Annotated in this window: 50 protein-coding genes (1 of these 50 running past the window's edge); 23 read left to right on the top strand and 27 right to left on the bottom strand. The window is 62.0% G+C overall.

Annotated elements, in window-relative coordinates:
• On the top strand, window positions 1–508 hold the 3' portion of the coding sequence (locus tag BMY84_RS19730) for an SOS response-associated peptidase (protein ID WP_093085940.1). Its footprint begins 146 nt before the window's first position; only the last 508 of its 654 coding nucleotides appear in the window; the start codon falls outside the window, past its left edge; the stop codon is at window positions 506–508.
• Between the two features lie 441 nt (window positions 509–949).
• Window positions 950–1,177, top strand: coding sequence for a hypothetical protein (locus BMY84_RS19725; RefSeq protein ID WP_093085938.1), 228 nt, complete (start codon window positions 950–952; stop codon window positions 1,175–1,177).
• 42 nt (window positions 1,178–1,219) lie between these two features.
• Here BMY84_RS19725 and BMY84_RS19720 read toward each other — a convergent pair whose 3' ends face one another.
• The 3 genes from BMY84_RS19720 to BMY84_RS19710 all read right to left on the bottom strand — a co-directional run bounded on the left by BMY84_RS19720 (window position 1,220) and on the right by BMY84_RS19710 (window position 5,371).
• Entirely contained in the window at window positions 1,220–4,237 is a 3,018-nt protein-coding gene (locus BMY84_RS19720; protein WP_177204091.1) for a DEAD/DEAH box helicase, read from the bottom strand.
• 202 nt (window positions 4,238–4,439) lie between these two features.
• Window positions 4,440–4,679 carry a DUF1413 domain-containing protein gene (locus BMY84_RS19715; RefSeq protein WP_093085936.1) on the bottom strand — a complete coding sequence of 80 codons (240 nt, stop codon included), beginning with the start codon at window positions 4,677–4,679 and terminating at the stop codon, window positions 4,440–4,442.
• The gene (locus tag BMY84_RS19710; protein ID WP_093085934.1) at window positions 4,676–5,371 is read right to left on the bottom strand and encodes a hypothetical protein; all 696 of its coding nucleotides are present in this window, start codon (window positions 5,369–5,371) and stop codon (window positions 4,676–4,678) included. Before BMY84_RS19710 ends, BMY84_RS19715 begins: the two co-directional genes overlap by 4 nt.
• Window positions 5,372–5,543: 172 nt before the next feature.
• Here BMY84_RS19710 and BMY84_RS19705 point away from each other — a divergent pair, with 172 nt between their 5' ends.
• Window positions 5,544–6,371 (top strand): RES family NAD+ phosphorylase, encoded by an 828-nt coding sequence (locus tag BMY84_RS19705; RefSeq protein ID WP_093085933.1) that lies wholly within the window; start codon window positions 5,544–5,546, stop codon window positions 6,369–6,371.
• A gap of 19 nt (window positions 6,372–6,390) precedes the next feature.
• On the opposite strand, the gene BMY84_RS19700 is transcribed toward BMY84_RS19705, so the two are convergent.
• The 7 genes from BMY84_RS19700 to BMY84_RS19675 all read right to left on the bottom strand — a co-directional run bounded on the left by BMY84_RS19700 (window position 6,391) and on the right by BMY84_RS19675 (window position 10,992).
• Window positions 6,391–7,506 carry a relaxase/mobilization nuclease domain-containing protein gene (locus BMY84_RS19700; protein ID WP_093085932.1) on the bottom strand — a complete coding sequence of 372 codons (1,116 nt, stop codon included), beginning with the start codon at window positions 7,504–7,506 and terminating at the stop codon, window positions 6,391–6,393.
• Window positions 7,503–8,033: a CopG family ribbon-helix-helix protein gene (locus BMY84_RS19695; protein WP_093085930.1), complete on the bottom strand. Its 531-nt coding sequence runs from the start codon at window positions 8,031–8,033 to the stop codon at window positions 7,503–7,505. The genes BMY84_RS19700 and BMY84_RS19695 overlap by 4 nt, the downstream gene beginning before the upstream one ends.
• A 253-nt stretch (window positions 8,034–8,286) precedes the next feature.
• Window positions 8,287–9,174, bottom strand: a complete 888-nt coding sequence (locus tag BMY84_RS19690; RefSeq protein WP_093085929.1) for a ParB/RepB/Spo0J family partition protein — start codon at window positions 9,172–9,174, stop codon at window positions 8,287–8,289.
• Window positions 9,174–9,938, bottom strand: coding sequence for a ParA family protein (locus BMY84_RS19685; RefSeq protein ID WP_093085927.1), 765 nt, complete (start codon window positions 9,936–9,938; stop codon window positions 9,174–9,176). Before BMY84_RS19685 ends, BMY84_RS19690 begins: the two co-directional genes overlap by 1 nt.
• Before the next feature lie 22 nt (window positions 9,939–9,960).
• Entirely contained in the window at window positions 9,961–10,134 is a 174-nt protein-coding gene (locus BMY84_RS29860) for a hypothetical protein (protein ID WP_177204090.1), read from the bottom strand.
• The gene (locus BMY84_RS19680) at window positions 10,127–10,390 is read right to left on the bottom strand and encodes a hypothetical protein (protein ID WP_256215321.1); all 264 of its coding nucleotides are present in this window, start codon (window positions 10,388–10,390) and stop codon (window positions 10,127–10,129) included. Before BMY84_RS19680 ends, BMY84_RS29860 begins: the two co-directional genes overlap by 8 nt.
• A gap of 215 nt (window positions 10,391–10,605) precedes the next feature.
• Window positions 10,606–10,992: a DUF3768 domain-containing protein gene (locus BMY84_RS19675; RefSeq protein WP_256215320.1), complete on the bottom strand. Its 387-nt coding sequence runs from the start codon at window positions 10,990–10,992 to the stop codon at window positions 10,606–10,608.
• 205 nt (window positions 10,993–11,197) lie between these two features.
• On the opposite strand from BMY84_RS19675, the gene BMY84_RS19670 reads away from it, so the two are divergent.
• Entirely contained in the window at window positions 11,198–11,587 is a 390-nt protein-coding gene (locus BMY84_RS19670) for a hypothetical protein (RefSeq protein ID WP_256215319.1), read from the top strand.
• 2 nt (window positions 11,588–11,589) lie between these two features.
• A complete protein-coding gene (locus BMY84_RS19665; protein ID WP_093085924.1) occupies window positions 11,590–12,429 on the top strand; it encodes a DUF5677 domain-containing protein in 840 nt (279 codons plus the stop codon).
• 72 nt (window positions 12,430–12,501) lie between these two features.
• On the opposite strand, the gene BMY84_RS19660 is transcribed toward BMY84_RS19665, so the two are convergent.
• Both BMY84_RS19660 and BMY84_RS29855 read right to left on the bottom strand, forming a co-directional pair.
• Window positions 12,502–13,059, bottom strand: a complete 558-nt coding sequence (locus BMY84_RS19660) for a hypothetical protein (protein WP_093085922.1) — start codon at window positions 13,057–13,059, stop codon at window positions 12,502–12,504.
• Between the two features lie 51 nt (window positions 13,060–13,110).
• Complete coding sequence (locus BMY84_RS29855; protein ID WP_177204089.1) at window positions 13,111–13,275, bottom strand: hypothetical protein; 165 nt, start codon at window positions 13,273–13,275, stop codon at window positions 13,111–13,113.
• 261 nt (window positions 13,276–13,536) lie between these two features.
• Between BMY84_RS29855 and BMY84_RS19655 the strand changes: the two genes are divergently transcribed.
• From BMY84_RS19655 to BMY84_RS19645, 3 genes are all read left to right on the top strand, one after another.
• Window positions 13,537–14,154, top strand: a complete 618-nt coding sequence (locus tag BMY84_RS19655) for a DedA family protein (RefSeq protein ID WP_093085920.1) — start codon at window positions 13,537–13,539, stop codon at window positions 14,152–14,154.
• Between the two features lie 23 nt (window positions 14,155–14,177).
• The gene (locus tag BMY84_RS19650) at window positions 14,178–14,558 is read left to right on the top strand and encodes a thermonuclease family protein (RefSeq protein WP_256215318.1); all 381 of its coding nucleotides are present in this window, start codon (window positions 14,178–14,180) and stop codon (window positions 14,556–14,558) included.
• 96 nt (window positions 14,559–14,654) lie between these two features.
• Window positions 14,655–15,389: a GIY-YIG nuclease family protein gene (locus BMY84_RS19645; RefSeq protein WP_093085917.1), complete on the top strand. Its 735-nt coding sequence runs from the start codon at window positions 14,655–14,657 to the stop codon at window positions 15,387–15,389.
• Between the two features lie 13 nt (window positions 15,390–15,402).
• Here the strand turns inward: BMY84_RS19645 and BMY84_RS19640 are convergent, their stop codons facing one another.
• Window positions 15,403–16,422: a hypothetical protein gene (locus tag BMY84_RS19640; protein WP_093085916.1), complete on the bottom strand. Its 1,020-nt coding sequence runs from the start codon at window positions 16,420–16,422 to the stop codon at window positions 15,403–15,405.
• Window positions 16,423–16,483: 61 nt separating this feature from the next.
• Here BMY84_RS19640 and BMY84_RS29360 point away from each other — a divergent pair, with 61 nt between their 5' ends.
• A complete protein-coding gene (locus BMY84_RS29360; RefSeq protein ID WP_177204088.1) occupies window positions 16,484–16,897 on the top strand; it encodes a DUF3085 domain-containing protein in 414 nt (137 codons plus the stop codon).
• A 125-nt stretch (window positions 16,898–17,022) separates the two neighbouring features.
• Here BMY84_RS29360 and BMY84_RS19630 read toward each other — a convergent pair whose 3' ends face one another.
• Window positions 17,023–18,447, bottom strand: coding sequence for an alginate export family protein (locus BMY84_RS19630; protein WP_093085913.1), 1,425 nt, complete (start codon window positions 18,445–18,447; stop codon window positions 17,023–17,025).
• Window positions 18,448–18,702: 255 nt separating this feature from the next.
• Here BMY84_RS19630 and BMY84_RS19625 point away from each other — a divergent pair, with 255 nt between their 5' ends.
• The 4 genes from BMY84_RS19625 to BMY84_RS19610 all read left to right on the top strand — a co-directional run bounded on the left by BMY84_RS19625 (window position 18,703) and on the right by BMY84_RS19610 (window position 25,763).
• On the top strand, window positions 18,703–19,431 hold the full coding sequence (locus BMY84_RS19625) for an ImuA family protein (protein ID WP_093085911.1): 729 nt from the start codon (window positions 18,703–18,705) through the stop codon (window positions 19,429–19,431).
• Window positions 19,355–20,896 (top strand): DUF6504 family protein, encoded by a 1,542-nt coding sequence (locus tag BMY84_RS19620; protein ID WP_093085910.1) that lies wholly within the window; start codon window positions 19,355–19,357, stop codon window positions 20,894–20,896. Before BMY84_RS19625 ends, BMY84_RS19620 begins: the two co-directional genes overlap by 77 nt.
• 31 nt (window positions 20,897–20,927) lie before the next feature.
• Entirely contained in the window at window positions 20,928–24,254 is a 3,327-nt protein-coding gene (locus BMY84_RS19615; protein WP_093085909.1) for an error-prone DNA polymerase, read from the top strand.
• Between the two features lie 81 nt (window positions 24,255–24,335).
• Complete coding sequence (locus tag BMY84_RS19610; protein ID WP_093085907.1) at window positions 24,336–25,763, top strand: Shedu immune nuclease family protein; 1,428 nt, start codon at window positions 24,336–24,338, stop codon at window positions 25,761–25,763.
• A gap of 142 nt (window positions 25,764–25,905) precedes the next feature.
• Here BMY84_RS19610 and BMY84_RS19605 read toward each other — a convergent pair whose 3' ends face one another.
• On the bottom strand, window positions 25,906–26,310 hold the full coding sequence (locus BMY84_RS19605; protein ID WP_093085906.1) for a single-stranded DNA-binding protein: 405 nt from the start codon (window positions 26,308–26,310) through the stop codon (window positions 25,906–25,908).
• A 348-nt stretch (window positions 26,311–26,658) separates the two neighbouring features.
• On the opposite strand from BMY84_RS19605, the gene BMY84_RS29850 reads away from it, so the two are divergent.
• The 3 genes from BMY84_RS29850 (at window position 26,659) to BMY84_RS19590 (ending at window position 28,701) form a co-directional block, all read left to right on the top strand.
• Entirely contained in the window at window positions 26,659–26,820 is a 162-nt protein-coding gene (locus tag BMY84_RS29850; RefSeq protein ID WP_218146990.1) for a hypothetical protein, read from the top strand.
• Window positions 26,821–26,911: 91 nt separating this feature from the next.
• A complete protein-coding gene (locus tag BMY84_RS19595) occupies window positions 26,912–27,814 on the top strand; it encodes a hypothetical protein (RefSeq protein ID WP_143075099.1) in 903 nt (300 codons plus the stop codon).
• A 134-nt stretch (window positions 27,815–27,948) separates the two neighbouring features.
• Window positions 27,949–28,701, top strand: a complete 753-nt coding sequence (locus BMY84_RS19590; RefSeq protein WP_093085901.1) for an SDR family NAD(P)-dependent oxidoreductase — start codon at window positions 27,949–27,951, stop codon at window positions 28,699–28,701.
• 101 nt (window positions 28,702–28,802) lie between these two features.
• Here the strand turns inward: BMY84_RS19590 and BMY84_RS19585 are convergent, their stop codons facing one another.
• Entirely contained in the window at window positions 28,803–29,735 is a 933-nt protein-coding gene (locus BMY84_RS19585) for a DUF2493 domain-containing protein (RefSeq protein WP_093085900.1), read from the bottom strand.
• A 604-nt stretch (window positions 29,736–30,339) separates the two neighbouring features.
• Window positions 30,340–31,527, bottom strand: coding sequence for a GAF domain-containing protein (locus BMY84_RS19580; RefSeq protein WP_093085898.1), 1,188 nt, complete (start codon window positions 31,525–31,527; stop codon window positions 30,340–30,342).
• 223 nt (window positions 31,528–31,750) lie between these two features.
• Between BMY84_RS19580 and BMY84_RS19575 the strand changes: the two genes are divergently transcribed.
• Window positions 31,751–34,597, top strand: coding sequence for an ATP-binding protein (locus tag BMY84_RS19575; protein ID WP_093085897.1), 2,847 nt, complete (start codon window positions 31,751–31,753; stop codon window positions 34,595–34,597).
• Here the strand turns inward: BMY84_RS19575 and BMY84_RS19570 are convergent.
• The 10 genes from BMY84_RS19570 to BMY84_RS19525 form a co-directional block, all read right to left on the bottom strand.
• Window positions 34,569–35,804, bottom strand: a complete 1,236-nt coding sequence (locus BMY84_RS19570) for an MFS transporter (RefSeq protein WP_093085895.1) — start codon at window positions 35,802–35,804, stop codon at window positions 34,569–34,571. The genes BMY84_RS19575 and BMY84_RS19570 overlap by 29 nt on opposite strands.
• A complete protein-coding gene (locus tag BMY84_RS19565; RefSeq protein WP_093085894.1) occupies window positions 35,804–38,044 on the bottom strand; it encodes a TonB-dependent receptor in 2,241 nt (746 codons plus the stop codon). Before BMY84_RS19565 ends, BMY84_RS19570 begins: the two co-directional genes overlap by 1 nt.
• 195 nt (window positions 38,045–38,239) lie before the next feature.
• The gene (locus BMY84_RS19560; protein WP_093085892.1) at window positions 38,240–39,163 is read right to left on the bottom strand and encodes an ArdC family protein; all 924 of its coding nucleotides are present in this window, start codon (window positions 39,161–39,163) and stop codon (window positions 38,240–38,242) included.
• A gap of 110 nt (window positions 39,164–39,273) precedes the next feature.
• Entirely contained in the window at window positions 39,274–41,334 is a 2,061-nt protein-coding gene (locus BMY84_RS19555; RefSeq protein WP_093085891.1) for a ParB/RepB/Spo0J family partition protein, read from the bottom strand.
• A gap of 145 nt (window positions 41,335–41,479) precedes the next feature.
• Window positions 41,480–41,893: a hypothetical protein gene (locus tag BMY84_RS19550; protein ID WP_093085889.1), complete on the bottom strand. Its 414-nt coding sequence runs from the start codon at window positions 41,891–41,893 to the stop codon at window positions 41,480–41,482.
• A gap of 56 nt (window positions 41,894–41,949) precedes the next feature.
• Window positions 41,950–46,173, bottom strand: a complete 4,224-nt coding sequence (locus tag BMY84_RS19545) for a strawberry notch-like NTP hydrolase domain-containing protein (RefSeq protein WP_093085888.1) — start codon at window positions 46,171–46,173, stop codon at window positions 41,950–41,952.
• A gap of 69 nt (window positions 46,174–46,242) precedes the next feature.
• A complete protein-coding gene (locus BMY84_RS19540; protein ID WP_093085887.1) occupies window positions 46,243–47,052 on the bottom strand; it encodes a Fic/DOC family protein in 810 nt (269 codons plus the stop codon).
• Between the two features lie 11 nt (window positions 47,053–47,063).
• On the bottom strand, window positions 47,064–47,315 hold the full coding sequence (locus tag BMY84_RS19535; RefSeq protein WP_143075097.1) for a hypothetical protein: 252 nt from the start codon (window positions 47,313–47,315) through the stop codon (window positions 47,064–47,066).
• A complete protein-coding gene (locus BMY84_RS19530; RefSeq protein ID WP_093085884.1) occupies window positions 47,312–48,223 on the bottom strand; it encodes a DUF7146 domain-containing protein in 912 nt (303 codons plus the stop codon). Before BMY84_RS19530 ends, BMY84_RS19535 begins: the two co-directional genes overlap by 4 nt.
• 73 nt (window positions 48,224–48,296) lie before the next feature.
• Complete coding sequence (locus BMY84_RS19525; RefSeq protein ID WP_093085882.1) at window positions 48,297–48,692, bottom strand: single-stranded DNA-binding protein; 396 nt, start codon at window positions 48,690–48,692, stop codon at window positions 48,297–48,299.
• Window positions 48,693–49,441: 749 nt separating this feature from the next.
• On the opposite strand from BMY84_RS19525, the gene BMY84_RS19520 reads away from it, so the two are divergent.
• From BMY84_RS19520 to BMY84_RS19490, 6 genes are all read left to right on the top strand, one after another.
• Entirely contained in the window at window positions 49,442–50,518 is a 1,077-nt protein-coding gene (locus BMY84_RS19520) for a replication initiation protein (protein ID WP_093086071.1), read from the top strand.
• Between the two features lie 167 nt (window positions 50,519–50,685).
• Complete coding sequence (locus tag BMY84_RS19515) at window positions 50,686–51,888, top strand: AAA family ATPase (protein ID WP_093085881.1); 1,203 nt, start codon at window positions 50,686–50,688, stop codon at window positions 51,886–51,888.
• A gap of 46 nt (window positions 51,889–51,934) precedes the next feature.
• Window positions 51,935–52,945, top strand: coding sequence for a ParB/RepB/Spo0J family partition protein (locus BMY84_RS19510; protein ID WP_093085879.1), 1,011 nt, complete (start codon window positions 51,935–51,937; stop codon window positions 52,943–52,945).
• Between the two features lie 1,223 nt (window positions 52,946–54,168).
• On the top strand, window positions 54,169–55,416 hold the full coding sequence (locus BMY84_RS19500; RefSeq protein ID WP_143075096.1) for a hypothetical protein: 1,248 nt from the start codon (window positions 54,169–54,171) through the stop codon (window positions 55,414–55,416).
• 51 nt (window positions 55,417–55,467) lie between these two features.
• Window positions 55,468–56,649, top strand: coding sequence for a tyrosine-type recombinase/integrase (locus BMY84_RS19495; protein WP_093086069.1), 1,182 nt, complete (start codon window positions 55,468–55,470; stop codon window positions 56,647–56,649).
• Between the two features lie 201 nt (window positions 56,650–56,850).
• A partial coding sequence (locus BMY84_RS19490; RefSeq protein WP_177204087.1) for an AAA family ATPase occupies window positions 56,851–57,671 on the top strand: 821 nt, incomplete at its 3' end.

Genomic DNA, 57,671 nt, shown 5'->3' with positions numbered 1-57,671 from the left:
CGTGCAGTCGATGGTCTGGGGTTTTCCCCGCCCGATGAAGAGCAAGAAGACCGGTCTCCCGATCAAGCCCAAGCCCGTCAACAACATCGCCGACCTCACAAACTTCATGTGGCGTGGCATAGCCCCCAAGCCGCAATGGCGCTGCATCATACCGGTGACGGCGTTCGCCGAAGCCGAGGGCGAAAAGGGCAGCATGACCCGCACCTGGTTCACCGTTAAGAACCAGCCCATTTTCGCATGGGCAGGCATGTGGCGGATCAGTGATGAATGGGGGCCGGCCTATTCCGGTCTGATGACCGACTGCAATGAAGCGATCAGGCCGATTCACAATCGCATGCCGGTGCTTTTGGAGCCCGCCGACTATGATCGCTGGCTACACGGATCGCTCGACGACGTCATCGCCTTTCGTGACCGCGTCTTCCCTGACGATCTAATCGAAATCAATCGCACGAGTGAGCTGTGGTCGCGTCGCAAAGCGGCGGCGATTGCGGACCTGCTCGAGGATTGACGGCAGGCCGTGGCCCCTTTGGGTCGCTCGCCCTGCCTAAGGGCCAACATTCGCCAACGACGGCGCCTTCGCGATTGCGCTTCGGCGTGCTTTTCGCTTAATTGGCGCTGCCTGCAGAGACGCGGGTGGAGGCGTCGAAACCTTCTGAAACGAGAGCCGGTCCCAGCTATGGCGACCGGGTGGCGGACGCGTATGTCCAAGGTCACCCGGCCCAAAGGCGGCCGCGCCTGGCTCGTTTCAGGTTTCGAACACCCGGTTCCAATGCCGGCACGCATCAGTATTCTGGGCGTGCCGCCGGCTGTCCGACGCAGATCGAAGCGGCACGGGGAGGAGAAGGATGGAAAGAGCGGACGCCGCCTTTGAGGGGCGGAGTGAAGACGATTGCGATGGTCCAAGACGATTGAGTTGCGAGCAGTGCCGCGGCGCGATCGGTCAAGGCACATGACGTCGGCCGAGCCCGATCCGCTGGTCGCTGCAATTGGCGGCGCCCTCGACATCATCGCCGCCTTGATGGAGCGTGCGCAGGTTGCGTCCGTCGAAGAGTTTGCGAGCGCGCTTGGTGTGTACGGGAAAGTCACGGGAGAAACCAATCCCGAGGCAGGCGCGATCATCGCGCAATGGACGTCGACATTGCATCAGCTTGCGGCAAGTCGACACGAGAAGAATTGACTGTGTCAGCCCTGTCTCGCTCGGTTCTGCCCCACGAGGCGTCTAAGGATTGCAGAATATCTTGAGGTCAACACCGATCGATTGGCATCCGGCATAGAGCGATAGCAGCAGGTGGAAGAGCTGTAAGACATGCGAGGGCGGTGAGGGGTTCTTGAACTCCGCATCGACCGCCGCTTTCGAGAGGATCCCGCCGCTGACGACGAGCCAGACCTCCCGGCTCGCTGCCGGGTTTGCCCGGACCTTTTCAAACAGTGCGCGAAAGGCATTCGAACCGGGGCCAATGCGTCGCCGCGGAACCTCTCCGCCGGACAAATTCCACATCTTGTCGAACCGGTTCTTTGCCCCAGGCAGGGGCTGGCCGTCCGCCTTTAGATAAGCCAGGTTCTTTAGCGCTTGGCCGCTCACGTCATATAGACCGGATGCACCCGCGCCGGCTTTTCCGGACTTCCATTTCGCCGGGATGAACACGACGCGCTGCTCCCCTTGGTCATCTACCCCAATGAAATCAGCCACTTCGGTGTTGCCGATATCATCACACACGAGCGCCGCAAACGTAGGTCCGAACGGGCGTGCCGTTGCAGAGGGAGAGAGCGCTTTATCGATCAATCCAAAGAGGGAGCCCTTCGGCCAAGTGTCAGCCGGATTCGTTAGGCTGCCCTTCTCTGATCTGATCTTGTCGAGCCCCGGAACGGCGTGGAGCAGGCCGGTGACAAGGCTCGCTGCCCCCCCCGGGCGGCCAAGCTGCAAATCAACCGAGTAGAAGTGGCGGTAAGCGTAGATGAGCGATGCACTCAGGATGATCCGAAAGGGCTGTTGCCGGTTCAGTCGGTGAAGCAAGGTCACCTTCGAATTCGCACTATCGTGGAATGTCGAGAGTTCCCGCGACGAGAGCCAGTATTTTTGCTTTGCGGCATCCCAGCGGATCCATACGACGATATCGTTCTCGTCGATCCGAAGATCGAATGCATAGTCGTACTTTTTGGGGCCCCCGTGACGGAGGGTAATATCCGAGCAGGCGCTTTCCAGATCGACCTTCATCGGCTCGCCGCTCGCATTCAGGAACTGGCCGTCATACGAATCCATATCGACCAGGATATTGAGTGGCGTTGTATCGCTGGGCGCATCGACGGCCGTCGCAAAGCGCTTGAAAAGATCGGCCGGCGGTGCGCCCAGCTCGAGCTCCTTGTCAAGCTCACTGCACCAATCGGAAAAGTCTGCCAACGTCGCGCCGGGTCCCTCCCCTTGGCGGACCCGCGCACTCGTGAAACCGAGGCTCCGGCGAACTTTATCAGTTGGGCGACCGGTAGCGCGCGTGACCACATGGGTCTGCTCCCCAAGGAACACGCCCGCACGGGCAACGGACGGCGCCTGAAAGGAGCGACCCCGCAAAGTAAGTGGCCCGAGATCTGTATTTCGGAGCGTCACTCCGGTGATGGCCCTGCCTTTCTGCGGCAATAACGAGCCTAGGGTGCGCGGTCCCACACGGGCCACCAACCCATCAAAGTCATCCATCCACAGGCCGCGCGTGTCGTAGAAGAAAAGCCGTTTGCCGCGTTGGGCATAGGCCGTCACTTCAACGGATGCGGTTTGGAATAAGGTCTCGGCCAGCAGAGGGGATTGTCGCAAAGAGATGGAAAGATGGAAGTTCACCGGCACGTCAGGGAGCGGCCCGCCCGCCATCTCGATACGATCTTCTTCATCGAGCGCTGCCGTCACAGCCTCCTCGAATTCGTCAATTTTGAAGCCGTCCGTAGTCTCGAAGATCACGGCGGAAAGAGGGACGCGAATGTCAGCCGCGATCGACATGTCAGTTAGATCGTTGCGACGTCTGAACTGCCCATCGACATAATCGACTTGCGGCAGTGAGGCGAGAATCCTGTCGACAATAGCTTGGTCGCGCAGCGGCGGGCGACCACCATTCTCGACGCAATACTCATCATAAGCCAGGAAGCGTTCCCACATCGCGAGGACCGCGTCGCCGGCGCGACTGAACACATAAGCAGGGTCCGCTACGGCGCCTGCAGGACCCGGGTGGCGGGTTAGGCGACCTACCTGTTGCACAAGCTGTCGTTCATTCGTGAATTTAGAGAAGATCATCAGCAGACGGCAAGACGGGTCATCAATGCCCTCGGTCAACATATGCTGATGGATCAGAAACCGTTCCGACCGCAATGCCAGCTGCTCTGGCACATCGCCGAACTTCCAGTTCCCATTTTCGCCCTCGGCTTCGAAATTGGTGTGGATTGCCAACACACCGTCGTCGCGCCCATGCAGCGCGTCACAGAACGCCAGATAGAGCGCTTCGACTTCAGATTCCTTGTCCGCCCGGATGATCACTTTGTCGGAGGGCGCAATTTGGCCGGCGAGGAGGAGCGCATCGCGCAGCGCGACAGATCGCTGGGCAAAGGCGACCGGCTCCAACGGGAGGTCGACCTCTCGGACCTCCACCGGCCGAATTAGCCCTCGGCCGATCGCATCTGTGAACGACAGAAAGCTGGTGAACGACTGATCGACGCCAAAGATTTTGAGGTCGTTCCGATAGGGCGTGGCACTGAACAGGACGGTCGGCGCACCGAGCCCCCGCGCGGCTTTCGCCCATTGGGGTGCCGGCTCGCGATGCCCCTCATCGAAAAACACTGTCCCAAATACATCTGCGAGCTTCGCGTACTCCGGCGCGCTCGCGTGAATCTGCTGAAGGGCTTGAATGGTAGAGAAGACGGCGACAGGCTCCGGTGCGACGCGCACAATCTCTGCGATCACGTCATCGACCTGAGAAATCGTCAATCGCAACGTATGGGGGAACTTCCAGTCCGCTGCTGCCGCCAATCGATCCCAGAATGTGGCGGCGAATTGATGTTCCAGCTGGGCAACCAATGCGGCGGACGGACATATGATAAGAATCGGCTTTTGGACCGCGCGCCGGCGGGCCAGCGTTGCCATGATACCTGTTTTCCCTGCACCAGTCGGATGATGAACGAGCGCGGATTTGCCGGCCCAATCAGATGCAAAATAATGCTCGGTTTGATCGACGGCCTCACGCTGATGGGCCCAGAGTTCCAATGCATCGAGATTGAGCCCAGCCAGATTGATTCTCCATGAAAACGCTTCCGCTCGTCAGAGCTAGAGCTAGAGTTAGAATTATGTATCGCGCAGCAAAATGAAACGGCAAACTGATTAGTACAAGATCTCGATGCTTTAGATGCGCGCCTTCGCTCACCACATTCGACAAATGTCGTTCAGACGATCACGACTAAATGGTGGGTCATAACTTGCGATATCGCTGATGGTTCGTGCTATCGCGACCTAATCCGTCAATCGTCTCAGAGAGGTAAGCCCGCTCTTTGAACAAGGGGCCGGCCGCTATCCGCACTCCTTTGGGGAGTGCTTCCCATTGATCGGCCGTAAAGAGGTTCTGCAGCTTGAAGGTCACCCCGGGCGCAAGTGCGTCAGCCTTGCCGAGGGCGATTTCAACGAGCTCCTGTGCCGAGATATTATCTTTCATAGGCTCAAAACCACGCTCGCCGCGCCGCACGTCCACCCGGTATTGTCGCCGCCGCGGTAGTGGTGAAGATTGCCGTGGTCGAATACCGTCCGCTGTTTCAGACCGAAATTTGCCGCCACGGTTGCAGCAAGTTTTTTGAGTGCTACGCCGCGCTCGGCAAGCAGGGAACCGCGCCGTCTCGAAATGAATACACCGAGTATACCGTATCGCATATGATTACCTTGACGCCGGCCGTATCGACTGAGGATCCGCGCGATTTTTTCAAGGTCCAACTGCCAATCTCTATCAGCTTCGGCACGCTTTATCTCGGCGACTGCGTAGATGCGCTCGGATTTGCTCCAGATTGCAATATCGGCACGCTTCTGCTCACTTAAACCAGTCTGCGGTCGACCTCGTTGAGATGTCCCTTCCCAGATGATGTCGGCTAGAGGCTGCTCCAATGTCAGCCACCCAAGCTTGTGCCCTGCCAAGACCTCGTGAAGCTCCTCGGCTGCGCGCACTTGAAGGAGGTTCTCGCAGCCTCGGTCTGTCGGCCAATCACCGCCCCACCTCTCGCAATCGCGGGCGGCGCGCACAATTCCTTTCCAGATAGCAGCCGCCGCCTCATCGGATTTAAGAATCCGACGCGCCCGTGCTGCCAAGGCCGAGAGCGCCATCTGTGCCTCGCTCGATTCGTTCGAATTCAACTCCATGCCTCGATTTCGCCTGCCAACGCGCCGGTCGCAAGCGCAACGGCGTTCGGATATGCAGATTCGCTATCTCGTCACTGCTAATTTCAGCATCATGGGCTACCGATCGAACCAGTGAGGGGCATTCGAGCATGCAACGCCTGCAATATCCCGGTCAACGGAAGGGCCCCGCCCGATGAGTTCAAACGATCCGCCAAGACCAGCATTTGCAAGCTGGGATAGCTATTCAAGCTTCGCACGGCGCGTCCGGTTCTCCAGTCGGTATATTCTTAGTGTGGATGACCGCAGCTTCCTGGACACTGTTGTTGCGACGATCCGCGATCGCGACGTCACGCTTAAAAAGGATATGATCCTCTACCGCGCGCAGCGTGGGATCGACGTCCAGGACCGCCAGGATGATGAGGGCAATTGGATTGGCGAGGACTATTGGGGCTATGGCGCGGCACGCATGAAGCCCCTTCCCGATCGCGCGCAAGCCGGGCGGGCCAATCCAACCGGAATACCGGTTCTGTATGTCGGGAGTACGATCGAGACCGCGATATCAGAGGTGCGGCCGTGGATAGGGGCCGAGCTTTCAGTCGCGTGGTGCAGGTTGTTACGTCCGCTACGTACCCTCGATTTGTCGCGCGGTCACGGAAAGTCATCCTTCTTCGGACCTATCTTCAAGCATCTGACGGGCGGACGCGCGCCGACCCAAGAAGAGATAGAGACTGCGGTCTGGACCGACATCGACAACGCGTTCTCGCAGCCGGTCACGCAAACCGATGATCGAGCTGACTACGCGCCAACCCAAATCCTGGCCGAGCTGTTTCGCAGCGCCGGTTACGACGCCATTGGCTACAAAAGCCACTTCGGGGACAGAAAGGACCGCGGCGGGTTCAATATTGCGATCTTCGATCCTGCTGCAGTCGAGATCGCAAGCTGTGCGCCGTTCCGTGTCACGTCGATCAAGGTGGAGGCCGAGCAATTCGAAAATGCGTGGGAGAAGCGAACCGAAGACTAAACGGCCGAAGCGATTTGGCTCAGCGCTCGCGATCAGGGGGTGGCGGTACGCCGCGATCACGCGGGTCCGTGGGTGGCTCGTTGGAAGGCTCGGTCCGATCAGCACTGCCAGAAGCACGGTCTGCCATCATGATCTCGCGCGCACGCTGGAGCCGGCGCGAGACCGCAGGCGGCATGTCGGCGACGAATTGGGTAATCTCGTCCGCCAGCGCGGCATCTTCCTCTCGGCCCGTGCCCGCAAGCGCGGTAGCTGCCTCGGCATAGGCGCCTCGAATGAACTTCTGGCGATGAAGAGCGGCGCGGTCCTGCTCGCGCCGTTCAGGCTCCTGGCTTTGTGCGAACTCGGCGGCGCGCTCTTCTACGAGCCGGTGGATGTCGAGTCCCCTGCCCTCGGCCGCCGTACGCGCCTCGAGATGCTTGGCCGCCGAACGGACGCGCTTCTGGACATGGCCGCGTGCGCGGCGCGGCGTCGCCTCGGCAGCGATACCGCGCGCGCGCAGCTCAAGCGCGAAGGTCTCGCGCATGTGATGAAGATCGGCCTTGCGGGGATTGAACCGGCTTCCGTCCTCGCCCTGATTGGCGACGGTCACATGGACATGCGGGTGATCGGTGTCGGTATGGAGCGCGACCATGTAGCTGAAGCGCCCTTTGAACTCGATCCGCGCGAACGCCTGGACCGCATCGAGTATGGTATCCGCCTCCGCGGTGCCGCCGGGCATTGAGAGGATCATCGAGGTCGAGATCGGCCTGTCGCGACCATAGATGTTGGTCGCCTCGTCGAGCATCGCCCAGTCGAATGCGATCGCCTTCAGGCGCTTCTCATCGGTAATGATCTCGCCCTCGCTGGAACGAACTTCAAGTTTGCCATGGCGGGAGACATACCCAAAATGCTCAGCCAGATGCTGGGTGCTGCGCTGCTTGCCCGACACTTTGACCATCACTTCAGGCGCCTTGCGGACAATGCGCTCAAGCTTGGCGCGCGCTTCGGCTTGGCTCATCGCAGGCCGAGCCTGCCCCCCTCCCCTGCCCGTGCGGATCCGCACCGTCCCGCCCTTGAGCACGCGTTTGCCGCCGGACGGCGGCCGCCACGCCTCCATCAGGCTTGGCAGTGGCAGGATATCGTCTTCCTCGCTCACTCCCCCGTGTCCCAATATACGAGGTCACCCTTCAACGCGGCGCCCAGCCCTTTGAGCTGGGCCGCTACCTCGTCGCGAAAGCTTTCAACACGCGCCGCCTCGCGCGCGAGGTCGAGACCAGAGTCGACCATTGTCGCCGCATGAAGGGCGTGGACCGCCTGATTGAGATTGATGCCGATCCGGTTGAGTTCGCGCCAGGCCTGCGCAATTGCCGCGCGGTCTGCGGAGGGCGGCGGAGCCTTGGCGAACAGCCTGCGGCGTACCAACGCGATGACCCATTCGGTCCGTTTCAGCCCCCTACCCTGCGCTTCTTCATCGAGCCTTGCGGCATCCGATCCGGTCAACCGGATCTCGACGCGGGCGGTGGTATGGCCGCGCGGCTCAGGAATCACAGGCGCCTCCTCCGGCGAGCGAACCGCGCCCTCGACCAGGTTGCGCAGCACCGCAGAGCGGCCCCCTTGGGAGGCCGCGATCGCATCGAAGCGGGCCGCGAGATCATCGGGCAGGCGGATGCCGAAGAACGCCACCCCCTCACCTTAATGTTAAACATTCCCGGCGACAAGCCTATCCGGCCCTCACCTAATTTTGATCCTTCCTCAGTCTGCTCAAGCAGACTCCGAGCTCCCACCTACAAAGTCTATCCACGCCCGAAATTCGGACAAGGGTTCCTGTCCGCTGAAATCGAATTGGCCGCCACCCTCATGCGAGGGTGACGGCCATCAAGCGTCTTTCAAAGGTTGAAAAGTCTACGCGGAGTAAGGGGTCGGTGTTGGCTAGGGCTCAATCGAACGAGAGGTCGGTCACAGGGACATCGCCCTCCTCACCATCATCGAAGATTACCTGGACCCGCTCGGGTAATACGAGCCGACCGGTCCGGGTTCCGACCGTCACCTTGACCGGGCTGGCAAGACGGGCGGAAGGCTGCGAGCCCCCTGCCCGGCCCTTCGCCTTGGGCGCGGTTGCGGCCGCCACGGGCGTCGCGGACGCGGGCGCAGGTTGTTCGGGCGGCACCTTAAGCGACGCGATGAAGCGGTTACCGGCAGCGAGCGTCGTCCCGGTCTCCGCAAAGCCGCGCACGAACGCGCGCACCTCATGCGGATGCTTCTTAGCCGCGCGGTGCAGATCGTAGAGGACGCGGATCGGCGCCTTGTCGATCGCGTCGCGCAGATAAGGCTCCATGTCGCCAAAGGCCGCATAGAGCGAAACGAACTGCTTCGACCGGCCTAGTGCCGTGGCGATGTCGCCCTGCGTCATTCCGCCGGCCAGCATCCGCTCGATGCCAAGTGCAAGCTCGCGGGCGGTGAGGTCGGCGCGCTGATCATTCTCGACGATCTGATCAGCGAGGCTGGCAACCCCCTCCCCCGCCCCGGCCACGATCGCGGGGATCGTCGTGCGGCCGGCGGCGAGCGAGGCGCGATAGCGCCGCTCGCCCATCCGTATCACATAGCGTCCCTCGCCATTGGCCGGCAGCACAGTGATCGGCTGCAGCACGCCCCGGGCCTCAATCGAGGCCGCGAGCTCCTTCAGCTCGGCCTCGTCGAAGTCGCGGCGCGGATTGTCGGGATCGGGGATGATCGCGGAGAGCGGCAGCTCCTCGACGCGGCGGGCGCTGTCATGCGCGCCGACGAGGAGACTAAACTCCTCGGCGCGTTGGTCGAACTTACCCATCAGGCGGCCTCTTTCTTGCGCGCACCGACCCGCCGTTCGACTTCGGCGAGGATCGTGCGGATTTCCTCGGCAGCCGCCTTGGCGCCGCTGCCCTTCTCGTTCCAGACGGCATGATGGTTTTCAGCCGAATGCTTGTAGGTCGGCCGTGCCTTCACGAAGGCGGGGAACATCATGGCCGGACCCACCGCCTGGGTGAGCTTCACGACATTCTCCATTTCTCGCTTGTCGAAGGCATTCACCATCGAGGGCAGCAGGCCAAGGAAGTTGACCTTGCGCCCGCCGCGCGCGCCTTCAGCCTTCTTGAGCGCCGTCAGCAGCATCTTGGCGCATTCAAGCGAGTCCTCGGCGACCTGAACCGGCGCGATCACTTCATCGGCGACCGCCATCGCGCTCAAGGTGAGCTCATCCCACTTTGGCCCAGTGTCTATCACACAATAATCGAAATGGCCCTCGAGCTTGGGAAACCCGACGATGAAGTCGCGGACATCCTCGGCCGCCTTCACCATCTGCAGCCGTTGGTCGGCGCCGAAGACGGTGATGCCCGGCTTGCTGTCTATGTCCATCGCCGCTTCGGGATCGAACAGATCGGCCGACAGCAGTCCGGTTAGCTCCTTGGCGAGGCGGCGCGTCGAACTGCCCTGGGGATCAAGATCGATGAACGCGATGCGCCGCCCTTCCGGCTCGGCGAGATACCAGGCGAGATGGGTAGCGAAAAACGTCTTGCCGACGCCGCCCTTGAGCAGGCTGATGACGATGGTCTTCACGCGTTACATCCAAATCTGGGGTTCAATAGCCATCTCCACCATCGCGCAGACGCCGAATATAGTGATCACGTGACGACGGATCACCGATCGATCCGATGCGCGGCCCGACATGGCGGAACAGGTAGACCACAGCTGCGAAACAGAAAAACGCGAACAGGATCGCATGATCGGGATGCCTGGAAAAATACTCAGCCATGATCGGCCTCCTTCTCCGACTGGGCGGGCGACCGACCGCGCCGGTCGCCCAGCTCGTCATTCGGCACGCTCAACCCATAGGTCTGTTTGAGCGCGTTCATCACCAGCGCCCTGATCGTGATGTTACCATGATCGAGCGCCAGCCGCGCGATGTCGTCGTGCATTTGCGGCGTCACTCGCATCTGCAAAAAGGCGGTTCGCCGCTTTACGCTCGCCTGCCCTGCACCGGCCACCTGGACCCTCTCCTCACGGCTCATGGTCCGACGACCCTTAACGGAACCATGTATTGAATTCAATACAGAGCAGACCAGTTGGTGGGGGTTTGAATGAAAAGTCTGCTCAAGCAGACTCGACCCTCGGCGCGGCGATCAGATCTCTGGGGGAGGCTCCGAGCGGCCATCGTTCGGCCAGGGCGACAACCTGCGCGGGAGTTGCATCGCCGGCCCCGACGAATGTCGAGGCCGACTATAGCTTAATATTCGTCCGCGAGAAGAATTGTCAGCACGCGCGTGGTCACATTGGGATCAGCGGGATTGGGAGAGCCGAATTCGAGGCTGCGATCATAATAGTCGATCTTCCAGTACAGCACAGCGCCCTCGAACTCGAAGCGACCAAAATCCCGCTCGCCATGTGGATCATTGTCGACGCTGAAATCGTCATGGTCGCGAACCTGCCGCAGAAGGACAGCGCGGCGATGGAAGTTCCGGAACAGGCTTGCATCACCAATGAGGTCAGCGACGCCGGCGGTCATGACGACCCCGTTGTGACCGGGCTGGGTGGGGTTCGTGCGCAGCGCATCGTTGAGGGCTGCGATCGCAACGGGGCCCGTGAGGGCAGGGGAGGGCTGGCTGTCGGGCATGATCGTGCATCCTGTCGCTTGTCCGACCCCGCCCATCGGGGCCTTCCGACAGGGGCCGTGGCGCCTGGGCATAGCGGGGCCGCGCACCCGTCAGGGTCGCAACGCCAGTGGAGAAGCCCGCTTGCGGGCTTGCGCGGTTCTGCGCCCCGGCGATGAACGGACCGTCGAAAGACCCCGGGCGAGCGCGGACATCCTGCAAAGATGAATGACCGACCCCGGTTCCGCTGGACCATCACCACCACCCGCGATTATCGTCACGCGCATGCCCGCAAAGATCGAACCCCTGTGGCCGCGTTGGGCCAAGACCGTTGGCGTCATGTTGCAGCGCAACATTCTGCTACGGAGCCAGTGCCGCCGCTGCGGTACGCTAATGCGGGTAGAGCCGGCCGATCTCGTCGCGCGCCACGGGGCAGGGTGGTCGCCAATCGATCATCAGGAGCGATGTCGGATGGTCGGATGTGACGGCGCGTCTTATTATCTGGCCGCGCGCCGCATCGACACAGCTTGGCGTGTCCTGCTCGCCGATCCTGCTTTGATTCAAGGCCTCGACGATTTGCCGGCGCCGGTCACTGCTCGCACCCTCAGGGGAGGTTGAGCGTGGCCGAGCAAAACGCAGAGGAGGGTGACGATCCCCGCGCCGCGCTGGCGGAAGAAGGCTTGCTCGCGCCGACAATCGAGAATTGGCGCCACGACTATATCGAGGCCTATGCGGAATGGTTTGCGCTTGCGCGCGATGCCAACCGGTATGCGGTCTGGCTCTTCCAGGAACATCAGGACGCGGGCAATGGCGGGTCGGCAAATGACCAGGCGCCCACGGCGGTCCGCATGTTTGGGCGGGCAATGAATGCGTTTGCCGCGGCGATCACCCTTGCGGAGCGCGCAATGGCGATGGAAGCGGCAGGGGTCGCCCGCACCATCTATGAAGTGCGCTTCTGGCTGACCTTTCTCATGACCAAGCCGCTGGAAGCACTCGATGCGCTCGAGGCGGACACGCTGCACAACGCGATCGCCCGCGAGAAGCTGCTACGCGGCGAGCATCATTGCGACGCCGCCAAGGCGGCCGCCTCGCATGCTCGCGAAGCCGAGCTGGTGAAGCGCCTCGCCGGCAGGAAGAAGGCGCCCTCGATCAGCGAGATCGCCAAGTCCTTGCCCTCGCACACCGGCTATCTTGAATATCGCATCGTCAGCAGCTTCTATGGCCATCTCTCGCACAACAGCCTCGATGGCCTCTGGCTGCGCGGGGAAGGGGGCGGGGTCCGACCGATCCTGGGCCCGTTCGAGACGCAGATCCCGATGGCGATTTCATTCGCGCTCGATGCGATGCTGCCGGTGGTCGGCTTCTTCGAGCTCATGATTAATGAGACGCGCTTTCCCGATCGGCGCGGCGAGATGCAGGACCGGCTCCACGCCCTGCAGTCATTGGAAATGGCACAGTAGGCCTGAAACCAGGCGCCCCGCGGCAAGGATCGTTACCCGTATGGGCCGAGACCCGGCACGGGGCTCGGGGCTTTAGCCTAGAGCCTGGTCCGACGCAGTCGGAGCCGCCCCGTCCTCAATGGTCCCAAACAAACGGGTCAGAACCTGATCGAGATGGGTCAGCGGCTCGAACCGTGAGATCCGCAGCACCCTGTGGTTGGGCCGCGCCCTCTTTTCTCCCAGCGACGTGCCCTTGCTGTGCCTGGCGACCGCATTGTCGCTGATATCGGGCAGCGGCTCGCCTGGTGCGCCGCCGAACCAGAGATAATGATCAAATTCCAGGTCCGGAGTGACGACGATCCACAAGACACAGCCGCTCGGCTTGTCCATAAGCTTGAGGTTGATCTTCACCTTGTCGGTTTGGCCTCCCAGCGTCTTGGTCTTGAACTGGATATGGCGGGTGATCGCCTTGTAGCTCATTACCAGATCATAGCCGCCCGCATCGAATTCGGAGCGCAGCACCTCTACGTCGGTCACGCCCCGTTGCCACAGCCGCCGCAGCGCATCGCCCACGAAGACATGCTCGACGATCCGTTCCCGGAGTGTCGAGTTGAGATAATGGGCGCTCGCTTGTTCGGTCAGGTCATCCAAAGGCAGGTCTCGACGGGGGAGGGGCGGGGGCGACGCCCCCGCCGGTTGGTCTCAAGCGTAGGGATCATATTCGTTGATCACCGCGACGTCGCCGTCGAAATCGTCTGCTGTGATGACGGAGAATTGGGTGCCGATGGCGATGACCATCGTGGCGACCATGAGGCTCTTCGAGAGGCTGAGGGCACTGCGGCGGGCGGTTGCGATGTCGCTGAACATATCGAGGCTCCTTTGAAAGCCGGCGGGTTCATCCCCGCTCGACTGGCGCCCGAAGTGTCGGTCTCGTGGCCGCGATCACCTTTTGGCGGCACGGCAAAAGGCCGTAGCGCAGCGTGCGGACCCTTTACGGGTTGATCGCATTAGGCCGCGGGAGCGACCAAGGATTGCGCCTCAAAGAGCGGGGATGGGCCTGCCGGCTTTTTGACGAATGCCCCTCGCGTATGATGGCTATCGCAAGGCGGGCGTGGCACCACGGCGGGCATGTCGATTGTGTCACTGCTTACCGATTATGGCCTGCTCGCAATCGCGATCGGGGCAGGGTTCGAAGGGGAAACCGTGGTGCTGGCGGGCGGCGTGCTTGCCCATCAGGGCATCGTCTCGCTGCCGGGCGCGGCGGTGGCCGCCGGGCTCGGCTCCTTCCTCGCCGACCAGGCGATCTTCGCGGTCGGTCGCCACTATCGCGACCGGCCTTGGGCACAGAAGATTCTTGGCAAGCCTACGGCGCGCAAGGCGATCGCCACGCTCGAGCGGCATCCCGATCGTTTCATCCTCAGTATCCGCTTCCTCTATGGTCTGCGCACGATCAGCCCGCTGGTGGTCGGTGCGAGCGGCATCGCTCGGCGCAAGTTCCTGACGCTCAATGCCATCGCCGCGACCTTCTGGGCCCTTCTGTTCACCGGGCTTGGTTATGCCGTGGGCGAGAGCCTCGCCGAACTGCTCGACCGCTTCCGTCCGAGCCTCGCCCAGATCGGCGTTGGCGTACTGGTGGTCGGGATCGGGCTTCTCCTCGTCCGCCTCGTCTGCCACCATCATCATAGGCGCACCGCGCCGTCGATCACGGCCACGACCAAGCCTCACGCGGCGGCTGCAAGCCAATGACGCGGAGGAGAATGGGGTTTCTGATGCTGGTGCTCATCGCCGGCGCGGCGAGCGCCAGGCCGGCCAATCCATGGACAAGCGGCACGGTGCGCTATGTCACCGACGGGGACACCTTCCGGCTGACCAGTGGCGAGCGTATCCGCATCGCCGACATCGACGCACCCGAAACGCACGTGAGGCAGGCGAAATGCGCGCGCGAGATCGAGAAGGGGAGGGCGGCGACCGCCAAAGCCCGCGCGTTGCTCGATGGCCGGCGCGTCCGGTTCCAGCCTGTCGGGCGCAGCTATAATCGCGTCGTTGCGCGGGTCAGTCTTGAAGGGCGAGATGTTGGCGATACACTGGTCGCCATGGGCGCCGCCCGAGCCTGGTTGCGCCGCCATCCCAAACCGGACTGGTGCTCGTGACCGACTGGACGAAGACGCTTGAAGGCATTCCGATCGCGAAAGCGATCGTGATGACCATCGACGTCGGTGCCGAGCTAACGGACTGACCCAAATGACATGAGCCAGGAAATTCATCAAAAGTGGGGCTTCGGAATGGCGCCTCCCAAGCCACCGGCCCAAGCTCGACGGATCGCTGCCGCCGAACAGGTGCTGGCTTTCCTCGATCACGACGATCGCAACGAAGCGCTGCATGATGCGCTGAGCGAGATCAAGGGACTGTTCTCAAGAGTGGGGAAGCAGGACCAGTGGGATTGGTTCTCTACCAGTCGATCCCTCGGCTATCCGTCTGCTCGCCTAACGTTGCTGATCGCCGATACGCTGGGCCAAGCACGACGTACGCTCATTGCCGACGATCAGGCACTTCTGCGCAGCCAATGGTCGTTGCTGCGCCGGCTACCATGTCGCGCATGCCTGCGCGTCCTGATCGGTCACGCGCGGATCGCGGAAGAAGAAGGTGCCGGCTGGATCTATCTGCTGTCGACCCGCGAGATGCCGGATCTGCTCAAGATCGGGATGACGACGCGAACGGTTGAGGAACGGGTTCGCGAGATTAACGGCGCGACCGGAGTCCCCTTTCCGTTTGGGGTCAGGCGTTGCTGGAGGGCGCGCGATCCCGCAAGCGCCGAGCGCGAAATCCATTGGGCGCTCGCGGATCATCGGATCCGCGCCGATCGCGAGTTCTTCCGTGCACCCTTCGGGGATGCGGCGATCATCATCGACGACACGCTCGCGCAGCTTGGACTGGAGCTGCGCACGCTTGACCGCCTGGAAGCGCTTCCGGTGGCGCCCTGACAGAGAAGCCGCGTCAAGGATTGGGGATCGGGACGATCCGCTGCAGCAAAAGACGCGTCACACTGTCCTGAGCTGCGGCGGCGGCGGCGGCTTTGGATTGGGCGGATGCCTGCTCGTCTTCGCTCTCGACCTGAGCACGGATTTGCGCCTCGGTTTGGCGCGGAAGTGCGGAATTGGCCGGTAAAGCGAGGAAATTTAGACGGTCCCTGACTTTCGCAGCAACCGCTGCTTCGCTCAACCGCGGCCCCGCCGATGCGAAGGACAAGGTCAGCGTATCTTTAGTGGTGCGGGAAAAGTCGAGCAGGTTGCCGCCGCTTCCCGACGGGCCACTGAAATGGATAAGGCTCCAGCCAGGATTGAAGCCGCCATTCCATAGAAGCGTGAAGTCGATCGTCGCGCCGAATGTCGGAATGGTGGCCTGTGGCAACCCGGCCAAGGAGGCGGACGGCGCCTTGAAGAGAAAGCGACTGTTGGTCATGCCCTCCGCGACCGTTTCGGCAATAGCCAGACCACCCCGAATTCCCGGATGCTTGGGGCCGTCAGCAGCGTCGGTACAACGCTTATCGACGATTGGCAGGCTGTCCTCACCGAGCACAGGACTTGATAGGTCGAGCACGAACGTCTGGCTGTAAGTGCGGTGGGCCGTCTGCACATATTTACCCGCGAGTCCGAGCGAGCGCTTGCGTGCCGCACCCCCGATCGTTTTCAGCGGGTCGATAAAGCTGAGCGCCGGGTTCGCGCCGCCGGCGTTGGTCACTTCCAGCGTCAGTGTCGCAAACACAATGAACTTTTGTGACCGGAAGGTCGGGAAGCGATCGTCCTTCAGGATTTCCTGAAGCTCGCACTGCACGTGCAGCACAACATCGGCGGCGGTTGGAATGCTGTTGGGTTCGGCGGTGGGAAGCGGGGCGCCCGCCTTACGCGGCGGCAGGCTATTGCGCGGTGCAATGCGCTGCTCGCCCGCAAAGCGGGGCGCGGTGCACGCCGATAATGTAAATGAAAACAGCAACGCCGATGAAATCAGTTGTCGCATAGTGCCCCCCCGAGCCGATATCATCCCCATAGCATCTTTTGGGGCGCGAGCATCATCGCTTATGATCCGCAGTGAAAAAGCCTCAGAGGCACAACTGATTTATTCTGGCGTTCAAAAAGGTCATCGAAAATCGATAGTGGCGCTTGGTGGAGCACGCCAGGAATGCGCCCGAGCACAGTTCGTCATGGACGACGACGATGGTCCGGCCGCTGCGTTGTGGCTCGTTGGCGACGCCGACCTCTACCTGATGAGCAATGGGAAGCCGCCCCTGCTTCAAGACGGCAAAATCGTGAGTGTTGAGGAAGCCGTTTCAACAAGACGTCTTTGCGCATTCGCAGAGGGCTGCGGCCCTCTGAACGAAGTCGATGAGTGGTGGCCAGTGCGCACGGCAATGAGGGAGGCGATGATTTCTCTCGAACGCTTCCAGTCGATTTCATCCTCTCCGCACTCGACCAGGCACAGAGGTTTATCGTGATACTAGCCTCCCCGAGCGGTACTGAAATTTACAGCGATGTTGATTGGGGTGAGCGAGGCTTCGCCCTCCACTAATCAGCCCTCGCTTTCGGCCGCGGGCACGTCGGCAAGACGCACGATAGGTCCTCAATACCGGAAATTGGCCTCGAGCCCGAGCATATGAATGGTGCGGGCAGGGCCGGTTTCGGCGATGAACCGACCTGCCTTGAACAGGCTGGCTGACGCGGAGAGGTTGAGCTCCGGGGTCGCCTGCCAGCCCACTACCGCCTCGGCCTGCTTGCCGATGAAGCGTGCCCGCGAGCCCGCTCCGCTGCGTAGGAGATTGCCCGGCACATCATAGACACCATCGCCCAGGCTCTGCCGCCAATAGGCCATGCCAGCGACGCTGAAGGTCACCTTCTGCATGGGATGGATACCGATCTGGGGATGGACGCCGATGATGTTCGCAGGCCCGATCGGCGAGAGTTCGCCGAAATACTTGCCCTTGGGGAACAGGGCATTGAAGCGCTGAAGGCCTGGCCGGTTGCGATCGCGATCGCCCGAGACGACGCCGAAACTGGTCGAGAGATCGGGAGTGAGCGGAACGCCGTCGAACCGGTAACCGAGCGCCGTCGAAAAGGACCACGCCCGGATCGGCGCACCAGCAAACTGGCCGAACTGATACATGCCCTCGACATTCCACCGCCATTGGTCGTGAACCCCGAAGCTCCGCACGCCAAGTGTGTGGCGGACCTCGCGGCCCGAGCCCTGATCGTACCGCGCCTGGGCGTTGCGAAAGCCAAGGTAGTATAGGTCGAAACCCGTCTTGTGGGCGGGATCGAGCCAGCGCGTCGCATAGGCGCCCCAGACCGCGCGGTTGTGCGAGCTGCGATCGTCGAAACTGCGCGGCCCGGCTTCAACAGGCTTCAGATAGAAACTCGTCATGCCGAAACGCGGCGTCAGCAAGATCACCCGGCCGCCGTCATAAGCGAGCGGAATGTTAACACCGTAGCGGGTGCCTATGAGGCGCTCGCTGCCAAGGCTTAGCATCTGGCGACCGGCGGCGAAGCGCAGCACTTTGCCGCCACCTAGGTCGAAGTCGTAGTTGACGAAGGCCTGCAGCATGTCGACGCCCGTCTCGTCGGTTGGTCCGGCCCTGGGCTTCACGCCGCTGGCATAAGCGATGATCGGCTGCACGAAGGCGCGGGCCTGGCCGACATGAAGATCGGCATAGGGCAGCAGGCGCGTCCACAGATATCCCTGGTCGGGCGCCGGGTGAGATCCCCATTGGAGATTGTCGTAATTTTCATTGCGTACGCGCACCTCGAGGCCGGTCGTGAGATAGACCGAACCGTTGGCGTCGAGTGGAATATATTTGAATGGCTCCGTCCAGCGGCCCGTCCGCTTCTCCGGGTCTGCCAACACGGACCAATCCTCGCGATAGCGATCGATGGTCAGCGTCGGCGGCTGGGAAACGTCGCGGGTCGGGCTCGGATGATCCGTTAGCGTCGATTGCGCGTGTGCGATGCCGGGGAGGACGGCGGCCAGACAGAACGCGAGCCTGCGTGTCATGCCTGCGCCACGTCGCCCGGGCGAGATTGATGCTGGGCCGCAGTGCGCGACATTTTTTCCCCAACTTTAGGAAGCAGGCTCGACCCCGAAATAAACCGCAGAAGCGCGCGGGTCGCTTGAACCTGGGTTTCGCTGGATCATCCCTGCGTATGGGTCCGGCGCTTCTTGGCCGAGCACAACCAGCTTGACTCTTTTCCGCACAAGCAAGAACAAAGAGGGAACGATTCACCCATTCCCGAGTCTCTGTTTGATGTTATGCGGCAGTCTGCGGCTATCGAAAACCTACGCGCGCAGATCGCGCAGATCGAAGGCGTCGCCACGCCCCGCGATGTGCTACCCTTTGGGGTCGATGCAATCGACCAAGTCTTGCCGGGCGGCGGACTGGCCTCGGGCGCTCTCCATGAAGTAGCGGGTAGCCCCGAGCTGGCCGATGACGCGGCTGCGACCGTCTTTATTGCAGGAATCCTGGGAAGGCTCGAAGGCATGGTGGTCTGGAGCCTGCGCTGGCGGGATCTCTTTGCGCCCGCACTCCATCTCGCAGGGCTCCATCCCGACAGGGTGATCTTCGTCGAAGCCGGCAGCGACACCCACGTGCTGACCGCAATGGAAGAATGCCTGCGCCATGCCGGTCTTGCCGGCGTGGTCGGCGAGCTAGGCAAGATTGGTCTTACGGCCTCGCGCCGCCTCCAGCTGGCGGCCGAACAGTCGAACGTGCCCGCCTTTGTGCTGCGGCGCGCCTGCGCGATCGACGCCAAGGGAGAGGGCAGTGCGGCCATGACGCGCTGGCGCGTCCGCGCGGCGCCCAGTGCGCCGCTCGGCATTCCGAGCCTTGGCCGTCCGCGTTGGGCGTTGGATCTCGAACGCGCGCGGGGCGGGGCCGCGCATAGCTGGATAGTGGAGAGCACCGATGCGCAGGGTCGTATCGGTCTTCCTGCCGACATGGTCGACCGACCGCGTTCGGCGGAAGACCGGCGGGCCGCCTGACAACCAGGCGCCGCCCCTTGTCACAGCCTTGCCGGATCGTGGTCGCCGCATCGTTGCAGCGGCCGATGCCGGTGCACGCCGGCTGGGTATTCATCCCGGTATCACGATCACGCGCGCCCGCGCGCTAAGCCCCGAGCTCGTGGTGATCGAAGCCGATCCGGAGGATGACCTCGCCGGGCTGAAGCGCTTGGCGCTCTGGGCCGGCCGACGCTATTCGCCGATCGTTGCGCCCGATCCGCCTGATGGCCTGTGGATCGATATCACCGGCTGCGCCCACCGCTTCGAAGGCGAGGCGCCGCTGCTCAAGGATATCCTGCGGCGGATCTCCGCTTCGGGCACCAGCTGTCAGGTGGCGGTCGCCGATACTGCGGGCTGCGCGCATGCGGTTGCCCGCCATGTACCCTCGGGACGACCAACGATCATCGATCCCGGCAAATCCCGGATGGCGCTGGCGATCCTGCCGGTCTCGGCGCTACGCATCGAGCCGGGCGTTGCCGCTGAACTCAGACGCATGGGGTTCGAGCGGATCGAACAGCTGATCGCCGCGCCGCGCGCGCCACTTGCCAAGCGGTTCGGAAAGGGCCTCTATAAGCGCCTCGATCAGGCGCTGGGACAGGTCCCGGAACCGATCGAGCCGATCCTGCCGGCCCGCATTCCCAGAGTACGCCGCGGATTGCTGGAACCGATCGGGACCGCCGAGGCGTTTGCGCAGGTCATCAGCGATCTCGTCGACGATCTTGTCACGATGCTGGTGAAAGCCGGCGTCGGCGCGCGCAAGCTCGATTGTCTCTTCGAGCGCGTCGATGGGCATTTCCAGTCGATCCGGATCGGGACGGCAGCGCCGTCGCGCGATCCCAGACATCTGACCAAGCTGCTCTGTCAGCGGATCGACACGGTCGATCCCGGCCTGGGCGTCGAGACGATGACGCTCGTGGCCCTGCTGGTCGAGCCGCTGGGCCCGAGCCAGAGCGAGGGGCTCGCCGGTAACGGCCTGCGTGGGCCGAACCTGACGGCGCTGGTCGATGCGTTGGTCAATCGCTTCGGGCAACGGCGCCTGTACCGCGCAGCCACCAATCCCGGCACGATGCCCGAGCGCGAGGTCGGACTTGTTGCGCCGATGGCAGCACCGACAGTTGCCAGCTGGGACGATGATCTGCCGCGGCCTGCCCGGATGCTAAGCCCACCCGAGGCCGTGGAAGTGATCGCGGCTTTGCCCGATCACCCGCCGGCGATGTTCGTCTGGCGGGGCAAGCGGCATCGCATCGCCCAGGCCGACGGACCTGAACGCCTGCACGGCGAATGGTGGCGCGAAGCGGGCCATGAGGCCGACACGCCTTATGCAGTCCGCGATTATTTCCAGGTCGAGACCATGACGGGTGGACGTTACTGGATCTTCCGTCTCGGCGACGGCGAGGATCCGGCGACGGGGCCGATGAAGTGGTTCCTTCACGGAGCCTTTGCATGAGCCAGCCGCGCAAGGTTGCGAGCTTCGGCAGATGAGCGACGATCCACTCGATGGCGCCGGATATGTCGAGCTGCAGGTCACGACCCATTTCAGCTTCCTGCGCGGCGCATCCAGTCCCGAGGAATTGTTTGCCGCCGCCGCCGTGCTTGGACTCCCTGCGATCGGCATCGTCGATCGCAACACACTGGGCGGGGTGGTGCGTGCCTGGGACGGCCAGAAGATGACGGGCGTCCGCTCGATCGTCGGGTGTCGGCTCGATCTGGTATGCGGCACGTCGCTCCTCGTCTTCCCCACAGACAAGATCGCTTATGCCCGTCTCTGCCGGCTGCTCAGCCTTGGCAAGGGACGGGCAGGCAAGGGGGCCTGCCATCTCCATTGGTCCGACGTTGCCGACTGGGCCGACGGCATGATCGGTATCCTCGTCCCTGATCGCGCCGATGCCGAGACCGCCCAGGCGCTCGCGCGGCTGGGCAAAGTCTTCGGCGAGCGCGCCTATCTCTCATTGGCGATCCGGCGGCGCCCCAAGGATGCGATCCGCCTGCGCGATCTCGCACGGCTGGCAGCAGACGCGGGCGTCGCAACCGTTGCGACCGGCGACGTTCTCTATCATTCGCCCGATCGTCGGTTGCTCCAGGACGTGGTGAGCTGCATTCGCGAGAAATGCACGATCGACACGCTCGGCCGCAGGCGCGAGCGGTTCGCCGATCGCCATCTGCGCGGCACGCAGGAGATGGAACGGCTCTTCCGCCGCTACCTCGGCGACATCACCCCGCTGGCGCGCAGCGTCGAAATTGCGCGGGCCTGCAGGTTTGATTTGAGTGAGCTCACCTACACCTATCCGGACGAGATCGGCGCGAGCGGCCTCACGCCACAACAGGAACTGGAGCGGCTGACTTGGGGCAAGACTCCGGAGCGATATCCAGGAGGAACGCCCGACAAAGTCCGCGCCCAGCTTGACCATGAGCTCCGGTTGATTGCCCAGCTTTCCTATGCCCCCTATTTCCTGACCGTCCATTCGATTGTCGCCTTTGCGCGCTCGAAGGGCATCCTGTGCCAAGGGCGCGGCTCAGCCGCGAACTCGGCAGTCTGCTTCGTGCTCGGTATCACCTCGATCGACCCGGTGAAATCCGAACTGCTGTTTGAGAGGTTCGTCTCGGCCGAGCGGCGCGAGCCGCCTGACATCGACGTCGATTTCGAGCATGAACGGCGCGAGGAGGTGATCCAGTGGATCTATGAGACCTATGGCCGCGAGCGCTCGGCGCTGACGGCAGTCATCACGCGTTTTCGCGCTCGGGGCGCGGTGCGCGAGGTCGGCAAGGCGCTGGGCTTGACCGAGGATGTTGTCGCGGGGCTCGCCAGCCAAGTGTGGGGGTGGAGCCGCGAGGGCGTCGAGGAGCGCCACGCGCAGGAACTCAATCTCGACATGGCCGATCGGCGACTGGTGCTGACGATCGAGCTTGCACGCATCCTCATCAACACCCCGCGCCATAGCTCCCAGCATCCCGGCGGGTTCGTGCTGACGCTCGGCCGGCTCGACGAGCTGGTTCCGATCGAGCCGGCGGCGATGGAGAACCGCCAGATCATCGAATGGGACAAGGATGATATCGACGCGCTCGGCTTCATGAAAGTTGATGTGCTGGGCCTGGGAATGCTCGGGTGCATGCGCCGTGCATTTGCATTCCTGGCCGACGACAAGGGGATCGCGATGGATCTCGCGACGATCCCCCACGAGGATCCTGCGACCTATGCGATGATCCGCAAGGCCGACACTTTGGGGGTCTTTCAGATCGAGAGCCGCGCGCAGATGGCGATGCTGCCGCGGATCAAGCCGACGAAATTCTACGATCTGGTCGTGCAGGTCGCCATCGTGCGTCCCGGCCCGATCCAGGGCGACATGGTGCACCCCTATCTACGCCGCCGCGAAGGCAAGGAGACGATCTCTTATCCGACCGAAGAGCTGCGCCGCGTGCTCGAGAAGACGCTGGGCGTGCCGCTTTTTCAAGAGCAAGCAATGCGTGTCGCGATCGAATGCGCCGGGTTTACGGCATCTGAAGCCGATTTGCTGCGCCGGGCCATGGCGACCTTCAAGCTGACCGGAGGGGTCAGTCATTTTCGAGACAAGCTGATCGATGGGATGACCGCACGCGGGTATGATCACGAGTTCGCCGAGAGGACCTTCACCCAGATCGAAGGCTTCGGAAGCTACGGTTTCCCGGAAAGCCATGCCGCATCTTTCGCGCTGATCGCCTATGCGAGCTCATGGATGAAGTGCCATCATCCCGACGCCTTCTGCGCGGCATTGCTCAACGCGCAGCCGATGGGGTTTTACGCTATTGCGCAGATCGTCGGCGACGCGCGCAAGCATGGTGTCGATGTGCGTCCGATCGACGTCAATCATAGCCGCTGGGACTGCACCCTCGAGGAAACCCAGGGACGGTATCGCGCCGTGCGCCTCGGCCTGCGCTATGTGCGCGACCTGCGAAATCAGGATGCGGCCGCAATCGTGCTCGCGCGCGGCAACGAGCCATATTCGACGGTCGAAGAGATCCAGCGGCGTGCCGGCGTCAGCGGCCGAGCGCTCGACAAGGTCGGCCAGGCCGATGGATTCGGTACGATTGCACCTTCACGCCGGACAGGTCTTTGGGATGTCAAAGGGCTTGGCGAGGCGGCACTGCCGCTCTTCGCGGCGGCCGATGAGCGCGCTGGCAAGCTGCGACCCGAAGCGGCCGAACCCGAAGTCGCGCTTGCCGCGATGACCGAGGGCGAGGAGGTGGTCGAGGATTATCGCACGGTCGGGCTGTCGCTGCGAGCGCACCCGCTGGCCTTCCTACGCGATGAGCTGTCCGCGCGAAAGATGATCACCTGCGCTTCCTTGCGCGACATGAAGGACGGACGCTGGATCAATCTGGCGGGACTGGTGCTGCTGCGTCAGAAGCCGGGCTCCGCAAAGGGGACGATGTTCATCACGCTCGAGGACGAGACCGATGTCGCCAACCTCGTCGTTTGGCCCAATCTGTTCGAGAAGCATCGCCGGGTCGTGCTTGGCGCCTCGATGATGGGTGTGCGGGGCCAGGTTCAACGCGAGGGCGAGGTGATCCACGTCGTCGCGCAGCGGCTCGATGATCTGTCAGCTCTGCTGGCAACCGTCGGCAAACGCGACGATGTCGCCAGCATTTATCAGGTAGCCCGTGCCGATGTGGTACGTAGCCCAATGGGGCCGGACCCCCGCGATCCGGGAGAACGGCCGCTTGGCCGCGCTATCCGGGACATCTACATTCCCGACCTGCGGCTCGGGTCAGGTATCATTCCCGGCCAGCCGACGGAGGGCATCAAGATCAAGCCGAGGGACTTTCGGTAGGACCGTCGGCGGCGCCGATAGATCATGGATCGATGCGCAGAGTTGTTGTCGGATCGGCGACTCGCGAGATAGACACGTCCGATGGCGTTGAACAATTTTCGTGTCGGCCGACCGACAACCATACCAGAAAATGGGCGGCTGCGTTTTTCGCAGAACAAAAAGCAGTGGTCTTTGACCTTCATCCCGAAAAAGGAACTGGTCGCACGCGTTCAGGAGGAAGAGCCCGACTACCAACCGCGCGAAGGTGGGATCGTGCTGGCGGAGGCGGACGCGAACGACGGCTGGCTCAACATTTGGCCGCTGAACACCACGCGTCTGGGCGATTATCCCTTTAGGCCGAAATATCGAAGGCCGCGCCTTATCCGCATAGAAGGAATGAGCGGCCTAGGGGCCAGCTCGGTTTATGAGGCCCTCGAAGTCCTGAACAAACTGCCACCCGGTTTTGTCCGCTCGCCTCATGCCGGTCTTGGCTTGGACTATGAGTTGCGCGCGATCATCGACATGCTTGACGACCATGATATCGACATGCTGGTCGTGCGATCCGGGAGGCGTGACGGCCTCCCTTTTATCGACGAGAAGCGGAATCTCGTAATTGCAAAGGTACAGTTCGACGAAGTTCGTCGTGCGATCCGGCGCGTCCATGCGAAATCCCTCGACATAGCGGGCGAGGAAAAAGACCGCATCGCGTTCAACCACCTGTTGAGCAGTGCCGATGCGTCGGCATTTCCAGAACAACCGCCGATCTATCGCAAGGACGGTGTCGTCGCAATGATCGGGACAAGATCGGCGGATCAGCTGTCATCGCAAGATCAAACAGCGATCGTGTCTGCGGCGCATGCCGCGGTTCGCCCGCTAACGACGCGCAAGCCAGAAGCGATGCTTCAACTCAGCCGCGACATCGAAGTGATAACCCTTGAACGCCTGATCGAGGAAATGAAGAAGCGGCTAGAGCGCGACAAGACCGAGCGGCCATGGCAACGCTTCTTCGAGCAGAACCCCTTCATCCTACGTCTTGCTTTCGGCTATCCGGTTATGAAGATGGGTGACCAGATTTCAGTTGGTGGGACCCGGTTCGACGGTAAGGGCGAAAAGATCCCCGATTTCGTGATGAAGGCTGCAGCGACAGGGAACCTCGCCCTAGTCGAAATCAAAGGTCCCGACGAGCCTCTGTTCGGCAAGGAACCCTACCGTGGCGGGGTCTATGCACCGGATCGCGAACTTGCCGGCGGGGTGAACCAATTGCTCGACCAGCGTCACAAGCTCCAGATGAATCTGGCGGTCAAAAAGCAGGAGTCCGGTATATACGATGTCGAGGTCTATGCGGTGGAAGGTATCCTGGTGATCGGTCGCACTCCGGCAGATCGCGATCGACAAAAGTCGCTTGAACTGTTCCGGCATGATCTCAAGTCGGTGGTAGTGCTGACGTACGACGAGCTTCTCGAGAAACTAGAAAATCTCCATGATTTCCTTCAGTTCTCAACCGCGCAGGAAAAGCCCGCCAAATCGTGAAACCGCGGTGGGAAAGCGGTCGGATAACGAGCTCGAAAGTGCGAGAAGTCATTGGCATGTTTGCTCTTGGTCATCAATCGCCGACCTCAGCGTCTGACAGCCGAAAGGGCCCGGTGGCAGATGCCACCGGGCCGGATCCGGATCAGAAGGGGATGTCTTCGTCTTCCGTCGTGTCGTTGCCCGAACGATCCGCCGGCTTGGCCCGCGTGAGGAAGGTGACCTCGTCGGCGATGATCTCGGTGCCGTAGCGCTTGATATCGTCTTGGTCGGTCCAGCTGGTGTAGTGGATCCGGCCGCGGACCATCACCTTCATGCCCTTTTCGACATATTCTTCGACGGTCTTGCCGATGCCGTTGAAGCAGGTGATGCGGTGCCATTCGGTCTCTTCGACGCGGTAGCCGTCCCGGTCCTTGAGGACCTTGCCGTCGCTGTCGCGCTTCGGACGCGAGGTCGCGAGGCTGAAGTGGGTGATCTTGGTGCCGCCCTGCGTCGTGCGGACTTCGGGAGTGGCGCCGACGTTACCAGCAAGGATGACGAGGTTCTGCATGTCGAGGTTTCCTTTTTTGCCGGTCGAGGGATGATCCCTTCGACTGATCCCCGAAGAGGGCGGCCAGGACGACGCTTCCACCGCAGCGCCATGGCGCACAGGGGAACCCCGAGACGAGGGGTGGTGCGGGCAGCCGTGGCACACGGCAACTCGGCCCGAAGGCTCGCGGGTTGGAAGCGGCGGACGGTCGACCAAGGGGTTAGGTGAAGAAGAAGGGATTATCCCTCCCGTCCGGCAGACAGCGAGGAAACCTGTGAGAGAACAATCGCCTGCTGGTGGCGTCGGCTCCCCGGACAATCACCGTTGGGCAGGGCGGCGAAGATCATCCCGACCAGCAAAAGACCTGCCGTGCGCGTCATCGGCCAAAGCAAAGCGTCGTTCTGGACCACGATCGCTCTGCCGCTGACCCTTGGCACGGCTTCCGCTTTCTATGGCATCGGCCAGCTGTCAACAAACGTCGAGAGGATGGAGGGAAAGTCTCGCGCCATCGCTACGCACCTGCAATCATGACCTGACGACCATCCGCTCAGAGGCTCAGGCTGCCGGCGGGAAAGCAGATTTGCGCGTGCCAACGCGCAGCCGCAGGGGAGACACGACGACGTTGGCTGACATCACTTTGAACCGGATCCTGGAGGAGCGTGCCCGGGACCTCGCACTCGTCGTCGGAAACGGCATGAATCGCTATGCCAATGCTTCGATCACAAACTCCTGGGACCATCTTCTCTTGAAGATCGCGCGCCATTGCGCGCCCCAGATCAGCAGGGTTCCAGCGGGCACCACGCTGACCGAATTTTACGATGTGCTAGAACTACGGTCGCGCGCGAAGATCGGCGACCTCCAGGCAGAGTTCTGCGAGGAAATGGGCGGATGGCGCCCTTACCGCCATCACGACATGATCATGGGATGGGCGCGGAGAAATGATTGTCCGGTCCTCACGACCAACTTCGACGAGGTCCTCAGCAAGGCAGCGAGCGCCTCGTTCCAGCGTCCCGAGAATCCGAAGTTCACAAGCTTCTATCCGTGGGAATGCTACTTCGCCCCAGATCTCATCGACGATCCCTGCGAAGCCTTCGGCATCTGGCACATCAACGGCATGGCTCGGTACAAGCTCAGCATCCGCCTTGGCCTTACCCATTATATGGGATCGGTACAGCGCGCGCGCGGCTGGATGCATCGCGCTGGCGAGGAGAACCTTTTCAAGGCAAAGAACAAACGCGACTGGCGCGGGGCCGGCACCTGGATGCACGTCGCGTTCAATCGCCCGCTGCTAATCTTCGGACTCGCTCTCGAGGAAAATGAGGTCTTCCTGCGATGGTTGCTAATCGAGCGAGCCAAATATTTCCGCAAGTTTCCACAGCGACGCCAGGATGCCTGGTACATCTATGTCGATGACCCCAAGGACGAGCGGCAGGCCGGAAAACTCTTCTTCCTCGAGGCCGTCGGGATCACGCCGGTCCGCGCAGCGTCGTTCGACGCCATTTACACAAATCCGCAGTGGGTATGATGGCGGGACAGGCCTCATCATACTTTCGTTTGCACCTAATATTCTCGGGTCTGATCGAGGCACGGTCGTCCGTCCGATAGCTGCATCTCGACGGCGTCGGCATCTCGCCGACCGCGACGGACAGGAGACGGACTGTGACCAAGCCACTTGCCGGAAAGGCAGCGCTCGTAACCGGCGGATCGCGCGGAATAGGCGCGGCAATCGTGAAGCGGTTGGCGCGGGACGGCGCTGATGTCGTTTTCAGCTACTCCTCTTCGCCGGCCGGAGCCGAAACCGTACTGTCCGAGGTGAAAGCCGCCGGAGGGCGAGCGACCGCGATCAGGGCCGATCAGCTGATCACTTCGGAAGTTCAGGACATGGTTCGCCAGGCACACGCGGCCTATGGGCGGCTCGACATCGTCGTGAACAACGCTGGCGTTTTCGTGACCGGCCTGCTTGGCGATCCGGAAGTCGATGTCGCTGAGCTCGATCGGCAACTCGACATCAACGTAAGAGCGGTCGCCACGGTAATGCGGACGGCTGCCCCCCTAATGAATGATGGGGGCAGCGTCGTTACGATCAGCACGACCGGTGCCAATTACCATACGCCTTTCGCAGGCATCGCGGATTATGTGGCGTCGAAGGCTGCGGCATCGGCATACACCCGTAGTTGGGCACGCGACCTGGGGCCTCGCAACATCCGTGCGAACACGATCCAGCCAGGTCCAATCAACACCGGGATGGCGCCAACTGAAGGCCCGGCTGCCGACACGTTGAAATCGATGTCGGCGCTTGGTCGCTACGGTGAGCCTGACGATGTGGCAGCGGCCGTGGCATTCCTGGTCGGTCCAGAGGCCACCTACATCACGGGTGCAACACTCGCTATCGATGGTGGGCTGGCCGCTTGAGGTTGGCTCGCTGCACAGCTTCGATCAGACCTGCGTCGGCTCTATGCCCACGATCGGATTGCACAGAGAGGGGGGCGCCGGCTGACCGGCGCCCGAACCGACTACTGCGCTGAGGGGGGCGTTCCGAGACGGCCACGGCGATCAACCACCCGAATCTTGCGGGATTTGGCCTCGATCACAAGCCGTTCCGTGACACCATTGCCTTGAAAGGCAATTACGAAGCGGGGCCTCAGCGAAAGCATCTGCTCGTTGCGGCGGAACCCCGCACGATCGCCCAGCTTGCGATCGAGGCCGAACCGGACTTGCTGGACGCCGTTCTGCTCAGCCCATGACGCCGCCAGGCGCTCGATGCCTTTCATGTCACCGCCATGGACGAGGTACATATCACCGACATGCGCGCGGACCTTGTTAAGCGTTGCCAGCAGATTGTCGGCGAAGATCTTCATATCTTCATCGTTGGAGAAGGCGAGCCTGCCCCCGGCAAAGACGACCGGCGTTCCACGCGCGGTATTGGCTTCAAGCCGACGCTCCCGGCGCGCACGTAGGAAGGCATGCCCATCGACGATCGCGGCCGTCACCCCGAGCGAGATGCGATTGCCGGACGAAGGAACCCAAGAGCGGCCCGTCTCGCGCATATAATGGGAGGCAGCGACGTCGCGCATCGTCTCGAAGGCGCCCGCCGATTCCTCGACCTTCTTGGCGAGATCAATCTTCTCCTCAAGATCGTTCGTGCTAATCTCCGAGCCATCTTGTTCGGCGAGGAGGAGCCTGATTTCGTCGGTCAGCCGATCAACCAGCCCGTGCTTCTTGGCGGCGGCGCGGTGGAAGAGGTTTACCAGCCCCCAGCCCAGATCTTCGATGTCTCGCTCGATCGATGTGTTCGTCATCGTCATGAAGAGATCGCTCCAGATCGCAGAGACAGTTTGCTCGAGGGCATCTGTTGGTGGAGGCGCCATGCCTGAGAGTTGGTCAGGAGCGGGTTCGAGATGCCCTAGCTCCAGTGCTGCAAGGGCCGATGCAAGCGAAGTGGTCATGATGGCGTGCCTTTCGGTGTTGAACCGGCAGCCTCTCCGCCGGATGCGCACCCCTTGGGCGGTCGATTGAGAGGGTCGGGCACCGAGGCGCAGCCGAGGGGAACCCGGGGGTGGCGGGGTGGTGCGGGCAGCCGCGGCACGCGGCAACTCGGCCCGCCACGCTCGGGTTGCCGGACCCTCGCGACCACCCATGTGCCGCATCGTCTGGCGGCGAGGCTACCGGTTCAACCGTATGCGCACTTATCCCTTCGCTTCCTCTGCCCGAAACGCCGCAAGATCGCATTAATCCCGCTGAGCTGTCTGCCTGGCATCGCCGCGATCGAGACCATGTTGGTGAACGTATAGATCTGATCGAGACACAACTCGGTGACTGATCATCAGGCTGCGGTCATTATTGAGGATGACCTTAGCGGGCAAGTATCCTTTGCTTGCGCGGCAGCGCAGGCGGCGTTCGATACCAAAGGCCAACAGGCTTGCCCGCACCGTGGCTGATCAGTGCGCGAACACGGTTTTCGATGTCTTCGCCAAGGCCACCTTGGCGGCTCGCATCGTCATGAGCGGCGTCGGCGCGCGCAAACGTGAGATGGACATCCAGCAGCCGTCTTCATGCAGCAAGGCGCAAAAGGCTGCCGCGATTCATCACATCGCAGATGCTGCGTGCCATCTCCTGGATCTGGGAGATCGCCAATCCTGCCGCTTCGATGTTCGGCCTTTCGCGACCAAGCCAACTACGTGCGGCACTCGCGTCGACCATGATGCTGGTCAAGCGGTTTGCCAGCATCACCGAGAAGGACTTCGAAGCGTTAGTCGCATCATTTGGCGACGAACGGTTCGTGCGGGCCGCTGCCGCACATTGAAGCTCACGCCGTTCCACCTGGGCACTGATGTCGATGGCGAGGCCGGTATATACCTGCTCGCCAGACGCCGCCACAGCTCCCATGATCAGGAGCGTCATGATCTGATCATTGTCTGGCCGAACGATCTGATATTCGATCTCGAACGGTGCACCATCACTGACGGCTTGGGTCACCGCTACCGGCACAGCCGCACCGTCATCGACTCCCAAGCTCCAGATCGACACCATATCCCAGGAGCCTGCCATCGGCAGGCCTACAATGGCCCGCAGCTCCGGCGACATGGCAAAGGAGCCGCTATCGGTGGCCCACCGCCAGGTCCCGCCATGCCCGACTCGGTCGAGAAGCTGTGCAACCTCGCGCGCTTCGTCCCGCTCCGTCCTCAGGCCATTGCTGGTAGCAACCGAAGTCGACACCGCAGCGTCGCGTGCAATTGCATCGACGGCAGATGCAGCAAATTGCGTGGCGCAAGCGAGGAATTCAGCTAGGTGCGGGTGTCTGCAGAGGCGACTGTCGTCCGTTTCGACATAGAGCAGACCAAGTAGCACGCCGCGGCTGATGAGCGGCAGGCAGACAGCCCCCTTCAAAGGTGCAGAACCGTCCGTTTCACTGTCCTGATCAGACTCCGATGGTTGGACCTCCAGACAGGCACTGGCGTGATGATCGATTACGCTCTTGAAGAGCGAGAATGGCAGATCCTTCGGCGACAGCCCCCGCGCGTCGCCGGACACGGTAAAATCTGCTCCAGCCCGCCGACCATCTGCCACCATCTCGAGACCGTCTTCGGATTGGATCAAGACCACGACGCGTCGAGCACCGACGACGCCGTTAACGCGCGATGCAAGGAGCGCGCCTGCTGCGGCCGCGTCAGTGGTTTGCGCGAATTCCGTCGCAAGCGTCACTGCCGCTGCCAACGATTCGTTGGCATTCGCCGCCATTGGAGCGGTTGCCTGACGTGCTTCGGCGTCGCCCGCTGATCCATCATACCGCATCCTAAAACTCCGATCTCGTCATGGACCGCTTGGGGATGCGGTCGGTGATCCCTGTTTACCGACCCGCGGAAAATAGGGGAGTTAAGAGCCGTAAATAGCGCGTTTACAGCACCGCGAACGCTCCTCATGCGCGGGTATAGGTTGGCGGCCCGATGCGGTTCAGGTAGCCATGGCGACGCCATGGTTTGGAGTATCGTCGCTGGAATTCGTGTTCGAAGATTGCCGGGTTGATGCCGCACGTAAAATGCTCTGGCGCGGACCGGAGTTCGTGCCACTGGGGGACCGTGCCTACGCGATTTTGCTCGCTTTGCTGGAATCGCCTGGCGTCACTGTATCCAAGCGCGAGCTGTTTGAACGGGCATGGTCGAACCTGTCGGTCGACGAAGCGAACCTGCGTGTCCAAATCGCCAATCTGCGCAAGAAGCTCGGCGCGGCAGGGAAGAACATTATTTCTGAGCAGTCGCTTGGATATTCTTATTCCGGGGCGGTTCGCCGTATCGAAGGCCTCGAGGCAACGCCTGCGCAGAAACACTTCAGCGTGCGGCCGTCCTTGTCCCGGCCCGTGGGACGAGAGCCGGTCATAGCTTCGATCGAGCAGGCGCTCAATGATCATCGCCTCATCACGATCGTAGGCCCCGGCGGCATCGGGAAGACCACGCTTGCGCTTGAGATCGCGTCCCAGATTGATGGCGGGTTTCTCGACGGTGCTTGCCTTGCCGATCTTAGCCAGGCGTCCGGCCCCGCGGACGTAGCCGCAGCGGTCGCCACTGCGCTGGAGCGTCCCGTGCTTGGGGAGCCGCTGGCCGATGTTCTGGTCTTCCTGAAGATGCGGCGGATGTTGCTCGTCCTCGATTGTTGCGAGCGCGTGATCGACGATGCCGCCGAGCTTGCCGACACGGTGCTGGCGAATGCCCCCGGCGTCAGTATCGTGGCAACCAGCCGCGAAGCGCTGCGTGTCGCCGGCGAGTTTGTCGAAAACCTTGATGGGCTGGAGCTCGCGCCCGAAGGGCCAATTACTGCTTTCGTCGCGGCGCAATATGGTTCCATCGCCCTATTCGCGCGAACCGCCAAAGCTATGTCCTCGGCCTTCGAACTGACCGACGATAACGCACCCATCGTCGCCGACGTCTGTCGCCGCCTCGACGGTATGCCGCTTGCGATCGACCTTGCCGCAGGTTTGTCGAGTGCCTTGGGGCTTGAACAGATCCGCGACGGGATGGATGAGCGGGTCTCTGTCCTGACGCTTGGCAGGCGTGGTGGCCTCCCGCGCCATCGCACGCTCGATGCAGTGATTGCGTGGAGCTATGATAGCCTCGAGGAGATCGAAGCCCTCGTTCTGAGACGCCTGAGTGTCTTTGCCGCATGGTTTACGTTGGCAGACGCCCTGGCGGTGATCGCTTTTGACGAACTAAGCCAAGGCGCTGCGACGCTTGCAATCGTGTCGCTCTCACGCAAATCTCTTCTCAACGTCGATCTGAGCGCACAGCTGCCAGAATATCGGCTCTTGGAAACGACGCGCCATTTCGCCAACGCGCGGTTAGACAAGGATGAGCGGGCACGGGCCGCGGACACGTTTGCCCATCATGTCTTGGCTCGCCTCGTGGAGACGGATTGGGACAGCATGGATGTGGCAGCCGGACGACGCCTCGCGCTCGGGCTGGCGAAGGATGTCCGAGAGGCGCTCAGCTGGGCCTATGACACGGGCGCAGACGTCAGCCTGCCAATCCGCCTCACGATAGCGGCAGAGCGCGCCTGGGTCGAAATTAGTCTCTTCTTGGAGCAGCAGACGCGCATGCATCAAGCGCATGCTTGGCTGATAAAGCACGAGATCAAGGATTTGGAATTGCGAGCGGCCATCCTGACCGGGGTTGCGGCTGGCACGATGTACGATGCAAAGCGGACGCCGTTCGAGGCCGTAAATGATGCGATCGCGGCGACCCGAGCGGCGGGCGATCGCGCGCGGCTCAGTCGGGCGCTCATTTACGGCCATTTCTTCTATGAGTCCCGTCACGACGGCCGAGGGCTCCTTATCGCGGAGCAGCTGGTCGCCGAAGCGGCGCTGGATGACGCTTACTACGCCAGATCCTTCGCAGAAGTCCTGCTGGCTGTCTCGAAAACGCACCGCAACGAATGGGAGATCGCGCGCGCGCTTTTCAAAGGGGTCATAGACAGGACCGCACGCGATGTGCCGCGATCAATCGCAATCTACTATGGCAGCGAGATACTCCCGTTCGCGCTCGCAGGAATCGCGTTCATCGATGGATTGCAGGGTTTCACGCGCGAGAGCTACGCGCACGTCGACAAGGCACTTGCGCTGACCTTCGATCGCGGGCTTCCGCAGGGTCGTTTCCTGATCCTTTCCCGCGCCGCTTGCTTCCTGTCATTCGTGTCCAACGACTGGGACCGCGCGCGGGCCTATCTTGATATGCTGGAACAACCGGCCCGCGATTTCGCACCGTGGGCGTTTATGGCCAGCGCATTCCGAGGGTGGATCGCCTTTTCCGAGGGGCGCGTCGCCGAGGCCAGCGAGCTGCTTGAACGCTATTGCGGCGTGAACATTCCCTCCGGGACGATGTTCAGCGCCTTCCAAATCGCTTTGGCAGAGGTTCGGCTCACCCTTGGCGATGCGGATGGGGCGGCTGCTGCCGCGCAAAAGGTCTTTGATCGGCGCATTGTGGAGGCCGACGTCCAGGTGGTCGGACCGGCGTTGCGGGTGCGCGCGGATGCGCTGGCAGCCAGCGGCTTCGAGGCGCGCCTTGACGAAGCGACCGCGCTCTATCGCCAGGCTATCGAGAACGCGCGGCTCAACGCAGCGCTGGTATTCGAGATTCCAGCTGCCCTCGGTCTCGCCCGGTTGTTGGCGCGGAGGGGCGATCGCGAGGTCGCGTGCGAAATCCTTGAAGCTACGATATCCCGGGCGCCCGAAGCTCCTGGTCCCGTGCGCATGGAGGAAGTCAAAGGTCTCCTCCGCGACCTACGCCGTCCTACTAGGACTGTGGAGGCACCCCGCGCCTGAGTCGCCGTTCAAGGCCAAGACCGAACACAAGCGACACGCCCAAGGCAGGCAAAAGCGCCAGCAGAACCGTCTGTGGTGCGAAGCCGGCCTGTAGCAACTGCCCTGCGAGCACGGGGCCGAACACCGATCCAAGGCGTCCAGCCGCGATCATGCCGCCTATGCCGGATGCGCGGACGTTTACGGGGTAATGGATCGGGGCGAGCGAATAGGTGACCAGCAGTGCGCCAAGGATGAAAAAGTTGATCCCGGCTGCGAGGACGTAGATGCCGGCCCCGGCAGGTGCGATTGCGATACCGCTGAGACAAAGGCCGGCGCCGATATACCCAAGGGCATAAAGGGCGGCTGATGAACCACGGTCCATCATCACTCCCGCGACGATATTTCCGATGATGCCGCCCAAGGAAAAAGCAAGCATCACCTTGCTGGTTTGCGCTTCGCTTATGCCTTGACGAACAAGAAGGCTGGGCAGCCAATTCAGCGTTACGAAGACCACGATCGCCGTCGCAAATGCGATCGCCCAGATTAGAAGAGTTCCGCTCGTTCGGCCGTCAGCAAAGTAGGTTCGGACCAGAGATGACCGTCGTTTCGGTGCACTGAGTCGTGTTCCAGGATCGAAAATCGCAACTGGGAGATACGCAAGAACGAGCGGCATCACGAGCATCGGCCCGATGCCGCCGAACAGAAATAGCATACGCCAATCGGGGTGCGCGGCGACGAGTGCGGCCACGAAGCCTCCGATAGGACCACTGGCAAGCACTATCGAGATCGCAGTGGATCGGAAGGAGGAATGCGCTGAATCATTTGCCATTGCGATGAGGAGCGGCATCAGTCCGCCCATTCCAAGGCCGGTGCAGAGCCGGAAGGCGAATAGGCTGGTAAAGCTCCAGCTGAGTGCAGTGGCTATCGAGAACACCCCCATCAAAGCAATCGACGAGATCATGACGGATCGCCGCCCGCGAATATCCGCCAAGCGTCCTCCGATCAGCGCTCCGACCATCAAGCCTGCCATGCTTGCGCTTGCGCAGAGGCCGGATTGAGTGGGGTTGAGGTCGAGCGCTCTGGAAATCCGTGACAGCGTCATGCCCATCGAGGCGATATCCGTGCCCTCGAAAATGCCGAGAATAACTGCGAAAAAGAGTAGCCTGGGGGCCTTCAGTCGGGATGTGATAACCCCGGCAACGCCCGATCCTGTAAACATATTTGGCATCAGAAGGTCAGGCTGGCACGCACGCCGACACGGCGGCCATCGCCGGCAAGACTATAATCCGAGACCGGCAAACCTGCGATTTGCGGGGTTGTCTTCTCAATGTAGGATTCGACATAATGTTCTTGCAGCAGGTTGGTGGCGAAAATCGTTAGGTCGAGAGGACCTCGGCGGAGAGTGACGGACGCGTCGACCAGATAGTAGGATGTCAGAATTGTGGGCGTGGTTTGGTTCAGAGTGGCCGCTAATCGTGATCCTTTGCCGGTCACCCCAGCACTGAACACGATCTGGTTCGACTGGATAGGCAATGCATAGTCGGCACGTGCGTCGAACGCCCAGTCAGGCTGAAACGTAATGCGATCCGATGAAAGGGTGCGGGCGGTGGTCTCGCGATACTGCGTGTCGTCCGTGATACGGGCATGCGTTAGCGTCGTGCTGGCGCGGATCGTCCAGCGGCCGGTCGGGCGGAATGTCCCTTCAAGCTCAAAGCCGTAGCTATCGACATTACCCGTGTTGAGATCGACGGTGACCAAGCCTCCCCCGGCCGCGGGCGCCACGCTGCTTAGGCCAATATAGTCCCGGTAATCGCTATAGAAGAACGCGCCGGAGAGTGCGAAGCGCGCATCACGCGACAGAAGGCGACTTCCCAGCTCATAGGTCCAGGCGCTGTCTCCCTTGTAGCTTCGGGTCGGCGCCGTCGGCGCGTTAAACCCGCCGCCACGGTAGCCCCTCGCGACGGTCGCGTAGGTCATGAGCTCGTCAGTCCAGTGACGCGTCAGGGATACGCGCGGTTCAATCTGGTCCGTTTTGATATTAGCGGGGGGGAGGGGACCGCCGGATACCCCAGTGCTTCTTTGAGTCATGACGGAACCCCGCGCGACACGATCTTCATGGTCGTAGCGAAGGCCTGCGGAGGCTTCCCAGTCGGCATTGATTTTCAAAAAGATAGTGCTGAAGGCCGCATAAGTGTCGCCGGAGTTACGTGCGCGGGTCGTGCGAACTGACCCGTTGATCTTGATATTGTCGATCGTGTTGGAGGCTGCGGTTTCGTGGCTGTAAAACAGCCCGAACAGCGCGCTGATCCGATCGCTCCATTTGCTGTCGAGCCGCATCTCGAGAGACTCAGTGCGCAGTTGATCGGTGCTAGTGGTGCGGATGAGGTCAGACGGACTGAAATCATTGTCGATGTCGGGCAGATTGCCATCGCGCAGGTCATAAGACCCGATGAACGTCAGTGAACCGCTGACCGCATCGATCGGCGTTTCCAGCTTCGCATTGACCCCACGGTAGCGATAGAAGGCTTTGTTTGACGCATTGAATTGAGTCCCAAACCTGTAATCTGTCGGACCCAAGACCTGTGAATAGGGACGGTTTACCCCAACGGTCCAGTCGTAATAGCCATTCAGGGTCAGAACGGCGTCGCCCGCGCCGGGCGCGATCCGGACGGTGGCGCTCAAGGCATCAGTGTTGAGCGCGTTGGTAGGCGCTTTGGTGTTAAGGTCATATTGGAAGCCTTCATGCTGGCGATGCGAATAGGCCAAGCGAGCCGTAATCTGCCCCGGAACGATCGGCCCCGATATGCTCCCGGCGGTCGTCCATGCGTCGTCGGGGCCGGCATAGCTACTTGAGATCGAGGCATGCAGCTCGTCAGTCGGCGCGCGCGTGATAACGTTGATCGCTCCGCCAAGCGTATTCTTTCCGTAGAGGGTCCCCTGCGGCCCGCGCAGCACTTCGATGCGCTCAACATCGACCAGCGGATTGTTGAGGTAGGCTGTGTTCTGCCGGTAGACGCCATCAATGAAGAGCCCGACGCCAGGCTGGACCGAGGTAACGGTGGTGACCCCTACGCCGCGAATGGCGATGAACACACGGCCGACGCCATCGCTGCTGATATTCAACCCGGGCGCAAGCTGAGCGACATCCTTGATCGACTGGAGGTTGCGTGCCGTTAGGGTTGATCCGGATACGGCAGTGATGGCGACCGGGACGTTGAGCAGGCTTTCCTGACGTTTGCGCGCGGTAACCACGATTTCACTGTGCGCCGGCTCTTCGATTCTCAGCGTATCGGTGCGCTGGGTCTGAGCAAGCGCCGGAATGGAGGCAAACGCGACGCCGCCGGCTGCAATCTTGCATGCGTGCCGCACTCGGACGAGGTCGCCGACACATAGCGAAGGGAGCGAGCCGACGAGGAAGTTGGAGGGTCGTTTAGCCGCTCTTGCGATGATCTGCCTTAAAGCCCCCATGAGCGCTTCCTATGGTAGTTGCTCCGGGAACGAACCTCATACGCGGGTATAGGTCGTCATGGTTATGCAGCTCGATGCGGTCGCGTGGCGCGCCATCGCCGAAACGGACGAGGGTGGTGGCGAGCCTGTCTTTGCCACCGCTTAAAACCACGAAGAAACGCGGGGAGGCGGCGAGGTGGAGGAGGGCGGCCTCGTTCATGCCGCTTCACGGACGGTCTCATCGGATTGCTCGTCGCCAGCCAACCCCGTTGCCCGGAGAAGAAAGCCCGTGGCGGCTTCCGCTTTTGCGGCAGCAGTCATAACCGCACGGCTGTCGCGCTTCAGCACGCGCAGCCATGACGCAATATAGCTGGCATGATCGTCCAAATGCGCGGTCGGGAGACCGAGATCGGCTCCGAGAAGGGCGGACGTCATCTCGGCGCACAGCTCCTCAAACGCATAGGCGTCATCGCCAAATTTTTTGCCGAATTCGCGGTTCAGGCGATCGGGATGCCCCGTCCAGTGGCCAGCCTCATGAGCGAGCGTCGACGCCCAATAGGCCTGGGTCGTAAACAGCTCGGTCGGCGGTATGGTAATGCTGTCGGCGATCCGGTCGTAGAAGGCGCGATCGCCATGAACCTGGACCGTGGCGGGCAGAGCGCGAATGAAGCGGTCGGCACGCTCGGGGAGGACATCACCCGGCGCGACCAGCGCCACACGGCTTGGATAATAATCCTCGGGCAGGCCTTCGATCTGGTCTACGTTGAAGACCGCATAGTTGCGCAGCATCGCACGGACCTCATCGGTCACCGCGCCCGTCACCGGCGATGCGACCTCCTTGGTGTATGTCTTGTAGAAGATGGCGAACTGCGAGCGTTCGCCCTGCCGGACCTGGCCGCCCAGGGCTTGGGCCTGTCTGTAAGTCATCCACGTGCGCGCGCTGTAGCCGGCGCTTTCAGCAACCAGCCATAGCCAGAAGCAGTTGATCCCCCGATAGGGCTCGCCCGTTACGCGCAGCGGACGGCCGCCGAGCCCCGGCCGCCATGGCTTCACCCAGGGGCGAACGCCGGCTTCGAGCTTGTCGATGATGGCGTTGGTGATGATATCGGCCGGTGAGGGCTTGTCGGTGGTCTTGGCCACGATCAGTCTCCTTTAGAGTGAGAGGCGAACCCGCGTTGGGCGGATCACAAAAAGAGGGGCGGCACTCCGAAGAGCACCGCCCCAAGTCGCCTCGAACTTCAGGTCCGTCGTCAGGCCGCTTCGCTCAAATCCTCGTCACCAGCATCACCATCGATGGGTTCGCGCGCATCCTCATCGACAAGTTCCTCGTCGATGATGTCGAGATCATCCTCATCGTCACCCTCAAGGAAGGTCGAACGGGTCGGATGACGCTCGGGCTTCTCGACGGCGTCGAAGCGCATCGCGTCCGGAAGCCACGCGCTCGCTTTCTCGCGGATCTCGGCTTCGACGATGCCTTGGCCGTTGCAGAGCGACGCGCAGGTCGCGGCAAGGTCGCTCTTCTTGGCGTCCTTGTAGCGACCTCTCAGTATCGGTCCGCCGATGTCCTCCAGCGCATCGAGCATCACATCCTTCTTCACGCGTCCGAAGAAGTTTGCTGCGGTCGGGCGCCACCATTGCGCCACCTCGATGCCGAGAACCCGACCGAGATGATCATGGAAACCGTTGAGCCGGCCCCCATCCGCGACGTTCAAGGTCGGCTCGAGGGTCTGGGCGACCACGAACGCGACCCAGGCGCCTCGTGCGTCGTCGTCGAGCGCGCGGAAGCCGTCGAACCGCGCGGTCATGGTGTCAAAGCCTGCCCAGCTGGTGTCGAGCGCTTGGCGCTGGTCCTCGATCGTCTGCGACGCGAGCGATCCCTCATCGCGGAAGGCGAAGATCGGGAATTGCGACGGAGACGCCTTCAGGGTGGAATGGTCGCGCACGTAGTTATTCGCGAAGACCATGTTCTGCGCCATCAGGAAGATGGTGAGGTCAAGCGCCGTAGCGGGATCGCTTGCGAGATGGGCCACTAGGATCTGGCGCCGCTGGGTTGCCAGCTCGTCGACCAACGTCGCGCTAAGCTTCGCGCCCTGCTCGACCGAGCCCTCGCTCTCATCCTCACCCGGTCCTGCGACGATCGGCGCGTTGGGATCGACCACCGGCTTCTCGCTGAACATCCGGGTATGGACGCGCACCTCGCCGTCGCCGCCGATATAGACGAAAGTGCCGAGTTGAGCGCGGATTTCAGGGTCGACGGTCCTGCGCGACGCATCGAGCTCGTCGAGCTCTCGCTCGATGGCCTCGAGACGGTCGTTGGCAGCCTCAGCTTCATCGGTGCCGTCGGAGAGCACGGTTTCAAGCTGTTCGACGAGGCTGTCATTCTCCGCTGCCAGTTCGTCGACGCGAACCTTCTCCTCCTCGGTCAGCGGACGCGCGGTCGGGTGGAATTCGTGCAGCTGGCGTTCGGTATCATAAGGGACGTGGGTCGCCGCGATCGGCATAACGAAGGCCAGACCCTGTCTCGCGGTAAGCTCAGCCGCCGCTTCCTCGAGCTTCTTGGCCGCCAGATCCTCGAGGAGCTCGACATCGATCCAGTTCTCATCGCCCTCGTTGGCGAACAGGTCACCTTCGATCCGGCCACCAGCGGCGACATAGGCGTCTCGCCCGACGAACCGGGCCTTGGCATCGTTAGCCTTGACCGTGCCGTTCAAAATGGCCCGGCGGATATTGTCCGGCTGATTGCCATAATATGCCGACTTCATCTGCTCGAAGACCCGAGCCTGCCGGTCGGTGTCGCCCGTCACGGCATAGGCCTGGGCGACGCCGAGGCTGATTTCGCCGGCGGCAAGCGCCTGGAAAATCGACGGCGCAAGTTCAGCGAGCCGAACACGCTGCTCGACGAAGCGGGTCGTGACGCCGAACCGCTTGGCGACATCCTCGGCGGATGACCCCTTGTCGATGAAATGGTTGAAGGCGGTCGCTTCATCTGCGGGGTTCATCGGCAGCCGGCCAAAATTCTCCGCGAGACTGGCCTCGGTGCTGTCAGCGTCGTCTGCCAGCACCAGCGCCGGCACCTCATGGTCGGCCGGCAACACGCCCGTTGCGATCAGGTGCTGGAGCGCGCGAAGCCGCCGTCCGCCGGCCTTCACGGTGAAGTGGCCGTTCTTTTTGAGCGGCGTGACGACAAGATTCTGCAGAAGGCCATGGGCTGCGATCGTCGCTGCGAAAGACTCGATATCGAGGTCGCGGTTGCTCTTGCGAACATTGTCCTTGGAAAGGGACAGGTTCTTCACTTTGACGGATTGGATCATCGGATTTCTCCGTTGGAGAGACGAGCGCCAGCGTGTCGCGCTCGAGACCTGCTCATCAGGTCCACCAAGGCGAAGCCTCCTCCCCTCTCTCGGCGGGGCGTCTCAGCTTGACGGTGCCGCGCGCCGCGCACCGAGGCAGGAAACCTCAGTCCACGAGCGCGTCGGCCAACCGGGAATAATCCGGGTGCAGCCCGTCAGCAGTCGGCACGCTGGCAAGATCGAGGCGATCGTCCCGGAAGCGCAACGCGACCTGCGCGACCACCGCCGCGGCCCGCCGATGATAGGGGAGAAGCCAGATTACCCTGCCCACGGACAGAGACGCGCGAATCCGCGTGATCTGTTCAGCCAGGCGCGGATTGTCCGGGTCGTTCGAGCCGAGCGAGATTATCGCGGTGTCGTAATGTCGGAGGGGAAAAGACCAGGATGTCGCCGTTCGTGCGGAGGCGCCAACGCGCGCGACGACATCACAAGACAGGCCGTGGCGAGCACGCACATATGCGGCGGCGCCAACATCGATACTGTCCCCCAGGAAGAGGCAAGCGAATGCGGCGGCAATCATGCTGGCTGGGCCTTTCGGGCCGCGACGCTGCGCAGGTGTGATTGCCGCCGCACGGGTCAGCCCGCCAAGGCCCCGAGAATCTCCGCGGCGCGCGCGGGCGGCAGGAACAGCCGCGTACGATATGCGATGATCTCGGAGAAGCAGCCGAGCGCCTTCAATTCCGACAGGCGGGTGGACGGCCAGTCGATGAGTTCGAGCCGCTGCTCCCCGGCGACAAGGCTCCGCTTGAGCTGATACCCACCGACGGGTTCGACCGCGCCGGTGTCGAGCACGTGCCGAACGATATCGGCCGGCGCCACCTCGATAGCCCCTGCGACGCCGAACGCACTGCTGATCTTTGAGACGAGCGGCGTCGGAATGAGGCGACCGAGAAGCGATTGACCGTCCTCGGTGGTCAGACGCCAGACTTGGACATGATCCTCTGGGAGCTTGCCCCAGACCGGAAGCAATAGCCCGGTGACGAGGTAGATCGTCTCGACGCGTGTGCGGTGTCGGAGCTCCTCGACCTCTTGGTCCCAGAGCGTGGCAAACTCTTCAGCGCTGGCATCCTCCCACTGCGTTTCGAGGAAAAGATCCTGGCGATGCCGTTCGGTGCGTCCAGGCCGGACGAGTTCCCACCGTTTGATCATCTGTCCGTCCTCGTCGGTAAGAGAGTGCGTGGCGCCGCAGATCGCCGCTTTTCCCGACTTCCGGTTGACGACGCGGCGGCTCTCGCCATCCTGGAGAAGCCATTCGACGCGCTCGCGGCCGACCGGACGGTAGCGTTGCTCGGTCTCCAGCCGAAGGATCTCGGTGACCGCACCGCTGACGGGATCCCGCCTTATGCAAGTACGATCAAGGATCGTGATCCGCTCGGCATCAATGGTCTCGACCCCCAGATCGAGCGTGCCAGCCTCGCGCGCCGCCTCGACGCGGGCCTCGATCAGACCGAGATATTCGTCGAAGATCGCATTCTGCAGACTAATCCGCAGGGCGAGGATCCGGTTAAGCCATCGCTGGATCGGCGGAAGTTCCTCAACCAGGCCACCGCCTTCACCCTCAAGGTTCAATCCGGTCAGTGATTGAAAATCGCGGAAGTTGGTCGAGGCGAGCTTCCCGGCAATGAGCAGGCGGAACCAGGTGACGAGCGAGTCCTTGGCGTAGTCGGACTCGAGATTGTCGCGCGGGTCGAACAGCCCTTGTCCGCCCGTCTGGCGCTGGCCGCGGGTGAGAGCGCCCAGACTGTCGAGACGGCGTGCAATCGTCGAGATGAAGCGCCGCTCACCCCGGCAGTCGGTCGACACGGGCCGGAACAGGGGCGCGGAAGCCTGGTGCGTGCGATGGGTGCGTCCCAGCCCCTGGATTGCCGCGTCGGCGCGCCAACCGGGTTCGAGCAGATAGTGGATACGCCGCGACTTGTTCTCGACCGCGAGGCTGGCGTGATAGCTGCGTCCCGTGCCGCCGGCGTCCGAAAAGATCAGGATCCGCTTGGCGCCACGCATAAACGCGTCGGTTTCGGCCAGATTGCTGCGCGGCGATCGACTTTCGAGCCGCTGCCCCCCTCGTCCATCCGCCACGATGCGACGTGAGCGGCCGGTGACCTCCGCGACCTGATCGGTTCCGAAATGGCTGATGATATGATCGAGCGCCGAGCCGACGACGGGGAGGGCGCAGAGCTCCTCAAGAAGCTCGTCCCGCATCCGCATCGCCTCCTGGCAATGGACAGGACGCCCGTCCTCATCGATCATCGGCTCGGACCGCACATTCCCGGAATCGTCGGTGAAAGTCCGCATCTGTCGGGTCGGGAAGGCTGCCTTCAGATAATCCATCAGGAACTCGCGGGGGGATAGTTCAATGTCGAGATTGGCTCTGGCCTCGGCATCAAGACCGGCCAGCGTCCGATCGAGCATCGCTTCGGCGGTGGAGACGAGCTGGATTACGACGCTGTCGCCGCGCACCAGATCGGCCCGCATGGCCGGGATCAGCGATGGCAGCTTCAGCGAGATGAGCAGCTGCGCGAAAAATCGCTGCTTTGTTGACTCGAAGATCGAAATGGCGGCCGCTTTGGCTCCACCATTATAGGTCGATCTGCTAAAGCTGTCGGTGATCCGGGTCGCGTCGAGCGCTGCCTGAAGGTTGCGATGTATGATGCCCCAGGCATCGGCATAGGCATCATAAATCCCGATCTGGTCGGGTGTCAGCTGATGCTCGAGAATATCATATTCGACGCCGGCAAAGCTGAGGGCGCGTGCCGCATAGAGGCCTTGCGCCTTCAGGTCGCGCGCGATGAGTTCCATGGCGGCGATACCGCCACGGCGCAGGCTTTCGACGAAATCACGACGATCGGCAAACGCGGTCCCAGGCCCCCACAGGCCAAGTCGTGTGGCATAAGCGAGATTGTTGACGTCGGAGGCGCCGGTCGCCGAGACGTAGAGCACGCGAGCCCGCGGGAGCAGGTTTTGCAGCCGCACGCCGGCAATGCCCTGTTCTGAACCTTTGGACGTACCGAAGCGACCCTCGCCTCCGGCGACGCCGGCCATCTCGTGTGCTTCGTCGAAGACCAGCATGCCCTCGTAATCGTCACCTAGCCAGTCGATGAGCTGGCGAAGGCGTGTACCCTTGTCGCCGCGGTTCGAGCGTAGCGTGGCGTAGGTGAGGAAGAGCACCCCTTCGGAGGCACCGATCGGGGTGCCCAGTTTCCACTGGTTGAGGTGCTGAATGTCGAGCGCGAGGCCACCCACAGCGGCCCAATCGCGCCGAGCATCTTCGAGCAACGTCTCGGTCTTGGAGATCCAGACGTGCTTGCGACGACCGCGAAGCCACTGGTCGAGAAGGATCGCCGCAACCTGGCGGCCTTTGCCGGCTCCCGTGCCGTCCCCAAGAAAGAAGCCCGTCCTGACACCGTTTCCGGTCTCATCAGGCGTGAGTGTCAGCCCCTCGTCCTTGGTCAGGAAGCGGCCGGGCAGATCGCGCTCGAAGGCGCCGCCGGCATAGACGACCGTTTCGACCTGAGCGTCGGACAAGATGTGGTCGGCGAGCAGGCGCGATGGCAGGAGCGGTGCATAGCCGGCCTTGGGTGCGGCAATCGATCCCATGGCGATGGATTCGACCAGTGCGGTCGGATGGGACTGCGCCGCTGCCAGCACGATGCGACTCGGGCGGTAAGGCAGATATAGGCCGGACGGGACACCGACAGGCACGGGGTCGTCCAGGCTCTCGAACATGACAGGTTCGGCGAATGTAGCCGCACAGGTTGATCGCGAGGCGGCAGGACGGATGAGAGTGCGACGCGCTTGGCCGAGCAAGGACGAGGCGCGAGGGACAGTGCGCGTAGGCCTGGGCACAATGACGGCGGGTGTCGGCGCCTCCGCACCCTCGCAGGCTGCCAGCGCAAGCTCGAGCGTCGCGCAGTGCGAAAGGCGGGCCATCGCCGCGCCATCGCCTTTTCGAAGCAGCACCAACTGAACAGGTTGTGACGTACCATGTCGCGCATAGGCACTAGCCGGGAGTTCGACCTGCGCCGCGAGCGTGGAACCGGCAGTCGCCTGCTTCCAATCCGACGACTGCGTGTCGACGCGGGTGGGCAGTATCGCAACGCATCGTCCACCTTTCCGCAGCCGCATAAGGGCTGCGCGCAGATGGCGAAGGCCGGCGACACCATCGTAACCACGCCCCTCGCTGCGCGAAAACGGCGGATTGATCAGCACGACATCGGGGACGGCGTCGACCGGCAACAGATCGTCGATCAACTCGGCATCATGACCGAAGATTTGCGCGTCGGGATAGGCCGAGGCTAGCATCGCTCGGCGCCAGGGGTCGATCTCGTTAAGGATCAGGGAAGCGCCGGCCCGCTGCGCGAAGATGGCCAAGAGGCCGGTTCCGGCGGACGGTTCGAGCAGCACCTCGCCCGACCGGATGTTTGCGAGACGTGTGGCGATGAAGCCCAGCGACGCCGGCGTCGAAAATTGCTGCAGTTCGACCTGTTTTTCACTGCGCACGCTGTGGGTCGGCAAGCGAGAGCTCAGCGAATTCACGACCGCAAGACAGGCCGTCGCCGCACCGGGAAGTGCGGCGCTGGTGAGATGTAGCACTTGGCCGAGCTCGAGCACGTCATAGGCATCGCGCAGGGACCAGCTTCCGCTCGCAGGGCTCGCGCGGAACGCGGCCGTCATCGTCCGGATCAGCTGCTTGCGATCGATCGGAAGGTTGGTTGCGATCAAACGGGCGATCTCCTGCGCAGCAGCGATGGCCGGGTCGGGAAGGTCGAGATTCAAGGTAGGAACAGCGTTTGAAGAGGGCATTGGAGAGCTCCTTGGTAAAACCCCGATGATCGTCACCGGGCACCCCGCCGGAGGCCTCCTCTCCTCTCGCTATCGCTCTCGGTCGTACGGGGGACTGCTCCTTTCGGGAGGTTTCGGTGCAGCGCGCACTTCAGCCGGGCGCAGGCTTTTCCCGCGTTCGACATGAGCTTTGAGAACCGCTGTTCCTGCCGCCAGGACGCGCGCTGCCGCTGCCGGATCACTCCCCAACGCGCCCTGCACCACAGCCGCCATCAGCTGACGATGCGCGGCGATTGTACGAGGGGCGCCCGCAATCTCACGTTCGCGATCAGCCTCTTTGATCGCGCCGAGGATGACATCACGCATGGGTCGATGGTCGGTGGTCTGCATGCCGGTGATCGAGGCTGCGATCCACTTGCCGGGATCAATCCTGGCGATGGAGAGGTCATGCCCCGCGTCGCGCGCAAGATGGTGGAGGTGCGCGCGCATTGTTCGGCCATTGCCCTCGCGGAAAGGATGAATCGCGTTGAGTTCGACCAGATGTTCGCCCACTCTGTCCGCGAAGACCGGGGCAGATTGCCCCTTGAGGGGTCCCTTTACAGCCAGATCATCGAAGCGCCGCGCGAGCTCCCTTTCGATGAAGGATGCCCGCGCAAAGAAGGCGCCGGGCTTCGACATATCGACGGTACGGTTCTCGCCAGCCCAAACATAAACATCCTGAAAGATGTGGCGGTGAAGCTGTCGATAGCCTTCCGCGGATGCTGGTAGTTGAAGCTTACCAGCCTCCATCATCCGCTCGACCGTGAGACGATACTCTGCCTTCTTCAGTGTTGCGGGGTCGGTGATCCCGAGCTTGTTTCGAAGCGCCGTACCCCCAGGAACGCTGTAAGGATCGGCCACGGCCGGACCTTCTAGCGCGTGCCGTAGAGTTCGCTGACGAAGCGGCGCGACAGATCAACGCGGAGGGCCGTGGGGACACGCTCCTCGAAAAGCATGTCCGAAAATGCCGCGTCGACCATGTCCGCTTCCAGCCCTTCAATAGCGGAAGAGGCGGCAGCTTCTGCCTGCGCGTGGCGCATTTCGGCCAGTTCGGGTTCGCTTGCAGGGGTGTAGGCAATTCCGCGAACGATCGCGCGATATTGCTCGACCAGTTCGAAGCTCACACCCATTCTCCTTCTGCGATCGGGCGCATGGCGGCCCGGGGAACGACATTGTGCGCAAAGCGCTCGCGGAGCGCATCATTCCAGTCGTCCTGCGAACTTGGCACCCATTCCTCGACGCGTCGACGATTTGACGACAGATGGTCCCGAGCGCGCGCCAGGCAATTGCGCGCTGCTGCATTGCGCTGGCCGAACACGATAACGCGTCGCACGTGAGACGGGATGCTGACGTGAGCATAGCGTTCGGCACCGAGGACCGCCCAGACTGGCATGTCGAACCATTCGAGCGCTGACAGCGCATCCTCGATCCCTTCAGCCAGTCCAAGATCCGTCCCCGGTTCCCCGAAGCGAACACTGCCGGTGCCGAGAAAGCCGAGCGCGAGCTTGGGCTTGCGAAAAGGGCGCCGGAGTATGTCGCTCGGGTCAAGGAAGGTCCGATGGACCGCGACAAGGCCGAGTTCATTGCGAACGGCCGCAATCATCGCGGGAAGCATGCGGCGGTCTTTGCCCTTCCCGATCACGGTCTGCGCGTTGAAGCGCAATTCCGGGCTGGGCGTAAAAAGTGAGCGTGCATGGAGATACGCCTCAGCCGGGGTGCCTTTCAGGGCGACGCTTTTCTGCCACAGAGTCCGCGCAAGCGAGCTCAGGTCGCGGGTGGGTGCCGTAGCCTCGACGCGAAGGGGCGCACGATCGTGCAGGCCCTGGCGATCTAGCGCCTTGAGAATATCGGTTGAACTGCACCCTGCGAAACACTTGAACAGGATCGCTCTAGTGCCGAGGCGGACAGATAGGCTCGGCGAATGATCATCATGCGCAGGGCAGCGGCACTCGCCGCGCGTGCCAGTCCAACGCCCTCCCAGATTCTCGACGATCTGCTTAGCGCGAACTGAGGCTTCGATAGTGATCGTCATGGTCTGCTTTCCAAGGGAACGACGGACGATCCATGAGGTGTGGGATGAGACATAGGGCGCTCCTTCTCATGGGTCAGGCTCGTGCCCCCACCGCCCTCTCTCCTCTCCGCGCGCGTGGCTGGTGGCGCGGTGTGTCGTCATGTTGGTCGGCTGCGGTCTTTGCGGACAGCACGCCAAATTCCTCGACTATGCGATCGGTTGCGTAGTGGGTTTCGCCATCCTTTTCATAAGAGACGTCTCGAAGTCTGCCGGCAACACGTACGAGATCGCCAACATGCACCCTGTCCGTGATGTATTTACGCTGGCCATCGGCGAAGACGACGACGCGGTTCCAGTAGCTGTCCTCAAGCCACTCATCGCCATCCCCACGCCGCCTGTAATTGGCGCATACCGAGACGTTGGTGACCTTGGTTTTGGCGTCGATATCGCCGACACGGCCGATGATCTCGAACTTTGCGAAGTTGATCATAGCTCCTCCTATCTGGAGGTCGGCCGACAAAGGACGGGGCGAGCATCGCGCACTCTCCCCGACGAGTACCCAAGTGCCGGGCCACCTCGCATGGGATTGGCCTTTGAGCATAGGTCAGGGTTCCCCCTCTACCTATCCCCCCAGTTAGAGGGACAACCAGCGGTCAGAGAGATTGTAGTTTAACTCTCCGACTCACCGATTTTGACCCAAAGAATCATTCCATAAAGACGCCGCTGCTCGCAGCGGAAGGATTCATGATTCATAAGATTCTAATTCGAACGCAGAAAATCGTTTAAACACAGTGGGGTATTGCGTTTCACCTGACCTTGCGGGGGAGTTTGGCTGACCTCTCGGGGGCGGTTTCCTGCCCTCGTGGGGGAGTTTCCCTGACCGCTTGGGGCTTTCCTGACCGCTTGGGGGAGATCCAAATCTCGGTGCCAAACGCGCGGAGAGCTACCGAATTGAATCGCTTCAGCACGGAAAACCGTGCGTCCGGAAGAGTTTTGGTACTCGCCATTGCGACTCGGAGGAAACCCGGGCTTTTCGCGATCAGAACAGTCATCGCTATCCTGACCGTTTGGGGGCGAAACCCCGGTACCTTCCTGACCTGACTTGACGATGGAGGTCAGGTCAGGCACCAATCACGCTCCGAATCCCGAGTCTGATCGTTATTATGCATGGAAGCCGACAATAGCGATAGCATTGCAGTAGTCGAAGAGACGGCCGAGGATACGCTTCCGGGCCGCGCGATGCGTGTGGCCGCTGCCTTGCGGGCAAAAGGCGGTGATCAGTTTGCAAAGCCGGGCAGTATTATCGAGGTCAAATTCGTCAAAGGCGAGTCCCTCAGCCTTACAGCTTCTCGTTTGTTGGCGTTGATGATCCTCACTGCCGGTGGTGATGCTTGGGAAGACAAGCCACATCGTATGCGCAAGGCAGACATCCGCCGCGGGCATAAGGGCAATGAGCGGATCACCGACATGCTTCAGGAACTTCACCGAACGCTCTTTGCGGTCGACGATCGGTCTTGGCGCGGCAAGAAGGCCACCACACTTTTCTCTTTGATATCTAGGTCGAGAGAGGAGACCGAGGAGGAAGGCGAAGCCGGGTGGATCGAATGGGAGTTCACAACTGATGCTCGCAAACTCATCCAGGCGTCCGAAACTTACGCCGTCCTCAACCGACAAGCAGTTCTGGGATTTCGGTCGAACTACGCGCTCAAGCTTTACGAGCTAGGAGCTCTTAGGCTGCACCGGCGCCAGGCGACCTGGAAAGGGGACATGACCGCGCTTCGTGCAGCCCTTGGCATTCCGCCGGATGTCTATGGCGATTTCGCGCAATTGAGGCGTAAGGTGCTGGAGAAGGCAAAGGCAGAGATTGACCAGCTCGCACACTTCCGCGTCGAATGGCGGGAAATCCGTCAAGGGCGCACAGTCACCGAGCTTGAGTTTCGGTTCGAGCCGAAGGATGCGCCCGAGCTGATCGCGACAGTTGACGAATTGGAGCGGCATTCCAGCGGTCGCAAGCCGCGACGGGATGGCACTGTAGAAACAGTGCGCGATGCCGCAGGGGCACTTACCACCCCCGGAGCGACGGTGGCAAAGGCAAAGCCTGGCGAACTCACATTCCCCACTGGCACAATCCGGTTCGGGTCGGAGGAGTTGGCTACCATCGCCAGACGCGAGGGCGGTGGCTGGGATATCGACTTGATCGCGGCTGGATTCCGACAGCAGATGGGGGATCGGCTCGAGAAGGTTCGAGGAGCGAAGTTGATCAAGGCTTGGACTGGTTTTTGCGAAGGTTGGGTGACCCGCAGGGGGCGCGCATAAGCGAAAATTGCACGCGTGCAATTTTCTGGGTCCCCCATAGAGTCAGGATGGCGTCGGAAACCAATCTTTAGGGCGCCGAATCGACTATCAGCTTTCGAAATTGAGCAAATTATTGACAAAAAACCGCAAGTGAGAGAACCATAGCCCAAATTTCAAAAGGTGGGCTTGTGTCATCATCATTAGATATCGAGGGTGCGCAGGATCTTGTCTCCGTCGCCACCCTCGCGTCTCGCGCTTCCTCGGTGCTCGAGAAGCTCAGGGACTCTGCGCGTTCTGCGCGTGCGGACGATCGGCGGGAACCGACTTTCACCATCACGAAGGCCGCTGAGCTGGTGGGGAGAACGGCAGCTGCGATTCGCGATGCCGAAAAGGATGGTCGGCTTCCAGAGCCAATCCGAGGTGAGAATAATAGACGCGAGAGGTACACCCTGGCGCAGATCAACGATATGCGCGGTGTATTCGGCACCAGACCATATCGCTCCGCTGACGATCCCTGCTGCGTGGTCGCCGTCCAGAACTTCAAAGGTGGTGTCGGCAAGTCCACGGTTGCGGTCCATCTCGCCCAGTATCTCGCGATCCGCGGCTATCGCGTCGCGTTGATCGATTGCGACAGCCAAGCGTCTGCAACCACGCTCTTCGGATACGTTCCGGATCTGGACCTGTCCGAGGAGGACACGCTTTATCCGTTTCTTCGACAAGAGGAGAGGACCTCGCTCGAGTATGCGCTCAGGAAGACGCACTTCGATGGCCTGGAATTGATCCCCGCAAACTTGCGGCTGTTCAATTCGGAATATGAGCTCGCGGCCCGTATGGCGCGCGGCAGTGGCGAGTTGCTCGACCGCCTGCGGATCGGCATCGACAGCATCTCTGATCGCTTCGATGTCATCGTGATGGATCCGCCCCCTGCTCTCGGCGCTATCTCGCTTTCCGTTTTGCGCGCCGCAAACGCGCTCATCGTTCCGGTCCCTCCAACCGTCATGGATTTCTCCTCGACGGCTGCATTCCTATCAATGCTCGACGAGACCATTGAACAGCTTACCGAGCGTGGCCTCGCGCCTGAGCTCCAATTCCTCCGGTTCGTCGGTTCGAAGGTCGATGAGAACAAGTCGATGCAGAAGGAACTGCTGAACCTGATGCGGACGCTGTTCGGTCATGCGATGATCAGAACACCGCTCAAGGATTCCGCCGAGATCGACAATGCGACGGCGCGACTGATGACGGTTTACGAGCTGGACGGCCCTGCTACGAGCTCGCAGGTGCGCAACCGTTGTCTCGCTTATCTGGACGGCGTGAACCAGGAGATCGAAGTCGATGTGCGTTCCATGTGGCCGAGCCATCGGGCGCGTCTGAGGCAGGAGGCACTGGCATGAGAGGCGAAAATTGCACGCGTGCAATTTCCAGAAAAGGGAGGGTCGTATGAGCGGCAAGAATACTGGTTTCGCTGCCGATCTCGCGGCCGGTCTGGATCTCACTGGAGAGGCTGCGCCAAGACGGAGCGGCATCGCCACGAACGTCCTGACCGGGCGTAGCAACCGCATTGCGGAATTGGCGTCGGGTGCCGTCGTTACGCGAACGCAGGAGCTCGTCGATCCGGCAAGGTGCCGCATGTGGTCAGGTCATAATCGTGAATATGGTCTGTTGAACGAGCAGCGATGCGCGGACCTTATTGAGAGCATCAAGGCGCAAGGTCGTCAGGAGATGCCCGCTATCGTGCGTCGGCTCGCGGGCGATCCGACCTACGATTTCGAAGTGATCTGTGGCGCTCGGCGTCATTGGACGATCAGCTGGCTGCGGGCCCACAACTATCCAGATTTCAAGTTTCTCGTCGATATCCGGGAAATCGGAGACGAGGAGGCATTCCGTCTAGCAGACATCGAGAACCGTGCTCGCGACGATCTTACAGATCTTGAACGGGCGAGGGACTATCTGCGGGCACTTGATGCCTATTACGGCGGCCGCCAGAGAACGATGGCAGAGCGGATCAACGTGACCGAAAGTTGGCTCACGCGGTATCTCGATCTCGCGCGACTGCCCGACGCGCTGATGAAGGCTTTTCCTGAGCCGCAGGGGTTGACAATCCGCAACGTGATGGCGCTCAAGCCTCTGTTGAAACCCGAAGAGAAGCGTGCGCGGGTTTTCAAGGAAGCGGGTCTGCTGGCCAAGCGGCAGGCTGACGAAGGTCAGTCCATGCCAATCCTTGATGTCATCAAGGCATTGGCACTTGCCGGGGACCCCCCCAAGAAGTCAGGATCCCCCAAGAGGTCAGGAAGCCCAGCCACAGTTTCGTCCGCAGCTGGGAAGGCAATGCTCAGGATTGAGGGGGCAGATAGAAAGGGCATTCGCCTCACGCTTCTGCCAAGAGGCGGGGCGACGCGGGAGGAAGTCGAACAGGCACTGCGGGACGTCCTTGATCAGCACTGGGGCTGATCTGCTGGTCTAAAGCCGCCGAGAGACTCTATTCCACAGGGGCTCGGCTGTCGTCATCCACTGGCGCTGAGATGCCAAGCCGGGATAGCGTTGCATCGAGGTCAGCCATCTCGGCATCGAACCTGAGAAGGGCGGGATCAAGCGGCTCGAGCCGTTGGCGAAGCTCGATTGGTCGGCCTACAGGACGTTTTGCTAGGCCAAAGGCGTACGCCAGATCCTTGACGATATAAGTTCGCCACGCCTGGCGGCCGCTGATCTCGATGACGAGTTCCCTATCAGCCGCTCGTGTGAGAAGCTTCCCCGCGCCGGAGATGCTGATGCCGAGCCGGACCGCTGCGAAGCGTGGGCTGATAACTGGTCGGTATTGCAAAAGAGCAAGGAGAGGTCCGAGCTTGCCAGGACGAAGTGATTCTCTCGTGGTCATTACGGACAGAACTCTGTGCTCCTCCATCGCTGCTAGGCGTTGCAGGCCAGCCTCTGCGGCAGCGGTCATGAGCCGAAAGTATCGGGTAATATTGGCGTCTGCATCGCGCGGAGAGTAGCGCAGAGCTTTATCGGCGTGCACCAGGCAGGGGAGGGGTGTCGACGTGGCACCCATGGACTGTAGAAGGTGTGGGAAAGCTAGCCAGGGTGCGATTGAAGGGTCAGCGCGTGCATGCCGGCTCAGTATCTCGAGTGATCGCAGCAGAGCCGATCGGTTATTCCAATCATCCGCTGTGACGGTCGAAAACGGCGCGTCATCCCGCCAATGGCGCTCGGTGCGGTCGCGCAGGAAGGCCTGCCAGCCCGCAAGTCCGGAAGCGTCATAACCTCGTGTGGCAGGAGCCTGGCGACCCGGGATTGAGACCCCACAGGATTGCCCGAAAATATCGATTTCTTCGATTTCGACACTTTGACCACGCAGGGCTGAGGCATATCCAGTCCAACTTGCGCGTTCGAACCACGCCTTGGCTACAGGACTGACGGATACTCTGGCGTCGAGGCGAGCAATCGCGCTGGCAGACTGCTCAAGCGCTCGAGCCAACTTGCCTGTCCAATTGGGGGAAGAAAGATCGGATAGCGGTCGCATACAGGTCAATAGTATCCCTAAATACGCAGTTCGGTCTAGCACTGTGTAGGGTTGATGACCCAGCATGTGATAATTGCACTTATCACATAAGCGGTATTGACCCGTCCTTATAGATTGCTTTACGGCTTCAGGCCGATGGCGCGGGCGGAGACGCATGGAACGAACAGTGTTTTGGTCTTGGCAGAGCGACCTTGATGCGCGGGTGACACGCGACCTGATCCGCTCCGCCCTCGACCAGGCGATCGGCATGATCGCCGCCGATCTCGACGAGGCCGATCGGCCGAGCCTGACCTCGGACACGCAGGGCATTTCCGGCACGCCCGACATCGTCGCCACCATCCTGCGTAAAATCGACGAGGCAGCGGTGTTCGTCGGCGACGTGACACCGATCGCCGTCTCGGCCAGCGGCAAGGCCTGCGCCAACCCTAATGTGCTGATCGAGCTTGGCTACGCCAACAGGGCACTCACCGAGCATCGCGTCCTGCAGGTCTGGAACACGGCCTTCGAAGGCGCGACGCTCGAGCAGCTGCCCTTCGACATGAGGGGCCGGCGCGGGCCGATCGCCTTCAACTTACCCGTAGGCGCGGAGCGCGAGGATCTGCGGAAGGTGCGCGCCGATCTTGCGAAGCGCCTTGCCGATCATCTGCGCCTTGCGCTCGACCAGCTCCCGCCGCCACCGCCCGAGGCCGTTCACTGGCAACCACACTTCGAGGGCGATCCGGACCTCTGGTTCGATCGCAACGAGCCCCAGATCGTCACCCATCCGAGCCACGGATCGAGCAAGTATCGCTGGAAGGACCATTTCCCCGGCTATGCGCGGCTTATCCCCTCCAAATGGGAGGCAAAGCCGGGCGCCAAGCAATCGCTGGCGAGCGGGCAGGGGCATCCGGACCTGATGGCCGACGCGCGCTCGATCAGCCACGGCACAAGCCGGGGCGGGACGGCGATCTATTGGCCTCAGCAGGAGAAGGATGGCGTGGCCGAGACCGTCGCGGTGACGCAGTGGTTCGAAAAGACCGGGGAGTTCTGGGGCGTCGCTGGCGGCTTTCTCTTCGAGCGGGAAGAGCGGCGCACGCTGTCGACGGGCTACTTCTTTCGCCACTGGCTCGATTTCCTGGAGCGCAATACGAAGCTCGCCCTTCTGCATGGCGGCTCCCTGCCGATCCATGTGAGGATGGGCGTAAACGGCCTTGCGGACTCCTGGTGGCCGCTCGGTCCCTTCGGCTTTCGCGACGATGGTTTCGCTGCGGTCGAGCCATCTTACGAATATGCGACGACGCTGACCGCGATCGATCGTGAGGCGCTGCAGCAGGTCGCCGTCGATGCGTTCAACGGGTTGGCGGCTGTCTACGGCCAGGACCCCTATACGCTCGAGGATATCCTCGAGATGGCGAACCGCTGATCGATGAGCGATCAGCTACTCGACACGCCTGCGCCGATTGCAGCAGGCCAGATGCCTGGTACGGCGCTCCCCCCGGTCGATCTCGCCTGGACCGTAGTTCAGATGCAGGTGGGGCAGCGGATCACAGTCGATGAAGCGCTTATCGCGGCATATCAGGCCGCATCATCGCCCCACAGCATCCGAGCGCTCAAATCAGACCTCGAAGCCTTCGATCTCTGGTGTCGACGGTCGCGACGGACGGCGCTGCCGGCGACGCCGGAGACAATTGCCGACTATCTCGATAACCGCGCCGCGAAGGGTAGCAGGCCGGCATCGCTCGGGCGCTACAAAGCATCGATCGCCAAGATCCACCAGCTGCTCGATCTCAAGGACCCGACACAGGCGCCCCTGGTAAAGCTGCGTCTTGCCGCGATCCGCCGGGACAAGGGCACTGCGCAGAAACAGGCGCGCCCGCTCCGGTTCAAGGGGCCGGTTCGTGACATAGAGCGCGATCGTCCGCGCGGCCTGAATCTCCGTGCGCTGCTCGAGAGCTGCCCGGACGATCTTCCAGGCCTTCGCGACCGTGCCTTGTTATCGACAGCATATGACACGGGGCTGCGCGCCTCCGAACTGGTTGGGATAGCCGTTGAGCATATCGAAGAGGCGATCGACCCCGACGCGCGGCTGCTTCAGATCTCGCGGCATAAGGGCGATCAGGAAGGGGAGGGGGCGACCGCCTTTCTCAGCCCTCGCAGCGTTTCGGCGATCGCCGCCTGGCGCGAAGCGGCACGGATTGACACAGGGCCCCTGTTTCGGCGGGTTCAGGTACGGCGCTACAAGGCACGATCCGCCGTGAAGGGGCGCTCGATCGACAGCATTTCGGGTCGGGAGAAATGGGACCTGCGCAAGACATTACCCAAGCCGGCAGTGCCCGCGCGCATCGAATATGATGTGGGCGCTAATGCTCTCCACCCCGGCTCGGTCGGGCCGATCTATCGAACGATGATCCAACGGGCCTTCAAGTGTGGCGCGCTACCCGATCTCTCCGCCGAAGACCTGGCGCGGCTGCTCAAGGGGATCAGTGCGCACTCGACGCGCATCGGGCTCAATCAGGACCTTTTTGCAAGCGGAGAGGACTTGGCCGGGATCATGGACGCGCTTCGGTGGAAGAGCCCGCGGATGCCACTTGCCTATAACCGGAACATGGCGGCCGAAGCCGGCGCCGTCGGCCGGCTCGCGAAAAGGCTCGAATGATGAGCAGGGCGCCTTGGACGACCGTCCAAGAAGCGCTCCTGGCTCAGCGCCCGGGGGTGCGGATTTCGTTGTCAGAAGGATGGAACGACGATAGAACGGACAACGACTTGGGGGCAGTCGATCAAAGCGCGTCTTCCGAGCGTTGCCACAACAGACAGCGCGAGATGAGTGCATGAGAAATCATAGAACAGGCGATCTGCGGTGACAAAGGCCACCCACCTTGTCGCGTTGCTGCAAAGTCACATCGACGGCGATGAAGAGCAGTTCCTGACGGTTGCCATGCAGGCTGCCGCAAACGAGGCGCGGCTCGGCCATAGCAAGGTCGCCCAGCAACTGCGCGACATGGTCGATGATGCCCGTGCCCGCGGTAAGGCCAAGGCGCGCGCGCGCGCCGTCCCGATGGTGCAGCCACGCGGCGAACTGGCGAACCTGGTCGCGGCCAAATATGTCGATACGCGTCTCTCGAGCATGGTGCTTCCCGAGACGCTGCGCGATCGGCTGCAGCGCGTGATCGTCGAGCAGCGGCAGGCGCATCGTCTGCGCCAGCACGGCCTGCAGCCGCGCCGCAAGCTGCTGCTCATCGGCCCGCCTGGCGCGGGCAAGACGATGACGGCGGCCGCCATCGCCGGCGAGCTGAAGCTGCCCCTGTTTTCGGTCCTCCTCGACGGGCTGCTGACCAAATTCATGGGCGAAACCGCCTCCAAGCTTCGCGCGGTGTTCTCGGCGATGACCGAGACCCGAGGCGTTTATTTCTTCGATGAGTTCGACGCGATCGGTGCCCGCCGCAGCGAGCGCAACGACGTGGGTGAGATCCGCCGCGTTCTCAACTCCTTCCTGCAGTTCCTCGAAGAGGATGACAGCGAGGGACTGATCGTCGCGGCGACCAACCATCCTGAGCTGCTTGATCCTGCGCTTTTCCGGCGCTTCGACGACGTGATCGAATATGCCCTCCCGGACGCGGTTGTCGCCCGAGCGATCCTGGAGGGCCGGCTGTCGGCCTTCGACACGGCCTCGGTCTCATG

Source organism: Sphingobium sp. AP50, assembly GCF_900109095.1.
In the GTDB taxonomy this organism is placed as follows: domain Bacteria; phylum Pseudomonadota; class Alphaproteobacteria; order Sphingomonadales; family Sphingomonadaceae; genus Sphingobium.
Note: the sequence above shows the minus strand (reverse complement) of the source record. Positions and strands in the feature narration are given on the sequence as shown.

What these genes read in the sequence shown, in the direction of transcription:
- BMY84_RS19725 (WP_093085938.1), top strand. Translation starts at nt 950, where the DNA reads ATGACGTCGGCCGAGCCCGATCCGCTGGTCGCTGCAATTGGCGGCGCC.
- BMY84_RS19715 (WP_093085936.1), bottom strand. Translation starts at nt 4,679, where the DNA reads ATGAAAGATAATATCTCGGCACAGGAGCTCGTTGAAATCGCCCTCGGC.
- BMY84_RS19710 (WP_093085934.1), bottom strand. Translation starts at nt 5,371, where the DNA reads ATGGAGTTGAATTCGAACGAATCGAGCGAGGCACAGATGGCGCTCTCG.
- BMY84_RS19705 (WP_093085933.1), top strand. Translation starts at nt 5,544, where the DNA reads ATGAGTTCAAACGATCCGCCAAGACCAGCATTTGCAAGCTGGGATAGC.
- BMY84_RS19690 (WP_093085929.1), bottom strand. Translation starts at nt 9,174, where the DNA reads ATGGGTAAGTTCGACCAACGCGCCGAGGAGTTTAGTCTCCTCGTCGGC.
- BMY84_RS29860 (WP_177204090.1), bottom strand. Translation starts at nt 10,134, where the DNA reads ATGGCTGAGTATTTTTCCAGGCATCCCGATCATGCGATCCTGTTCGCG.
- BMY84_RS19680 (WP_256215321.1), bottom strand. Translation starts at nt 10,390, where the DNA reads ATGAGCCGTGAGGAGAGGGTCCAGGTGGCCGGTGCAGGGCAGGCGAGC.
- BMY84_RS19675 (WP_256215320.1), bottom strand. Translation starts at nt 10,992, where the DNA reads ATGCCCGACAGCCAGCCCTCCCCTGCCCTCACGGGCCCCGTTGCGATC.
- BMY84_RS19670 (WP_256215319.1), top strand. Translation starts at nt 11,198, where the DNA reads ATGACCGACCCCGGTTCCGCTGGACCATCACCACCACCCGCGATTATC.
- BMY84_RS29855 (WP_177204089.1), bottom strand. Translation starts at nt 13,275, where the DNA reads ATGTTCAGCGACATCGCAACCGCCCGCCGCAGTGCCCTCAGCCTCTCG.
- BMY84_RS19655 (WP_093085920.1), top strand. Translation starts at nt 13,537, where the DNA reads ATGTCGATTGTGTCACTGCTTACCGATTATGGCCTGCTCGCAATCGCG.
- BMY84_RS19650 (WP_256215318.1), top strand. Translation starts at nt 14,178, where the DNA reads ATGCTGGTGCTCATCGCCGGCGCGGCGAGCGCCAGGCCGGCCAATCCA.
- BMY84_RS19645 (WP_093085917.1), top strand. Translation starts at nt 14,655, where the DNA reads ATGAGCCAGGAAATTCATCAAAAGTGGGGCTTCGGAATGGCGCCTCCC.
- BMY84_RS19640 (WP_093085916.1), bottom strand. Translation starts at nt 16,422, where the DNA reads ATGCGACAACTGATTTCATCGGCGTTGCTGTTTTCATTTACATTATCG.
- BMY84_RS29360 (WP_177204088.1), top strand. Translation starts at nt 16,484, where the DNA reads ATGATCCGCAGTGAAAAAGCCTCAGAGGCACAACTGATTTATTCTGGC.
- BMY84_RS19630 (WP_093085913.1), bottom strand. Translation starts at nt 18,447, where the DNA reads ATGACACGCAGGCTCGCGTTCTGTCTGGCCGCCGTCCTCCCCGGCATC.
- BMY84_RS19625 (WP_093085911.1), top strand. Translation starts at nt 18,703, where the DNA reads ATGCGGCAGTCTGCGGCTATCGAAAACCTACGCGCGCAGATCGCGCAG.
- BMY84_RS19620 (WP_093085910.1), top strand. Translation starts at nt 19,355, where the DNA reads ATGCGCAGGGTCGTATCGGTCTTCCTGCCGACATGGTCGACCGACCGC.
- BMY84_RS19615 (WP_093085909.1), top strand. Translation starts at nt 20,928, where the DNA reads ATGAGCGACGATCCACTCGATGGCGCCGGATATGTCGAGCTGCAGGTC.
- BMY84_RS19610 (WP_093085907.1), top strand. Translation starts at nt 24,336, where the DNA reads ATGGCGTTGAACAATTTTCGTGTCGGCCGACCGACAACCATACCAGAA.
- BMY84_RS19605 (WP_093085906.1), bottom strand. Translation starts at nt 26,310, where the DNA reads ATGCAGAACCTCGTCATCCTTGCTGGTAACGTCGGCGCCACTCCCGAA.
- BMY84_RS19585 (WP_093085900.1), bottom strand. Translation starts at nt 29,735, where the DNA reads ATGACCACTTCGCTTGCATCGGCCCTTGCAGCACTGGAGCTAGGGCAT.
- BMY84_RS19580 (WP_093085898.1), bottom strand. Translation starts at nt 31,527, where the DNA reads ATGGCGGCGAATGCCAACGAATCGTTGGCAGCGGCAGTGACGCTTGCG.
- BMY84_RS19575 (WP_093085897.1), top strand. Translation starts at nt 31,751, where the DNA reads ATGGCGACGCCATGGTTTGGAGTATCGTCGCTGGAATTCGTGTTCGAA.
- BMY84_RS19570 (WP_093085895.1), bottom strand. Translation starts at nt 35,804, where the DNA reads ATGCCAAATATGTTTACAGGATCGGGCGTTGCCGGGGTTATCACATCC.
- BMY84_RS19565 (WP_093085894.1), bottom strand. Translation starts at nt 38,044, where the DNA reads ATGGGGGCTTTAAGGCAGATCATCGCAAGAGCGGCTAAACGACCCTCC.
- BMY84_RS19555 (WP_093085891.1), bottom strand. Translation starts at nt 41,334, where the DNA reads ATGATCCAATCCGTCAAAGTGAAGAACCTGTCCCTTTCCAAGGACAAT.
- BMY84_RS19550 (WP_093085889.1), bottom strand. Translation starts at nt 41,893, where the DNA reads ATGATTGCCGCCGCATTCGCTTGCCTCTTCCTGGGGGACAGTATCGAT.
- BMY84_RS19545 (WP_093085888.1), bottom strand. Translation starts at nt 46,173, where the DNA reads ATGCCCTCTTCAAACGCTGTTCCTACCTTGAATCTCGACCTTCCCGAC.
- BMY84_RS19530 (WP_093085884.1), bottom strand. Translation starts at nt 48,223, where the DNA reads ATGACGATCACTATCGAAGCCTCAGTTCGCGCTAAGCAGATCGTCGAG.
- BMY84_RS19525 (WP_093085882.1), bottom strand. Translation starts at nt 48,692, where the DNA reads ATGATCAACTTCGCAAAGTTCGAGATCATCGGCCGTGTCGGCGATATC.
- BMY84_RS19520 (WP_093086071.1), top strand. Translation starts at nt 49,442, where the DNA reads ATGCGTGTGGCCGCTGCCTTGCGGGCAAAAGGCGGTGATCAGTTTGCA.
- BMY84_RS19510 (WP_093085879.1), top strand. Translation starts at nt 51,935, where the DNA reads ATGAGCGGCAAGAATACTGGTTTCGCTGCCGATCTCGCGGCCGGTCTG.
- BMY84_RS19500 (WP_143075096.1), top strand. Translation starts at nt 54,169, where the DNA reads ATGGAACGAACAGTGTTTTGGTCTTGGCAGAGCGACCTTGATGCGCGG.
- BMY84_RS19495 (WP_093086069.1), top strand. Translation starts at nt 55,468, where the DNA reads ATGCCTGGTACGGCGCTCCCCCCGGTCGATCTCGCCTGGACCGTAGTT.